The organism is Evansella tamaricis, from assembly GCF_019042215.1.
GTDB lineage: Bacteria > Bacillota > Bacilli > Bacillales > Salisediminibacteriaceae > Evansella > Evansella tamaricis.
On sequence record NZ_JAHQCS010000057.1, the window covers coordinates 1 to 54,128 of the forward strand.

The following is a 54,128-nucleotide window of genomic DNA, read 5'->3' on the forward strand; positions in this document are numbered from 1 at the left end:
AAAAAAAACTTGGGTGGAATAAATAACACCAAATGAATTTATGGGTTATAATAGACTTATAAAAGATAAGAGTTGGTGTTTATTTATGCGTACAAAAAATCGACTAGAAGCTAAAGATTCTAAATACTATAAGCCTGAAATAACTCACTGTCCTAAGTGTAGTGAGAAATTAGTTTATTGCCATCCTGTATGGAGAAAAACAATTTCAACCTTAGAGGGTGAAGTTAAAGTTATTAACTTGGGTTATCGGTGTGATAACGAAACATGTTCAAATGATACGACCTATCGGTCGGCACAAGCTGAACATATAAGTATGAAACATATTACGTATGGTATGGATGTCATTGCCAATATTGGATATTTGAGATTTCAAGAACATAAAACCCGAACAGAAATTATGGAGATATTAAACGAAAAACAAGTAAAAATCTCTGACAGGCAAGTTCAGAAATTATATGAGAGATATGCATTATTACTTCGTGCAAATGCTAAAGAAAATGCCGAAGGTATTTTAAATCACGTTGTAAAAGAACATGGTGGGATTATTCTTTCCATTGATGGCGTACAGCCAGAGAAAGGAAATGAAACATTATATGTCATCCGCGAAGTTCTAAGTGGTACAGTCTTAGCAGCGAAAAATCTTAAAAGTAGTGCCTCAACAGAGTTAATGGAGTTAATTAAGCCTGTAATGGATTGGGGATTTCCGATCCAGGCATTTGTAAGTGACGGACAACAATCTATTCGATTAGCTATCGAAAAATTAGCTCCTACTATTCCTTATCAATACTGCCAGTTCCATTACTTTAAGGATATTGCCAAACCATTGGTTGAGAAAGACCGCAAATTAAAAACAAATATTAAAAAGAAGCTACGTGGTATACGTGCAGTAGAACGAAAAATAGATCAAATGGGCACCAAGACACATGAAGCAGAAATAGCTGAGGACTATATCGCAGCTATTCGTTCTGTACTTCTTGATGATGGAAAGCCTCCCTTTGACTTACCTGGAATGAGAGTATATGAACGTTCAAAAGCTATAAAGACCTCGATGGAAAAATGTCGAGATAAAAAAGGGGACTACTCTACTTGAAATGCTTATCAGAATAATCAGTCATTTTGAAGATTTTCAACAAGATTATGAGCTTGTTTGTCGTTGGTATACCAGATTTCAGAGAATCGCTACAATTATGGAGCCTTCTGATAATAAAACAAGTAACTGGGTGGAAAAAAGGTTAGGACATTACCTTAATCAGATTAAATCTAGTTTGAAGAATGAGTGTGACAGACCGTTTTTAGAGAACTTATTAAATTACAGTAAAGGGTTCTGGAAGGGATTGTTTGCCTGTTATGATAACACTCTTATTCCAAGAACAAACAATGATTTAGAATTGTTTTTTAGAAGAACCAAGCAGAAACACCGACGGATTACAGGTAGTAGAACATGGAACCGTTACATCATAAGACATGGAGAAAATATTGTATTTGCCGACAACACCAAACAGGAAAGCTGTGCATTACAAGCAATACAAAATGTACCATATGATCGCTATCAACAAGAATCGTCCACATGGACGAAACGAATTTCTGAACATACTAAACAGAGAAGATTTAAGAGAGACCCAAATGCATATTTAATCAACATTGAAAAGAGATGGAGAGAGAACAACTAACTTATTGTGTTAGTTGTTCCGTCTAAGAAAAAAAAAACACACTAGTAGTGTGTCTCATTCATGTTTAAATTGGCGCGCCCTAGAGGATTCGAACCTCCGACCTACAGTTTAGGAATCCGATGGTTAAGCTATTTTTGAATAAAGTCTGTTTTGATTAATTGTGTTGTATTTGCAATTATTTATGACTGATTTGATAGGTTAGGATAATTTATTTTTAATTCAAGTTAAATTCTACCCCATTTCTGCCCCATTTAACAATTAGCTGCTTTTTTTGGTTTCTTCTTATCTGGTGGCGGGGTCATATGGATTACAAATGGAGTTTGTGCTTCACCACCTACTCTTAATACATTAATAGCATGATACTTTTTAAGGCTGAGAGCTTCTTCTACTGTGATGGGAGATATCTCCTCTTTAAGGTCCTGGTATGTTTTCTTTGAAGATGGATAGAGCGTGTAATTGGCACCAGCTGCTTTAATGATCTCTGCAAGATCTCGCGGTATCTGTTCCCATGAGTGGAACATAAACACATATTTCATTCTCCAGTATCGAGATTCAACTACCGCATTCTTCCACGTCTTAGCACTCTTTATAAATTGGTGTGGTTCGTCGTAAACAATAGAGAAAGGAAATCGATTCTTTTCCTCACGTAATGACATGGCCAGATCTATTTTTGTAGTGATAAGATTAACGATAAGTTGTATCTGAGTTTTATCCAGCTCGGATTTTGGCACATCAATGATAATGGCCTGCGGTTTACTCATGAGCTCCACAAAATCAATACCCTCGTCTGTTTCCATACATTGATTTAGATAATCATCACCTAGAATCGTATCCATACGGTTATAGATCGGCGCTAATACTTGCCCTCTCTTTCCGTCACTCATATTGCATAGGTCCAGTAACGTGTTTTTGTGCATGGGGTTGTTTAACCCCTCAGCTACCTCCTTGGTATACTCTTTATCTTCTAATATCTGAATAATCTCAGATAGTTTGCCAGTCTTCATCCCCATTACTGCAGCACGGATATATCGAGCCGTTTGTGCTCCGGTACCGTCATCCACAACTGATTCGAAAAAGGATAAAACAGCATTGGCTAGCTTGTTGTTACTGTTATCCGAATGAAACACCTCGCGCCAGTCTAAGGAAATTGGAGTTTTTCCTACATCAATTTTAACAATCTTATCCTCTGGTAATCCTGCCTCTAGTTGTCTTCTAATCTGATAATCTTTTGGATCGATTCCAAGGGCACCATACCCAGCATTCACCATCTCGACCATGTGTGTAGCTCCGAATCCTTCCGTCTTACCGGATCCCATGGAGCCTATGACAACATGAGGTAAACATAATTCATCATGGTTAGATGTCGGAAAGTAAACAATCTCATTTCCTTCTTTTGTTTCTAGTGTACCTAACTCTAGACCACCTTTTTTGAGTGTAGATGATACTTTTGTTTCAATGTTCTTATTTACATTTAAAACGTCTTTATATTTCTCTTGTAGCTCCCTAGTCGGCAATTGCGTCATTTTCCCTATTTCTCTTACACTAACCAGGTTCACATCAGGGTCATTTAATGTGCGCTGAGATAGCTTAAGATCATTCATTTCCCTTCTGACAGTCTCTTTCCTACCTTTTAAATTAATCTTCACTGGCTCAAGTTCGTTATCATGACCTATCTCTCCATAAGCGTTAGATAGTGCATTTCCAATAAGTTGTTTTCTTAGGTTATTATCTGAGTGTGCTGCAACTCTTACTCTGCTCCTGAAAACTCGATCATATAGCTTCTTGGTGGATGGATCCTTACCCACTTTTTGCTCGAACAGGAGTGGCCGGTCAATGATCTTATTTTCTTTAGCCTTCTCATTATCCTTTTTGTAACCAGCGAATAAGGTATTTTCAAAGGCTGTTATCGTATCTTGAATAAGACTAAATACTTCATTCATAAAGCCAATAACTCCACTGGATAAAGCCCTTCCGGCTACCTTAGGAGATAACCGGGCCCTGTGAATCCTTTTACCCTTATCAAGCTTTTCCTTTGCATATGATGAGATTTTGAGCCACTTATCATGCTCCATGACGTCACTACTAATAGATAAACGAGCGTAATCTCCCTTTTCCATATCCTCTGATACACTTAACAGAGTAGCGATAGGAGTAGACTGATCATTGGCATCCGTATTTTGACTAAAGATGTCGTGATCTCGGTACCGTAATTCGTAGATATCTGATTCTGCAGGGACTTCTAATTCTTTCCGATCCACCTCTTTCATCTTCACCTTCAACTTATTTTCAAAAGTATCCTTTAACTTCTTATGCCATATACTAGTCGTGGAGAGGTAGAACTGGACCTTATTATTACGGTACACAATGTCGTACCAGATAAGGTCCTTTTCTCGAAAATAGACCTTTTTATTTTCTTTATCAAAAGTTAATCGAGATCTAACGCTGCTGTTAACCTCATACATCTTATGGAGCAACCGCCACATCTTTTGATTGGTACCATTTACTACTCCGGTACGAGGGATGATCTCATATGTGATCATTTCATTTTTATTGACCTCAAAGAATTTACGCCACGGTATCACCCGAAGATTATCCATAGGACACCTCCAGTAATAGCAATTCCGTAGTAAGATAAGAATTTAAACATGCCTGTGACCATCACCGTCACTCCAAATAGGATGGTTACACATGTCAATATCTCTGGAGCTATGCTATATAGTGCTTCATAAGTCGTAGTTAATCCGTTCCCAATATGATATTGAAGGCTTTCCCACATCGAATCCCAAAAGTTGCTCATCATTTGTCCAGGTATGGTCTCTGTCCCCTCTGGATTATAGTTATCTATACTCCCTAAGTTATCCCACCAGTCTTTGATGCTTTGATGCACATCACTTCTGTACTTGTCGTTAAGGATATATGATTCATCATATATTTTTTCGAAAAACCCCTTTTCGTTCGTCACTTGGATTAATGGTTCATAATCGCTTGCGCGTCGAAATGTCATCGTGTAGTGTTCGGCCACGGAAGTTTCCCCCTCTCATGTTCGTACCATCGACGTAAGATAACGTTTAAACAATAGATCAACATGAGTTTTGTCATCATGGTTACAACCTCCCGTCAGGAGTAAGATCTGCTAGCCAATCTTTTATCTGCAACGAGTGACGGGCGATTAAATACCCACTGGACCCACCTATTAGCATTTCGATTGCTTTTGTCCTGTTACCGAACATCCATGATGCGCCAGCAAAAACGATCACACCTACCAGGAGCCAATCAACAATACGGAAAAAGTCTTTTACCACACGATCAAAGGACATCGTGCCATCTTCTTCAATCGCTTGAGCACCTGCTACTTGAGGTGCTAACACTAGCCAAATTCCTCCGGCCACACTCATAAATTTTAAATCTTTACGGTTTTTCATTTCGGACGGAAGTGCTCGACGTACATCCCTGTTCATAAACTCGCTGATTGACATAGTTGTAGTTCTTCCCACCTTTATAAACCTCCCTTTATTCAGATAGCATATATAAAACATATTGCGTGGCAGTTTCTAGGTTAGATTCTGTTGTTTCAACCCCTCCAAAAAACACATGACCATCTGCGGCAGCATCTAAAGCAAATACAACACTCTCAAAGATAGTAATACCTACCCCACTATCCTTTTCTTCGTAAGTGATGTAAAAAACTTCATTTTCCATACATAATAAACTCCCTTCTGATCCAAAATAAGAAAAAACTAATTACAAAGAAGGTGACCGTACATGTTTATCACTGCATTTATCGTAGGTGCTGCTATTGGTACCGCAACACTTGTATTATTCTAAAAAGGAAGACACATCTTCCAAATCATTGTTGTCTACCTGGGGTGCATTCTCCACAATTTGCACTCCATCTTTTTTGTTCATCTCAGCATACAACCATCTTTTTACTTGTTTCGAAAAATTAAAGGTGTACGTAAACTCAAATAGTTTTTTCTCCTGCTCATCCTCCAGATTAAAACTCACTAGTCGAGGTTTTCTCATCGGAATAACCTCCGGGCAATTTCGTAATTTCCAACAGAGTTTGCAAAAACAGGGTGTAATTCTTTTGACACTAAGTTTTCCGTAGTTATACGCGGTCTAATAATATGAGTGTTTTGGTAATAGTCCGAAATGACGTTGTACGCCTCAAATGCACTACCGCCACAAATAAATACAACATCATCACGTCTCCACCGTAGTTTTGTTGTAGCACGGACATTAGCCATCGCCAAATCTTCGATATTAGAAGATACCGTGTTTGTACCGAAGTTAAAGGTATCAGAACCTTTTTTGATTAGCTTACCGTCATGGATGGTAATTAAGTTGGATGTTCCACTACCGATGTCGATGATTCTAATTGTAGGATATCGGTCTCTTACTTTCTTAGGGATTGCCCAGTATGCCGATGCCCCTTCAGCTGCAACACCAACATCAGATATAGTAAATTGTGTGGTGGTTTCATTGATCGTTATTCTGTGGTGACCGATAAGCATTTGTTTGATCTTGGATTTTTCCTCATTATTGTGTTTTTTTACTGGCTGGCCAACAATACACTTCACGTTACCGAGGATTTCCTGTTGAGCTAACATGACCAGGATTCTAATTTTGGCATCGGTGTGAGCTTTCGTATCACCGAACATCGTTGCTGTTTCCCCAAACTCACTAAATTCGTTTTCAAACTGTGCCAGCGTTCCAAAAAAATACTTCCTTCCTTCGTACTCCACAATTAAATCGTGTGTTCCAAACGTCTCTTCACCAAGTAAATTTTCACTGTACGGTGCAACATCTGAAGGTATCATAAATTCCCCATTCGACCCCATTAGCTTACTTTGATAGTTACCTGGATCCACTCCAAAAATCATTGATCATCACTCTCCTTTCTTCGAAGTATATACAACCGTATATAAAATGTCGGTTCCAAGTTGGAACTGTATATACGATTGTTAATACATATGAGGTAGTGATTGTCTAACTTATCTCGTCCATCGAAAAAAATATTTATTTAGCTTGGTCTTTTTTTGAAGGAAAAAAGAAATGAGTATAGAAAAGCATTGATAGAGGTGATTGAGATGTCGGTTAGGGGTTATAAATGTAGATTACGAGTGATTTTAGCGGAGAAGGATATAAGACATGGGGTATTTGCGGAAAAAGTGGGGATAGGATCAAGTACTTTGAGTGCAATTATTAACAGTAAGCGGCTGCCTTCTTTTGAGTATACATATGCTATTCTGGCAGAACTGGAAATGAAGATCGATGAGGTCTGGGTGATGATAGAGAATGAGGCAAATTAGAGGAATCTCAAATTTCGCTACCGCTTGCCTTCGCTACGCTATAAGCGAAATTTTATGATTACTATATTCATACGCGGAACAGAAGACTTTAGAACAAAAAAAGACCCCTAATAGGGGCAAATACACTATATGTTCTCTGGGTTGAGTAATTGAATTTGTTCCTTTTCTGTTTGTAGACTCTTGATCCACATATCTACTAACTGAACACCATTAATCAGTTCAACGTTTATTCCTTCAGCGTACTTCTTTGCATTCTCTGTAAAATCAGACACACTAACAACAATTCCAGCATCAGCACCGTGCTTAACCATATTTGAGTGTACCTTCGCAATAGGATCAAAGGGTTGGTTGCTTTTTTCACATTTCACTTGTATATAAACCACTTTATCACCGATACGATGTTCAATATCAACACCATAATCACCAGACCCAGAAGTTACACAGGCACTCCCACCATACAATCTTTCGTAAATTCTCGCCACAAAATCTTCGAAGTCATGCGGCTCTTCCCTTAGAAACATCTCACTTAGCTTTTCATCTATAGGGTTACCTTCCTTGTCATATTCCTTTTTCCTAAATCGACTGTATAAACCCATAGCAAGTGTTCTTCTTACATCTTGATTTCCTTTAATTTGATCTGAAACCATCGAAAACAGCTTTTTATTCTTGGTATTTACAATCCATAAATGGACTGATGCGACTAACAAAATAATGACAGCTGCTATTTGTAGTGCTCCCATTTCCATCACCTCAATCACATTATTTTCAAAAAAGTGTTGAAATAAACTGAAAAAGAGATAATAATGAAAAATTTCATAAAATTTATACTTTTTAGAAGGATTTACCAAGATACTAGAGAATACAAATTATATACATAAAAAAATTGTTGAAAATACAGAAAAAGGCACACATATAATTGTGGGACTCTTAATAGTACTGCAAAATATATTCTGGATAAACCATTCTATATAGGGGGAGAATATTTTGTTATCACTATCGACACTAAGAAATATTTTTAAAAAGGATTTTGAAGCATTTTTTCGACAGTACGAAGTAAAAAAAAGATCAGTACGGATTCAACGTAATCAAAATCAGGATTTATACATCCCTATAAAGCGTATGATTGATCAGGAATTAAGATCTGGAGAATCTTTTTCCATTAATCAATTAGATACTTTTCTTTATGATCAATTATTCTATTCTAACAACAATTGGCATTATATATATGAATATGATGAGATTTGTTTTGAAGATCGCCACTGCTTAACCGAAGTAACTGAGTTTTTCGAAAAATATAAGGATGAATTTCTAACAGATCAACTACTAACGCACAATATATCCAATGAGACAATGGTGTTATGTACAACAAGGATTGAAAAAGAAAATGATATACCTAAATCAATAAACCTTTTATTTAAAGTCGGGACAGTATTTATAGACAACTCACACCAAAATCTCTTCTGTGGTGTTACAATAGACTTAGAAGGAAATTTAATTATAATTAAATTTAATTACAACTTGTTAGAAAATTATGAAGACGATCCAATGGATGTTATTTCTAGTTTAAAAGAAATCTTAAATGGGCAAGAAGAAAGTAACTATGATTTCTTTAAACAACTCGGTTTAAATGTAATAGGTTTTTCTGAAGAAACACCAAAAAAGTTAATTTCTACCTTATTTAAAGAACTAAGTTCAGAAGCCGAAGAAATACTAAATTCAGAAGTCCCACCATCAACAGATAATGATATAAAGGATTTTCTAACTGAAAAAGATTTGCCATGTAACGAAGATTATATACAACAAATAAAATCTGTGATCTTTCAAGAAATAGCTCAAAGATGTGCAAATACAATGTTTAGAAGTGGATGGGTTTTCCGTTTTATTTTTCGAGAAGGTCAATTTACGCGAGCGTCCTCTAGAACGGAAAATAGAAGCCCAATTTATGGATCAAAGGTTTATTGGCATTTAAAAGAACTAATATTTAAGAATAACGAAATGTACGAAGCAGGATTTTTTTGGTACCTCTCAGAACCGGATGATGAAGAACCAAAGTATGTTGATGTGAGGTTCGAAGCAAGAAGTGATGCTTTAATAACTCATTATTACTATAAGATGAGAGGCCCAGATAGAAAGGAGAAGGAGGAATTTGTACTACGAAAAATTAGAAAGTATTTTCAGGAAAATGAAGATTGAAGATTTGTTTTCAGGAGTAACAATCGGATCTGTAGATAGCTTTATTCGGAAAACAGTAAAGACTGGTATGATTTATCATAGTCCATACAAGTTTGCTTTAGACAACAATATAACTGTAAATGAAAGTGTTAAACTGTTTATGTTTCTAACTGGTGATGATGGTTTATTTGACACATTATTTTATTTTGAGTGCTCAAGGCCTTCTTGCCATAGTAGTAGGGTTTACTTTGAGAATATAAATGAAATGACACTTGTTTGTGATGAATGTGAAACTGTGTATGAGTTAAAAACAATTAAACCTTATATTAAAGTGTTGTTTAAATTAAAAGATGGAATCGTTATTCCAAATACATCACGATCAGTACAGAAACATGATCCTAATTCTACTCTTCAAGCTCTAGAAGGGTTGCCTGATCATTTAAAGTTCGAATCCCCTTCATCTTTAAATAGAAATTTAGAATCCAGACTTAATGTAGATGAAGGGGATAACCTAAAAGGAATTGATATCACTCTCGCCATTGAAGAAAATTTTGACAAAAACAACAATCCTATTAATGGTGCAGTCGAGGATTTTAAACAAGCATTTAGGGAGATTAATATGTAAATGAAATCAAATTTTATGTATTATGTTTGTGTAAGTTGGGGTTTTAGTATAGGCATTGTTTCTTCATTATTTATTTTTATGTATCTTTTCCCAGGATTATTAATTAGACCCATTGATACATTATTAACTGCTATATTAGGAATACTTGGAACTGTTATTGGAAGCTTTATCGGTGGCTTTATTGCATACAAAATAGCAGTATCTCAAACTAATTCACATTTTGATATGGAGATCCAAAACAAAAATAATACACAGAGAAATATTTATAATAGAACTTATAATGAAATTAAAAATAACTATGAAAACATTAAAAAACTTAATGAGCTGTTGAAAAGGGTAGAAGGTGGATTCCATAGCATATCCGCTGAAATATCAAAAGGAAATAATGAAATAATTGAAGGAATTATGGTACACATTAATCAAATAGATGCGGATTTGCCGCTTAAGTTAAGTGAAAACTTAGAGTTTGAAAAACATTACCACCTTCACAAGAGTATTAATTTATTAACAAGAACCAAATCAATCGGTCAATTATTAATTAATCAGCGCGTAAATGAATACATTGAATATAATTTAAAGAAACTATTAGAAACAAGTGATTTGTTTCTCAGTATTTTTGATAAAACACCTAATTAGAGTAATAATATAAGTTATCCCTATGTCCATAAATGGACATTTTCTTTTTGAACACAATAAGAACATACGTTCTTAATATGAGGAGCTAAAATATGAACCGTGACCGTGGAACAATCAAATGGACAGCTATGATGCTACCAGAACATGTTGCGATGCTTAGGGATCTTGAGTATAGACAAAGAAAGCAACCTAAACCAGAAGTTGATTTACAACAGTTAGAAGAATATGAATTTATTATTGCTGAATCACTCGAATATCAGAATGATCTTACCTTCAAGTACTGGAAGAACGGATTTTATGAGAAATTTACTGGAAGAGTACAGTTTGTAGATCCTGTGACAAAGAGACTACATGTCATAAACGATCAAGATGAGATCGAGTACATTCCAATAGAAAACATAACTTCTATAATTTGACACATTTTTACAATATTTATCCATTATTTTGATGATATATTGAATACAGGAGCAGTACGTCATACTACTGCTATCCTCCTACAATAAGGGTTACATTGCACGTTTTGTAACTCTTTTCATTATGTATCCCTATCTTTGAAAGGGTGAAACCATGAGAGGACCAATCTTTGGATTTACGGTTAAATGCAACTGGTGTGGACATAGTAGAGTACTTGAAGGGAGTTTTTGATCCTTACACTGACAACATGGCCATTTACATAAATTTTCAAAACAAGATTACGATCGATTGTCTTATCTATAAGGCGAATGAGGTGGTTAGTGATTTAGAAGGTCTTAACTGTAGCTAATTGGAGTGATTCCTTTGGAGAAAAAGTACCTGGTTAAAATTGTATATAACGATGGAAGAAAGAATTGTTTCGATTCCAACATAGATCCACGAAAGAAAGTAACTTACCTTTACGGGCGATCTTTCATCACTGGAGATGGATTTCTTGTTTTTACTGACGCGATAAAAACAATGGAAGTTATTGAGAATAAATAGGATAAAAAGGCAGGGGCGATTAAACCCCTGCTTTTGTTTTATCCAAACATATGACTCCAAGTTTGTGGACCGACAATACCATCCACTTTTAACTTGTTTTTGCGCTGATAAGACTTTACAGCATCGGCAGATATCGGACCATAAAAACCGTCTGCAGTTGCACCTACTACCCGTTGTACAGCTCGTACATCGTTGCCTTGTAACATAGGAGACCTGTTTGATAACAAACGAGAGTACTTTGGTAACACTTTTGCAAGCTCTGCTAACGTTTGAGGTCCTACGATACCATCAACTTTGATTTTACGTCGCGCCTGAAAAGCTTTAACGGCATCCTCCGTCTCGTCACCAAAACGTCCGTCTGCTCCAAACCTAGGCAAGCGTTCCCCGGCTGCTAGTAGTTTATTTTGTAAAATACGGACATTGTCTCCTTTGTCCCCTTTGCGGATCAATCCTGTGGATGGTGCTGGTTTAGGTTTGTTGTTGGTTTGCTTAGGCTTGTCTACTACTTTTTTATTTAAAATAGCCTCAATCAGATCTTTGGCCACTTGGTCATAATTGGCTTTAAAGTGATCCATGTTTGCCTTGCTAGTGATAAATCCTAGCTCACACAATCGGTACGGGATGCGACGGTTATTAAACACATTTAGATTTAGCAAGTTGTTTCGTTTGCTAAACATCACTCCGCCACGTAAACCAAAGTGCTTATCAATCATAGCACCTAGTCTTTTGTCCATTGCATCTGGTGTTTTGCTAGAGTGGATGATGATATGACCTCCGCCTACTGTAGATGGAGCATCTAAGTGTAACTCGATGATCTCGCTATACCCATTAACACGTTGAGCATCCCGATTAGCAAACATATTTTGCTCGTAAAAATCAATGCTACTGTCCGCATACTTTTTTAATGACGTTAAAAAAGGACCCCTTAGCCAATCGGCTTCGGTAGTCCCGTTCCCCCCCGCCCCAGGATCCCAACCTCCGTTACGGTCTGGACCATGACCTAATGCAACTAATTTTTTACTCATGATTCTTCTCCCCTTTCAAAATTTCGACCCCTCGTTTAATTTGCTCTGGCACTGGTATTCCAGCTTTACCGGCATTTTCCGTGATACTTAAAATCTCATTCGCAATGTAGAAAAACACGGCCGCACTAAATATAATTTGCTCTTGTCCTAATGCCTGGTCAATCAAATGAGCCACACTCACGATGGCAAAGATAAAGATTTTTTTAGCTATACCCTTAAGTCCAATCTCGCTCTTTAGAGCACCTTTGACATAAGCAGCAATCAACCCCGTGACATAATCCAACACAACAAACGCCAGTAATAGTCCTAACAAATGCGACCAGCCCCCAAACATAAAGGTAACGAGAGCTGCAGCACCCGCCACGACAAATTTAATAATCGTTTCTAACATTTAATTTTTCTCCCTTCTCTTTTTAAAAATAAAAAGCCCCTCACAAGAAGGACTTAACAACCCATATCATCAACAACCACAACGGTACGCTCAGTATCAATCCCCAACAACATCCGATTATAAATTTTCCGTCATCCATACACACCACCCTTGATTGAGACATAAAAAAAATACCCTATTTCCCCGTTTCCGGTGGATATTCCACATTCTCTTCTTCACCTTCTGGTACTGGATCTTGATCTACATCATTAATATTTTCCTCCGCTATTTCTTCTGTAGTTTCTTCCGGACCTTCCGGATCTTCCGTTAACTCAGCCTCTTCTTTTTCTGCCTGTAATTCCATTTCGTACATATCCAGCGCACCAAGGCTTGCCCTCAGTTGTGCAGCCTCTTGATCAAGCCTGTACATTTCTGCCTCTATCTCTACCAGCCTTGATTGTATTTCTCTTTTAATAGACATATAATCCTCCTATTTTGATCTACGCCATGAGCCTCCTGCACGCACCCACACTGCGATAGCTTTTCGCCATGAGCCTGATGCGCGGATCCAGTTTTGTCCTTTTCGCCATGAACCTGATGCGCGGATCCAGTTAACCCCTCGAGGGATATCATCGAGATCCACTGTACCACCAGCAGATAAACGACCCATCCATCCGGAGCTTAACGTGACGTTAACATCAAACCATGCATCAAAACGGCACCTCTTTTTTCCATCACTATCGTGACTGACGTTGATCGTCCTTGTGTGTAATAAGTAGCGACCTGCACCTCCATTTACGCCACTGCCATAGGACCAATTGCTGGAGCTACCGTTAATCGTTGTGTTCCCATTTTTGTTTGCGCTAAAGTTCAATCGACCAGAATCCCTTATCCTGAGGTAGACCCTAGCCGTAACACTGGATCGGTTATTATCTACATCAGGAGTGGATGTCCACTCGATTTCAATGCGGTAATACGTTCTGGTGTAACTTCCGGTTATCGTCCCACTTGCCATCACTTACCCCTCCTAGTATTGGATGTAGATGTCTCCATTACTTCCACCACTAGGGTTGGATGTGCCGTAACTGATATTGCCTGTGTGGACACTCCTGCCACCAACACGTATGTCACCATCTACATTTAACCGTATACTCCCGCCACTTGAGGCGCGGATCCAAAAGTCCCGGTTGTTAGCGCCTGTGTCTAGCTCCAGCGCCCACTCATAGTTATTAACCGACCCATTTTTTATCAATGACATCTTATTGGTGCGGTTTCCACCTCTTATGGCACTCAACTCTAGAGCTGTCGCATTACCAGAGATGGCTCCTAGGGTCCCGGAAAACTCTGCTCCTGTCAGGCGAGCAAACGCACTGGCGTGATACCCATCCAACAAATCTGCATTTAGACCGGACCCATGGCCGTGGACCGTCTTTAATTTATCTAGTACACTTTGACCAGTAAATTGAGAGGTGGACAGCTTTTGACCAATCGACTGAAAAGCGTCCGCAAGCCCCTGCTCGATCCGATTAAAATCAGAAATGGCAGGGAATTTGTTTGTAGGTCCCCAAATCTTCGGTTCGTAAGCCATGTATCATCACCTACCTTCAAAATAAAAAGCCCACCGAAGTGAGCTTGATCTAATCAAACTTAAAGATTTAGGTTCATTTTTAATTCTAGTGTGCAATGGTTGTGCAACCATCCAAAAGTTATATAGCTTATTATTAAAAATTTTTCATCTAATGTATTAGAATTTAAGTTCTTCCTAACTTCTTTAGGGATTTTGTTTTTTATAGGTTTTAAACTAAAATCATCCAAATTTATATTTTCGAAATTAAAATCTAAATTATGTGAACATCCATTACGTATGCCATTCAATATCTTGAGGTTCTTATAAAGTGCCTCTTCTATTAGGTTTAAGTTAAATACCATTAATAATTTTGAAGCATAATTCCATTCTTTTAATTGCCCTGAGGTTTTAGTTTTTTCTTCCAACAGTTTGTTTAGCCAACTTTCAGTAAAAAGATGCACCGTTACAATTCTTGCTATTGGATCATTAATCTTCTTAAACCTTTCGATAAATTTTGATCCTATATTTTTTGTTCTATCGTCCAAAACAACCCCTCCTTTTAAAATATATAATTCGTTGTAATAATTGGAAAGCCTCTTATTTATTCCAATTATTTGTAGGAATGTAAAAAGATTTGTTGAATTACATAGAATATAGGAGGTGATAATTATGGATTACAAATTTAGTAAAATAGCAACTGAACTTGTTGATGAATACATGGCAACAATAAAAGATGTAAAAGATGAAAAGACTTACCAACTTTATGAAACAATGATAAAACTCAACGCTGAAATGACAGCAAAAGCACTAGAAAAGTATGATGCTATTCAAAAAGAACAGCAATAAAATACTATGATGTTGAAAGATCCCCACAGACTTCATTCATTGTGAGGATCTTTCTTATAAAGGACTGATTAACATGAATAACCTCAAAGATGTAGAAGATGCGCTCCGTTTTAAAGTAAGAGCAGCTCACTACCACAAAATAATGAGTGAGCGTGCCGGCATGAACAATATAACAAATTATGAAGAATTCAATGTTTCAGCTATGGAATTTACAGCTATGATGAGTACGCTTCATTCTATTTTAGATATAATCGCTCAATGGATTAATCAAAAATACGAACTGAAAATACCTAATTATGACGTTAGTTTTAAAAAAATCATAAATGATGTAGATGACTATGCTTTAAAAATGAAAATAGTTAAGCTGAAAGAAGATTCGGTTTATCTGGATGATTTCTGTAATTATATTAAACACAGAAATATCGTTAGAGTTAATCATCAATGGTATTTTGTGTCACCTTTTCAGCCTGCAGTATTACAAACTATTGAATCCTTTAAGAAATCTAAAATTAAACACCCTGAAGAAAATCTATATCTCCAGAGGGATAAACAGTTTGAATTGATCTACAGTGCAGTAATTGAAATTACTGGATTGCATATTACTTTAGCTAGTACTCGTTTATCCTAATTTTATTTTCGCAATGCGAACATTCGATATTTGCGCCATCATCTCCAACAGGACCTATAGAAACCAGTATTTTATCACTGGAGTATATAGACCCTGTTTTTAGCCAGATTGATTACACTTCACCGTAAAATCTTTAGACAAAAAATACACCTCCTAGGGTGTTTTTGTATTCCAAGATACCGAGCCTATGAGTTAGTTGGGTTTCTTATCGTTCTAATTCGTATAGTTCCGCTTCTTCAAAAGTTACTATTTTACGATAAATAAAAATTTCCTCGTCTTCTGTTTTACGATTACTCCAAAATGTCCAGCCTTCCATATGATCTACAAATTCAGTGCTTTCTTTATAAATTACTGTTTTCCCTTGATCTCTCAAATTTTCAAAATCACTTAGATTAACAGGAAATATCAATATTTTCACCTTCTTTCAATTAAAATATCCAATGTGCATTTAATTCACTGTCTACTCCTTGCACCCCTTCAAATAAACCAGAAATGTCCAAATTTATCCGTATGCGTGGATAAGGTAAGATTGGCACATGCAGACGTTGTTGACTCTCTGATGTTTCGCCTTGAGCGGTCGGATAAAAACTGATCATTTGCAATGATTGTCCTGATGGTAGAGTAGTCCAGTTTGTAAATGCGGCATGAGATGTGTGATATATTGATAAACTATCTACAATAAACATCCTCAATCTAAAACCTTGATTGCTGTTAAATGTACCACTTATTCCGTGTACGGTGTGTACCATGATTATTCCTTTTGCACCCTCTGGAGGAGTAATCACTATTGGGGTCGCAGAATTTTTGCGGATTGATCTTGGTAATATACTAGAAGTTTCCGTGCTTCTACTTCTAATTTTTAAAGACTCACTTTCTTCAAGATTACTCCCAGTTACTTGGGTTTCTGTCTGCACTTTTGTTGTCCCGTCCACAATCCCTTGTATCAGGTTTTCGAGGATGCTGATTTTGGAGCTTATGTCCTCGTCACTGACCTGTAAGGTTGTATCTAGACGGGATCTTAAATCCTCCGCGACCGTTTGTAACTCATTGATGGCAGCAATGACGAACTCTATTTGACTATCTGATACATTTTGAACACTAGGAAGGTTGCCGATGTTCACTTCGCCATCGACTGTCTGGGTATCTGGAAGATTAGCAATGGTCACTTCGCCATCGACCGTCTGGACACTCGGTAAGTTATTAACATCCACCCCTAAATCGTTTAGTGCAGCAACAATCTCCCCTAGCTTTTGCCTCATGGTTAAAAACTCATTATACATTTGTTCTGCATAGATTAATTGTTCTGCATAAATTCCTTGGCTCATGCGATCACCTCTTTCACTATACTTTTCATAATCTTAAATCGACCTGTCTCAACCGTGTATCGTCTCGTGGCAATGTCTTGCACTAACAATTCTGTTGGATAAGTACCCTCCGCTTTATCGGTGTCCTCAGCAGTAATTTCGATTTCAATCATTCCGGCGGAGTCATCCAACACTTTAATCCCATTTCCAATCGTTTTTTCCAAGACCCCTTCGACTTTAAAAACAAGAATGACGCCATCTAAAACAAGAGGCGCCCCATCCTTTTTTAACGTATACTCTTCCAAACGGTGGTTCCGTTGGTACATCTCTATATTCATCAAATCCATTCCCCTCGAAATGAAATTTATTTCTCTCCGATACACATCCACCATGCTCGGAGTGGTGGGGCCGATAATCTCAGACCAAAATTCGTGCATGTAATAAAACGGTCCGTTATTTACAATGTGATCTCGAGGTCGAAATGATGTTGCCAACCATATCCCCGATTCTCGATATTCAATCAATCTGGCGCCCTCCTTCCCTTGATGGTGCTTGTGAGACCCCCATCATACTCCAGTGACTGAGAGATGACGTGGAAATCGGCATCGTTTAAATCTTTAAAATCAGGTGCCGTAAACCGGTCCGCAAGACTTAATGTGGGATCTCCTCTCCAATTTAACTTAATGTCCCGCCTTGGGTTACTAAAAATCAACAGACCCTCTGCAATCCGCTGAGCTGTAGCCCTCCGTTGGATTAAATGATTGTCGGGAAACTCATAATCTATTTTTCCGTTGTCCTGGATACTTTCCGCATCCTGGCGTACAATACGCTCTCGGTTAAGTACCCGTAAAGGTCTCCCCTCCACTTTTAACGTAAACTCCCCTGAAATAGAAGAAGTAACCGTAATATCTGCTCCCCAGGCATAATAATTTACGTTAGCGATAGACCCTGTGCCGTCAATACTAGCCGTTGGATCCAACACAGGGCGCTCATTATAATACACCGTAATCGTCCGATTTTGCCCCGCCTCGATGCTTTCAGGTTCATTCGATACATATACCTCTTCAACGGTCGGCGATGGGCGTAACGGGTTGGTCTGGACCTCGATATAGTTCGCAATCTCACTCCATGCGATGGGCTGATCTTTGTCAAAGTAGTCATCCCGTGATAAGTACGTTTGAGACTGCGTTCGTTCGTCCCGTAAAAAACTCGGTCCTTCCACCCTCACAACCCCTTGCCTGTCCTGATAAACTTGTCCAAGACAAGCCTCCGCAATCATCCTCAGTGCTCTCCGATGGGGAATTGGTTCAAACCACGAATAAGGAATCTCAAATTCTTGCAATTCCTCATCAATCCAGTATTCATCCTCCCTTAACCCAGCATCCTCCAATACGATTTTCGCAATCTCATAAAGGTTCGTATCTTGAATTATCTGACTGATAGAAAATGTTGTTTTTCGTAACAACTCCAAACGGTCCCGACCAGTCGTGTGGGCCCAAACCTCGTTTTCCGGTACCAACCAGTCCCCACTCCAAAACGTCCCTAATGGATGCCATTCGACGGATTCTGTGTACTCAAAATCCATTCCAAACAAAAAGTTAAACAGCTCAGCTATCGGGGCATCTTTTGATATCGTCGCTTGTGGATCCACTGCGTGACCACTAATATCCTGTTTAGGGTCTACCAAGTACCCCGGTTTATCAAGTAACTGCAATCCAACCCACACCTGTATCCGTCGGTTCGCCTTTAACAACTGGTATAGGACGCTACTTTCATTTCCTGCATCAAAACGACGGTCAATGTTATTTAACCTAATTTCAATCTCATTCGCGCTAATATTCCCGATTGGTAAGCTCCCATCAGGGATATCCCTTTCCTCCTGCAGGGAGATTAAAAAGATATCGTCCCCTTCATAAGTTTGACGTATCGATGTAAAGAGTTCTAAGATTTTAACCACTCGCCCAGGATGGCTCCATTTGTGTACCTGTAGCTCCAGTTTGACAACAGCACTCACAGGAGTGATATTTTTCGTCCAGTGTATCCGGTCATTGTCCGTCACTACTTCTTGATGCAAAACGTTATCTTCTGCATCATATAGCGTTATTGTAAAGTCCACTGGCCACTCTTCACGCTGAGAATCACCTACCGCCCTCAAACGATTAATAGGACGGGAGAAAAAACTCATCGTTATCATTGGATAAGGTTCTGCAAACTCTCCATTTTCATCGGACAACGAATTCCCCCACCATCCCACCTGATCAGATCCATCATCAGCCATCAACGCATATGACCCATCCTCCAAATCCCACGTTCCATCTAGTGCTGCAAACTTATAGGATGGGTCATAAACCCCGTTTGCCGTTTGTTCCGGCAAGCTGTTATTCTCTTCATTCGTCGTAATCGTTATCGACTGATCCAAAAAAGGGTCCGTGTAATCAATCTGCACACGACCCCTCCAACGTCTTACCGTGTCTTTAACCTTTTGTTTATAAAGCATTGTAGAGGGGAGCATGTTAGACCTCCTCTAATGTTACTGAAATTCCTCGCCAGTACCATTCTCCAGTTCGCAAAAAATTTGATCGAGCAAACGGTCGAAATACAACTTCGTAAGAATCATTTGAACCACTTTCTCTTTCTATAATCAAATTCAAAGGTACTTGTAAATTATACAATCTACTTAATTGTTCTAGGTCTTCTCCCTCCAAAACACCGTAACTCAAAGAAAACCTCTTTTTTATTGCGATAATATCTCTGACTAATCTTCCGGATGCGGTCCTGTCTTCTCGAGATATTTCAATGTCCTCTTCACCTAGTGTGATAATCCCCTTATTAAGTTCTTCTTCTTGATTTTTTCTTCCTAACTTAATCATGGACTATCAACCCCTAAACGATTATCTTCTTCGATTCTAATTGACCTTAACATGCGTTCTAATTTCTTTAATCCCTGACGATCCGCGATAATTGTTCCGGCGTTTACATTTACTTCTATATTTTTATTTGCAGTTTCCTCCGTACCGTCTGTACTGGAGTGATTATCTAAATATCTAATAAAATCTATCGTCGTTGTTTTCATCTCAGGTAATGCTGCATGGGCCATATCTAAAGATGTCTTCTCTAAATCTTTTAACTTCTTCCCAATCCCTATATCCAATCCATCTCCGAGATCTCCACCGTACTCCATCATTAATTTAGAGGGGGAAGAAATCCCAAAAAATCCTTTAATGCCGTTTGAGACTGTAGAGGCTATATTCCCAACGGTATCTTTAACTTTCCCGATCATGCCTGATATTCCGTTTATTAGTCCTTGGATGATATCCTTACCAACTTGTACTAGATTGATATTTTTGAAGAAATTAATAATGTTCTTCATGATTGTTTCAGCTAGTCCCTTTATGGCGTTCCATGCGCCTTCCCAGTCACCCTTCAATAACTTCATGGCAATATCGATAATACCTAGAACTAAATCAATACCAGTCTTTATAATCGTCTTTATAAGCTCCCACGCTATTTTTACTGTATTTTTGATAATTGGCCAGACTGTTTTAAAGATGTCTACAATAAGTCCCAGCACCATCTTTATTTGATGCCAGACAATCTCTGTAAACATATTTACAATAGCCATAATGGATTCCCCATGTTCGTCCCAAAATTTACGAACCTTATCAAGTGTATCCCTAACAATCTCCATTACGTCAGAAATGACTTTGTCCACTATATCTTTAATGTAATTTAATGCAATAAAAAAGTATTCTTTGATCTTATCCCATATCTCAATGACAGCATTACGGAAATCCTCATTCGTATTCCATAGATAAACAAATATAGCAATTAGAGCGCCAATAGCAGCAATAATGATACCTATCGGACCTGTTAACACAGCCAAGGCTTTCCCTACCATAGGCAATAAAGGAAGTATTTTAGATACAGCACCAATAAGTGACCCAACAACCCAAATTAACGGTCCAATGGCAGCAGCCACCGCACCAACTATTACTATTACCATCTGGAATGTAGGAGACAGGGAACTGAATTTTTCTACTACTTTACCGATCACCTCGATAATCTGAGCAAAGACAGGTAAGAAAGCTTCAGCTATCCCAGCAAGAGTATTCTGTATCTGTACCCATGTTTGTTTCATTTTTTCGCCAGTAGTATCATTCATTTTGTTAAATGCCTCTTCGGTGGATCCGGCACTGTCGCCCATTGAAGATAAGATTTTGTTAAAGTCTTCCCCGCCATCACCTATCATTGTAAGGGCAGCTCTTCCAGCTTCAGCAGATCCAAATAAGTCCGATAACGCTAAACCACTTTCCTCTGCTTCTCCTTGTAGAAACAGAAGAATTTCCGAAGTGTCCATTCCCTCTGCTTGTAATTCGGAAAACGACTTACCTAATTTATCTCTTAAAATCTTGTCCGTTTTTGTTCCGGATTTACCCAATTCTCCAAACATGGCATTCATGTATGTTCCGGCTTCCGCTGTGGCAATACCATTTTTCGTTAAGACGGCATATCCTGTGGAAAGTTGTTCCATTGATACGCCATTTGCTTTTGCGGTAGGGATGACCTTACCCATACTGGCCGCAAGTTCGTCTACCGTGGTCTTCCCTTGGTTTTGGGTGTTGATTAACATATCATGTATGCGGTCAGTATCTTCTATGCCTAACCCATAAGCATTTAATGCAGTTGTTGTCAGATCTACCGCAGTAGTGATGTCAGTAAATCCACCTTTTGCAAGTTTGGCGTTTTTTCCTGCAAATTCAATGGCTTCTCCTTGTTCAACGCCTGCAGAGATCGATTGATAAACCGCCTCTGAATATTCCCCAAATGCCATCCCCATATCTGTTGAGTATTCACGTATTTTTTTCTTGTATTGTTCATAGTCCGTAGTTGATTCATCTAGTAATGTGGAAACCTTAGCAAATGCCGTTTCCTGATCTATTGCAAATTTTCCAGCCATTACTCCTGCACCCATTAGAGGTACGGTGACGCCTTTTGTCAGTGACTTACCTGCACTTTTCATCTTGCCACTAGTGCCTTCTAATGACTTTTGTAATTCGGATATCCCTTTTTCTGCACCATCTTTATTGAGTATTGCATCAATGATTATTCGCCCAGCACTTGCCATTTTTTAACCTCCTTCCTTGAGAGGTTTTGTTGCTTTGAATAAATCGGCCATAGCCTGGTTAAATGCATGCAAAGTATGTTCTGCGTTTCCAGGCAACTTCAACCTGTACTGACGTTTTAGATCAATGATTTCCTTGCGATGTTTTGCGTTATATTTATTTGGTTTTGGTACCTCCATCGTCCGAATCCTAATGACCTCTTTTAATTTGGTTTTTTCGCCCAAGCCGAATATAAGTGCATTAAACTTTTTCCAATGCAACTTTCCGTGTTCGTTGATAAGGTCAATATTGTAATCCTGCAAAAAAGACGCATAGATAAACTCTGCGTCTTCGTAAAGATCATATGTCTTCTTTTTCGTACTAGGGGTTCTGTCTGAAAAGTCAATCCCAACGTACTCTTTAAAGATAAATGACAAAAGGTGGTCCTTATCGTTAATACTTAAATCAGGGCCGTCCTCAACAAGCATAGAAAAAGCGATATCCAAACGTTCGATGACAGTAAAATCTTCATCACTAAACAATTCCAAAACCCTTAATACATTATCAAACGACAAGTCCAGAGGATATTTTTCTCCCTCGATCACCACTTTATCTTCCAAACGTTCTGTGAGAGAGAAATTCATCCCTAGCTACTCTTGCCTTTCTTTTTTCTCTTTTTGTAATAATCCTGGACTTTTTCGTTTTGCATTTGGTGTGTTTTCGCTTGTTGGAGATCAACAAGAAAATAAACTAACTCAGACATGTTCAATAATGATCTTCCGCTTAGCTCATATAATTCATCGAATGAACCTTCGCCAAGAACACCTGTAATGAAATTTTCAATTATTTCACGGGATTTTTTCTCCCAACTTTCTTGTTCTTCATCAGACATATCCAAAAAGCTCTCTTCATCAATGTTTTGGATATCCTTGTATTCGTTCTGATACTTTTGATACAGTTTTTTGTATTTCTTTAAGCTCTCATCGTCCATGTACATCCTATAAACTTTCCCGCCAGCTTCAATTTCCTCATAAGTTTGTTTGAATTCGAACTTTTTCACTGCCATTTGTCATCTACCTCCAGTAATTAATACATAAAAAAGAGAGAGCTGATTTGCTCTCTCCTAAGATTCTCCTTGCGCTGGAGCATCGGTAAACTCAGGCATTCCATTAATGTGAATTTGAAATGAAATTGAACTAAGTTCATTTGCTGCTCCTTCATTTGTTTGGATATTCGTAATTGTTGCAGGTCCAGACATTGTTGCCCCGTCAGGATTGGTCACCTTAAATGTAGTTGATCGATTCTTCCCAAGTGGTTTTCCCTTTAAACCTGTAATGTAGTCAAGAGCAGCATCACCTTTAATTCTTTTTCCTGAGAATTCATAGGTTAATTGATCCCCAGTAACAAATGTAGAGGCATACCCTTTATCTTTTAGGAAAAACAATTGTTGTATTTCCTCGTTGTCCGGTGCATTAAAATCTTCTATTCCATCTGCAATAGGTTCAAAAGTGGTGGATTCACCATTTGGAGTAATATCAATTTCAAACGTAAAGTCAGATTGCAGTAACGGATAATTACTTTGTTCCATCAAACCTCTACCTCCTTCTTAATGTACAACTCTGCAACAAACATAGCAGTATAAAGCTCTTCTCCACGGTCGTTGGTATCAACATAATTCGGAGATGTGTAACCTTCAATTTTTAAAAGATAGAAGGAATTGTTTGAACTAGGTATAATAAAATTTCCCTCTTTATCCCTTCCCTTTTGACCATCTAGAGCGTTGTATAGGCTATCTAATGTTTCCATAGCCAATACTCTGTTCGAATGCCTAACGAGTAACTGAAAGCCAAATAGTTGTACCTTTGAACCGTTTAGGAAACGCTCCCCAGGTGGTTGTGGTGTTTGTCTTATAGCGATAGCTGGACCTTCATTGCTCATACGTGACTTTTCAATAAATGTAAACAAATCATGGTTCGCTTCAATCCAGTCTATCAACCTATCAAAAAAGTCCATCATTACACCACCTACCACTTAAAGTTATCATTAAATGTATTCTGAGCTAGTGTAAGCCAGTTTCTAAACTGTACAGCTTTAGCACGTTCAAACCATAACCCACCAGCATTAGGGTTTTTGTCCTTACTAAAGTTGTACTGGGGATTGTAATAAAGTCTCGCTGCATAAGGCACATCCCAAATAATCTTCCCTGTTCCCGGTTTTGTATTGCGTATACCGGATTTAATTAAATCTTCTTGATCCTCAGGTGCATAATAATTCGAATCTTTTACTATTTGAGAGTCCAAAGCTTCTTGCGCTTTATCAAATCCTTTGCCAAGAGTTCGTTTTAACAAACCCCAGTCAACTTCCACCTTTATATCTAATTCAACGCTATTTTTAGCCATTAGATCAACTCCACTTCATAATGATGTGGAGTGTTCCCAAGCCCGTAAATTACATCCACTTTATTTACAAAGTGTTCTTGGCCATTAAAATACACTTTAGACTTTTCTTTCGGCTTGATATTTGGATTAGAATTACGATGGTCTATAAATAAGATCCCATGAAGTTGGCGTTCATCACCGTATGCCGTTCTTTTAACCTCTGAAGAAGGTTCTATTCGAACATGTTTCAACGAAATCATATCTTTATCTTCAGCCCAGGTTTCACCATTACGTCCACTACCTAGATACTCACGATACTCTACTTCGTGGATTAGTAGCTTCCTTGGTATCGGTCTAATAATAGCCATGGAGATTACCTCCAGTTGTACCTATTCCGGAATAAAGCAAGCCAGTAGGCTTGAGATATTGGATCACCGCCTGCGAAACCCCGCCCTTGTTTGAACGTTCGCTATTTATTTGATTACCTTTTCCGTAAGAAAACTTTCCCATCGAAACATTGTTCAAGTTATCACCAGTTGTTTGTACCTCGACACCTTCTAGCACAAAAAACTCCACTTGTGCTGCGGTTGCCTTTTTTACTTGCCCAAGTACAAATGACGAAAGACTATTTAGACCAATATGATTGATCTTATACCCTGTTACCTGGTCGATAACATCGGATGCCCGACGAACAATTCGCTGGAATTCTTCATGGTCTTCCATCGGTTCTCCTCTAAATTCTTCTTGATAATAAGTAGCATCAATGTAGGCAGGCATGATCTAGCCCCCCTTTTATTTTTCTTCAAGTTCTTTCTTAAGTTTGGTGTTTTCTGTACGTACCTTTTTTAATTCAGCTTTTAGATCCTCGACCTGTTTATTCAGTTCGTCCGTATTTGCAGGTGTTTTTTTCAGTTTTTCCAACTCATCAACAACTTTATTGTATTCACCAAGGGAAATCGTCTTTCCTCCAGTAGCTCTTTTTACAACTTCGCCTTTTTCGTCAACCTGATCATAACCTTGCTTTAGATAAGACGATAAACGTTCTTCTTTTACAGTTAAAACACGATTACCTTTTTTGATTTTAGGCAACTTCATTCACTCCTTTTATATTGGAAATAGGAAAAAAAGGGAAGGATGGCACCCTCCCTTTGACTGTTTATTCTGCTGCAGGTGTTATGTGGAATTTAACTCCCTTTACCTTTGGCTCGATTAAGAAAGCATCCCAGTACTTACGCTCGTAGTACAAGTACTTACCGCCAGTCTTTGCACTTGGCTCATCCAGAGAAACAAACTCATACTTCTGTGGAGCAATGACAGATAACGGATGGATAAGGAGCATATTGATTTGTCCTCCTGATTCATCAGGGACAGCACCATCAGTAAAGTCATACAAAGTCTTCATGCGAGAAGAAGGAACCGCCTTGATTGTAACCTCATCTAAGGAACGAACGTTACGGTTGACGTTGCTAGCTTCACCTTTCACTTCTAACGTACGCTGGATTTTTTCAGCATTTTTTAGGATTTTCTTAATAGCAGGTGTTACATATAAGATACGCCCTTCTTGCGGAACCTCTGCTTCATCCATTTCTTCCATCATGTCATCAAAAATTCCCAACGCATTAGCCTCTGTGATTTCGGTAGTCACGGCAGTTTGACCAAAATCTGTATATTCCGCATACAACTTGGATGCCATGTACTTGTCCATTTCTGGAATCTTGTTTTCATCGTTGAAAACACGAGTAATGTTTGCAATTGTTGTCGCCATGTTAGTTTCGTCTACATCCATCGGATCCGCTAAAGTAGAAAACTCTCGGTCATGCTCGAGTGTTTTCGGAATCCATTGGTTATCAAAACGACGAGTGTAACCAGAAACAACGTCTCGATCTACGTCCACAAATCCTCCAGTTGTGATATTAGGAATCTGGATGGTTTTGGCATTAACCCAACGGATAGTTGCATTGTTAGGTGTTTGGTACAATTCATTGAACATTAACCCTTGAGCAAACTTTTGTTGCAGTGCTTGCAGATACAGTTGAGCATAATTAATTGGTGGCATATTCTTTCACTCTCCTAAATTATTTTATTTTTACTTAAAAGCTTCTTTCCATTTATCTAGGTCTGATACCTCAGTGCGTTTATGATCAGGTGCCACAAATGATGGCTTCTGTGTACTTTTGTCCTCTTGTTTTTGCGTTTCCCCTTTAAAGTGAGGGTACTTCTCAATTACCTGATTAATAGCTTCATCCAGAGATACCTCGTCAGAAACAAGTCTTTCGGCCAGTGCAACAACATCTTCCACCGAATCAGATTGGACACCAGTTTTTAATGCAGCTAGTTGAGCTTTAAGGGACTGGTTCTCTTGACTGGTAGTGTTATAGTTGTTTTCTAGATCTTGAAGTTTCTCTTGTTGCTTCTGTGCCTCGGTTTTCTGACTTTCCTGCCAATCTTGGAATTTCTTCATACCTTCTTTGGCATTTTTGAAGTCATCAATCCCTAGATCTTTAAGGATTTTCTCTTGTTGCTTTCTTGTTTCTTTTGCAATTAGGTTATTAACATCTTCCTGGGTAAACGTCTTTGTTGGTTCGCCCCCGCCTTCTGGATCCTTCGGTGGATCTTGTGGCGGTTTATTTCCTCCACCAGGAGGGTCCTGCGGTGGATCTGCTGGCGGATCGGATGGAGGTGGATCTCCACCACCATTAAAATATTGCAAGTCTAAAGGTAAAAAAGAATTGAATTTCGGTCCTTCAAGATTTTGCGTCGCTTGATCGACGTTTTTATAATTGAATAGCATGTTTAAGCCCTCCATTACGGATATATTTCCTTTTGTTTTGTTTACCGTCCACTACGAATAACGGACCAAAAAAAGACATAATTAAAGGCCACAGGATTCTCACCTATGGCCTAGTTATCATTTTCAATTACAACAAGCTGACCAACATCTAATGGTCGCCATATTCCCTTACCGATTCTGTACCTGACTTCCCCACGATCCAACATGTGATTTACGACATCACATGCCCGTTCCATACTAAGTAACCTTAATCTACCTAAAAGAAGGATCACCGAAAAAACAACCTTAAATTTGAACGATTGTTTTATAGAGACTTTAACATTCATACTTCCAGTAGCCATGATTCTCCTCCTTTCCACATTATTTAATATGAGTACCTTCTACTCCACGTTGTTCCCTTCCCATCGTACGCTTACGTAACCACAGTAAAGATTCTTCCAGCTTAGTTATTGCCATTGAGTTTTCACGACAACGAAAATCAGATTGATTAAAATGTTCTAACCGGCAAATTACCATTGCAATTAAATCCTCATTGCACACCCCATTAACACCATTTTCTTTGATTGGTCCTTCTTGGAAATGTACTGCCCCTACAATATCGGTTGTTTCTGCATCTTCGTATGTCTTTCCTGACTTAATCACATGGAATAAATGTGGTGCATTGAATCTAAACTTCTCTTCGTGATAAACCTCTGTGTACTTACTGGTTAACAAATCATGTTCTAACCTTTTCATTTTACTAATCCCCTATCCAATCTGCTCTCGATCATACCTTCGAGTACGATCCGCATCATTTATAAACTCACGCATTCTAGCCTGACGGTCTCTAACAAGTTTCTTCGCTCGTTGTGTACCCGCTTCATCACCGAACGCTTCCATCACACTTACACGGCGTTTGGCGTACCTAATATCACGCTCATATTTCCTTTGAATCTGACTTTGTTCATACACTTTATCGTTTTCTTCAAGTCCGTATGGCTGGAATGTTTGTCTACTGATTCCTTCCCAATATGGATACTGTTGGTGTCCACAATTAATCCCGAAAAGTCCTGCGGCTTCGCCATAGCTCGTTGATGAAAAAGGAGGATAAACGGTAGAATTACCTGACAGTGAGTAAATTCTACCCTGAAATTCAGCGCAACGAGGGCGAGCACCAATATGAGAAGATATTTCGATTAAATCAACGCCATACTCTAGTATTCTTTGGTGCTGCATTTCATTTGTGACTTGATTTGTTACCGTCCTTGTGACCATGCTTACAACAGCTTCAGCACTCCATCGTCTACCTGCACTATCAATTAAGGCTGGTACACCTCTTTCAGACCATTCTGATAAAGCTCGTCTAATGGCCTGTTGTGGCGTTGCTTCCCCGGCCAATACTGATGCAGTAGTTCGATTGACTACATCACGATAAACCTGTTCAGCCTGTTCTAGTAAAGTGGAGTTTGTTAAATTAAATTTGCTTTTTGCTTGGTCCGTATAAGTTCGAAGTATATCGAGTAATTCCCTGGAATCTTTTATATCCCCCGGTTTTATTGGTAGTTCACCTTTTTCAGCAGCCTTACTCAATAATTTCTCTTGTTGTTCTAGACCGTCAAAACCAGCATCTGAAAGCATATTAATCAATTCTGATTCGGCACGTCCGGAATTACTAGCTATGATTCTAATATTCTCTCTTGTCAGTGCTCCCAAATCGCTCAACTTCAAAAACTGCCATTCGTAAGCATCAGTTTCCAGAACTTCCATATCGTTTCTCATCCTACGAGCTATATTAACTAGTAGCTGTTCCTCAATCTCAGAATAAATTAGAGCTACTGGATAAGATAGATTTTGCAATCTGCGCGGTGTTAAACTCATTATCCATCACTTCCAAACCAATCCACCTGATCTGCGCCAACCGTTTGATTCTCTGACTTGATTTGATTCAGTATCTTTACTGCATCCTCTTCTGTTACCTTCTGGATCTTCATAATCGCTTGCAGCTTACTTGCTACTTCATTCTGGACTAATTTAATCCAATAAGTCGCATTAGTATCTCGATCCTCAGCTATTGAATCGTCAAAATTAGCTTTAGTTTCAAAATCAGTTGGTACCGTAAACAAATCATAGAGAGCACCTAAATCGGCAATGACTTGAATCAGGTCCTTTAACCCTTCTTCAACAAGAGTGATGTGTCCGGATCGGGACCTATATGTTTTACTATTCTCTGATACTACCTCAGTTGCTGTTTTCAGCCCTTGACCATCAAAAGTAAAGGTCCCAGGACTAAATCCTGTCTGGAAAGCTAATATCTCTAACAAAGTGTTAATTGCGCTGATATGCTCATCCACCCTAAGAGTAGTTACATGTTCCTTCGCTTCTTGCTTATCACCTTCAAAGTTAAAAGCCTCATACACTTCATCGTCAGCATCAAAGTACCTATGCATCATTCCGTGCTCATCCACTACCGTCTGAATCGCCGAAGTTGGCACGGTAATCCTCTTTTTCCCTAAACGAAATTCTCGATTAAAACTGTCAAAGGCAGTGTCCAATGAGTAAAGGGTGTCCAGTGCATCAGCGAATAACGGAATACCTAGTTTACTATCAAGATCAACACTGTTTGCTATATTCGGTTTAAAATAAACAAACAGAGATCGTTTCAATCCTTGGATTGTCACTTCTTCTTCTAATCCTTGATATAGCGTATCAAGAGGAATCTTTACTCCCAGTTCTCCTTTTTGGTGAGATTCGTAAAGTTCATTCCTAACCACATAAACACCATTTTCCCAAAGGTGCCACTCTAAATGAGTGTAATACTTGTCACCTTTACGACTTTCGTTGACAAATATACCTTCAGTGATCTGCCTACCATCATCTGCAACCGGAATAAAACAATCTGCAGTCACGTATGACAGTTTAATCTTATCATCAATCACATAAGCTTTAATGACCATGCCACCCATAGCAAACATGAACTCTAAAAAATCCTGGAACTTTTTATAAAAGGCATTCTTCGATAACACATTTAAGATATTCTTCTCGAATTCATCAGTTCCACCATTTTTCGAGCCTATACTGATGGAGCACTTTTCATTGAATACAAGATTAGCCATTTCTGATGCGACTACTTTCCCCATTCTCATGGACCTCATACGACGTTTTTTTCGTCCGTTTAACGTTGTATATTTCAGGTCGTGCCAATCAGGGTGATATCCTTTATAAATAGCAATCCACTTGCTCAAGTGTACATAAAACTCGTCCGTCGTAATGACATCTTTTAGATCCGTTACTTTTTTTAGTCCTTTGATAAGGCCCATCCTCGCTAACACCCCCTTTAATTTGGAAATGAGGTTTCGAAACATTCGATCATCCCCCTAACACATAGCGTTTATAGAAGTAGTTGTTGCTATATCTAGCTTCATCACTACAATGGTTATCTTTGTCTACTGGTTTTCCATTATCGTCTCTGACGTACATTCCAATTTCCTTGATAAAGTGATAATGATCATATTCGTTGGTTTCGATAAGCAAGAATTGCTCATTTGTCATGGCACTCTGAAGACGCTCAATACCCACTTCAATCCCCTTTGAATTTCCTTTAATGTCTTTAGAGTTGTTATTAGCAGGTCGTGTTTGAACGCCCAGCAAATGTAGCTCTTCCCTCAATGCTTTACAAGCAGGGTCGATGAACACTTGTGAACGTCTCATTTCAAACTTTTCTTGGCACCAGAGGATAAACTCTTTAATTTCCTTGGCATAGATGCTCATGGCCTTAACATTCCCTGTATCTTTTCCAGAATGATAATAATGCGCTACTCGGTTTAACTTAAAATCATAAGCGCGTTTCTTTCCTTTATGTCGAGTGACGATGTTACAGCTCACACTCGTTGCATCGGATTGCCCACCATCACCCGAGAAGTACATCTCTATCTTTTTACCGGATAACTTTTGCTTGATGTTCTTCTCCATGTCAAACATGGAGTAAATAACACCAGAAGGAATAACACGATTCCCGAACCAGTCACGTTGAAGAAGGTAAGGGTTCTTTTTCAGAGTTTCATAAATTTCCTTTTTACGTTCCTCTGTTATGATTGGGTTATCATCGATGGTCCAATGCACCCACCGCATTTTCTGGACTTCAAACACTTCTTTTATCACTGGGTGATTAGGAGCTGGCGGGTTGAGATCCGCAAGATGATACCTATCCTTAGCAGCAAATGTCCGTCTAAAACATTCCTGAATCATGTCCATGTGTAGTAGGTCAATCTCACAAAAAGCGACTGAACCAAGCGACATACCAGTGATAGCCTTTTTACTGTCTGCCTTACCTCCACCTTTGTAATACACCTTTTTTTCTCCGTTTGGTGTTTGTACTAACAAATGATCTCCATGCTCATCATGTTTGATCTCTGCTAGGTCGCCAAATATATGAATCAATCCGAATCCGTCACACTCCATAAATAGACGGTAGGCTTGTTCTTGGTTGTAAGCTGTAACCAAATGGTTTTGGTCTCTTGACCAGGATAAATAATCTGCATAACGAAAAACACCCGCGGTCGTCTTCGATGACCTAGGTGTTCCTTCATTCACTTCGAGTGTATGATCATATGGAGCGTTGATTATTTTCAGTTGCTTAGGCGAAAAGGTAATTGTCATTGCTCCTCACCTTGTTTCTTAGCAGCAATAAGAGCCTCCAGAAGGGACGTGTCTTTCTTTTTGCCTTTGACAACTTCAGCACGCGCTCTAACCAATTCTGTTTCAGCTTTCAGCTTTTCTATTTGTAATTGATCTTTCACACTTTCAGGCATTAGATCGAAGTACTCCCACAATTTATCTAATGCTTTCATCTTGTCTGCTAACTTAATGGACACACCATCTTTCCCTTTTTTCACTTCTGTAATGATTGTACCGTCTACTTCATTGTGATTTTTAAACTCAACATAATTGTAATCAAACATAACTTGATCACCATTGCTATCCACTAGAGGTTCTCCGGTGACTGCATTTACCTCTGGTGATTCCTTAGTACCGAATTCAACAAAATCGGTTATATCCGCAAAGGCGATAGCAGCAAACTTTCTTAATACATCCATCGCATCCAAATAAAGAGATCCAGTCATGTTTTCCTTCAATTCTTTAATAAGTCCTGCAATCTTAGGATTTCTTAGCAGTCGATGACCTTCTACATGAGCACTGTCTGGAGCATACCCTGCCTTTATTGCTGATTGGGTAGCGTTGAATGATTTAATATAGTGATAACAAAAAAGCCTTTGCTTATCAGTGAGATCATCACTTGGCAAAGACTGTTCTTCATTTTTTCTTGGTATACCCTTTTTACTACGTTTCGGTTTTGGTTTAATCGTAGTACTGCAATCATTCTTTTGTAGTACTACATTCCATTTATCGCGGCTTTTCCAAGCGCTGATTGTCTTCTCTGGAACATCTAATCGGTTTCCTATTTCACGATTGGTAATGTCTCCATTGTGCTTCTTAAATAAATCAAATGCTTCATCTCGTCTTGGATCACGTTTCCGAGGCACTACATTTCACCCCACCTCCAAATATTGGATTGAATTTGTAAATGACCAATGCTATATATCCGTCTTTTCAGATGCACCAATAATATTATAGGTCGAAAACTAAGGCTTACTTAGTCAAAAGAAAAAGCACCTTTACTGGTGCTTAAACATTCATTTATTCTTTGGTAATGAGTTAAAAATATTTTCAATCCATCGGTCAAATTTACTTCCTTTATCATATGTCATTACATCAAACATTTCAGGATTCATTTTCTTGAATTTTTCTTTAAACGTCTCTAAATCAAAATACTCCATCTCGCTTTCTCTTTTAACTCGCTGGAAAACTTTCGTGAAGTCTGATGATTTATACCCGATATCTTTTTTCCCAAGAAAAATAGGCTTTCCATTTTTCTTAATTCCAAGTCCTTGAGCAATTCTGAAAGCTGTCTCTTGAACCACTCGCACTCTATCGTGTAGAGCAATTCTCTTTATTACATCCCGTGTTTGTTGACAGTCATATCTACCTAACTCCTGTACGGCCTCTAATCTTCTTTTACCACTTGTTTTATCTCCTGCTTTTTTGACTAACTCGTCTACATTCTCTGGTGTAGATTTTATAAAATCCATAATCCCACCTCCCCTCTGCCTCAACAATTCGACAAAAGGAAGGTTTTCCCTTCAATAATTTTACATTTATTCTATATATTATCTCTCTGAGAGAGTGCTTCCAACACCGCCCCCTCCTGCCTCCAAGTCTACACTGGTTGTTTTTGATATTTCAAATAGTGCCAACTTTGACACAAATGACAATTTTGACACAAATGGTTTATTAATTCATCTCTAATTCTTCTTACTTGTTCTCTGGACACACCAATATGTTTACCCATCGCTCGATAACTCAGACCCTCCATCATACAGCTATATATTACCTGTTGCTTCGGTTCTTCAATTAAGTCCTCTACATCTTCGACAAATTTAATCAAGCTTTGATAACGTTCTAACCGTTTAAGCAACTTTTTTTCCCTATTATCCAAATCATCTAGTTCAGCTCTGCTTCTAATGCTAGACCCTTTAGGCATGGTAGCTTCAATACCGTATTGTGCAACTCCAAAACTTCTCTCACTACCACTGGTCCCACCAATCCGAAACACTAACTCGTCTAAACGAACAACTTCCCTTTTCATCCACCGGTAATCGCTAATAAGATTTTCTAATTCTTTCGGATCCATTGTCTATCACCTCACAGTCGGTTTCTTGCACAAATGTATTTTGGTTTTCTGTCAATAACCTGGCTTTTCATGATGAGGTTTCTCGGAACATGCCATTCCTTTTTAAAATTAATATCATTCAATACCACTTCTGTTACTTCTTCCACTAGTCCCATCAATTCTTCCCAAAGTTCTGCAGCTCTCTCCATTTTTTCTGAATGACAGCAACAACGGTTCACTTCCTCTCACCCTTCCATCCGAATTTATAAACACAGTTCCGAAACGGACACAACTGCTTATTAACTAACCACGGACACCCTTTGCAATGGTCGGCGGATACACGAATCTTCATAACAGCAGCACCGCAATAAGAAATGAGATCATGCTGGCAATGCAAATGGCCGTCATATTGTTACGCAAATTCTCGTCCTTTCGTTCACCAACTGTTCCTATGAATGTAATTATGATGATCGATAATAAGAAAATCTTATAAGCTATCAACATGTTAATCCCTCCAAAAATAAAAGACACCACTCCCTAAAAAAGGTAAGTAGTGTCCTGCGTTTTTCGCTCAGACTAGGTATTCAGTTTATTCGAACTCTAAAGTATGAAATGTCCAATAATTAAAACTACCAAACAATAAACAAAGAAAATATATTCAGCTTTCGTCATCGGACAGTTCATCAACTAGCATCAAAATACATTTTGAATTTCTTTCCGCAACCTTCTTCTAATGTGTCGTAATAATTGGTGCAAGTTAATTCATAAGTTACTCCACACTCAGGGTTATCCTCTTGCCATTCCTCGCCACAATAAGGACACTCAACATTAACAACAATCTCGCTAACCTCTGTATCGTTGTAAGTTCTGTAAATTTCCTTCAAATCTATTCCTTCCTTTGTTGCGCTGTTTTTTTTCAACACCTTCATTCCTTCGCTTCAGAATTTTTGTCTGATTTCAACTCACTGTTATTTAACTGTCTCTCGATTGAATTGATCTGCCCCATAATCATCTTTCTTCTGACATTATGTTCAGCTATCGAAATGCGGTGTTCAATATCCAGATGATTCAGTTCAGATTGCAACGATTGTAATAATTGTTTCAAGTATTCTTCGTGACTTATTTTCAAATCCTCACCCTCTCACTCTTAACGACGTCCAGTATCTTCCCATCTTGCCAAATCAATTTGTACTCACCATGCCCTCCAACTGGTGCCTCAAACTTTGTCTTAACCCCATCTTTAACGATATATATACAATTCTCTTTGTTTTGATTGTCTTCCAAGTTGACCCCTCCTGGTTTATAATAGGTCTAGGCTTACCGTTCCGAGAGGGGCGGTTTTTTTATTATTAAATATCCTGTTTATTAAACGATCACTTATCTTGTTACGATTGTATTCCATCAATACTTGTGACGTAGCTAAAATATCGTTAGAGATAATGACATCGAATATATTGTCTTTTGTAAGTACATAAGCTATAAAATGAGTGCCGCGTTCCTTCTGCACTGTGTACTTCTCAATTGGTTGCTCCAGATAGTTCTCAATCATAATTTGTTTCTCATCTAACTGATCAAATAATGACATTTGTTCCATAAGACCAATCCTTTAAAAAAATTCCCCCACCCCTAAGATGGGGGCAAATAGCAAACTAATAAAAGTTGGTATATAAGACGTTTATCAGTTACATTGGACTCACCTCCTTGGTGTGAGGTTTGTTCGAACTGCGGAACAACTATATTTCGTTAATTAGCTCCAATTGCACTTCACTAAGTCGCTTTTCAGCTATTTTTATATATTTTGGATTAAGTTCAATTCCTACAAAATTCCGATTGTGTCTTATGGCCACTAATCCCGTTGTTCCTGATCCGAAAAACGGATCCAATACAACCCCTCCAATTGGAGCTCCTGCAAGTACACAAGGTTCAACTAATTCAGGTGGGTAAGTTGCAAAATGTGCTTCTTTATACGGTTTAGTAGATATCGTCCACACAGATCTTTTGTTTCTATTTATCGGTGGCACAAAATCATCATTCTGAATTCTTAACCCTGTGTTGAGTGAGTTATTGATAACTCCTTTTGAACCTCTGGGTGTAAACACAGCTTTCATTGTTCCGTTTGTTTTAGCTCCCCCATTCGCTCTTGTTGAACCTCTTTGCCCCTCGAGATCCTGATTTAATCGAGCTACAGAAGATTCTGCTAGTGGCTCCATAATCACATCCTTGTCATAGTAGTATTTATCCGATTTAGAAAGTAAAAATATATATTCGTGTGATTTAGTCGGACGATCCCTGACGCTCTCGGGCATGGGATTAGGTTTATTCCAAATGATATCTGATCTTAAATACCATCCATTTTGCCTTAGTGCAAAAGCAACCATCCATGGGATACCAACTAAATCCTTTGACTTTAACTCGTTATGTTTTCCTCCTGCTCTCCTGGAGTTATTTCCGTGTTTGTATAAGTGGTCATTTTTATATGACAGTCCATTTGAGTTTCTTTGAGTAAAATAACTATCGCCTAAGTTGAGCCAAAGGGTTCCGTCATTTTTGAGTACTCTTTTCACTTCCCTAAAAACGTTAACTAAATTACTTACATACTGTTCTGGAGTTTCTTCCAATCCTATTTGTTCGCCCATTCCGTAATCTCTCAATCCCCAGTAAGGCGGAGAGGTAACGCATGTATTTACAAATTCATTTGGCAGAGATTTCAACACCTCTAAACAATGTCCAAGATAAATTTTATTAAGCTCCAATTACACCCCTCCTTTACTTCGCAGTTATTGTCTGATATTACATAACAAACGTACTATTCATCGCTGCTGTCATTAAATAAATAATTAATTCCATACCACATTGAAATAACCATGATTATTATTGATGGAAAAAACACTATGGCTAGCCCCCAACCATTAACATGATTTTGGAGATATACAAGCCCAACAAAAACGTAATAAGTTATTCCTATAAACAATAAAGATTTTATTTTGTCAGGAATCATGTGTTTCCATAAATGTTTATATTTTGGCAATTTACACAACCTCCTTGACTTGTGCGTAATGGGTCAAAACTACAGCTTCCCTTCCTTCCTCCGTTGAGGTGGCCACCGCATGTCACCGGCTCGTCCACTTCTCTTTTTAGGATGCTTGCGTTTGTGCTTGGTTCTCTCTATCCGGTCTAGATCTTCTTGGGTTAGTGGTCGGACGGTTATTTGGTTCATTATGCGATGACCACCAACTTGCCGTTCTCAATCTCCTCAGTGAGGTTAACTTCTAAATATTCTTTAATGTTTTTCATTGCATTCAACTTCCAAGCTCCGCCATCAGCTTCGAATAAGGCACATCTAGGACCATTCTGCATTCGGAAGATAAAGTCACTCTCTGGTTGATTCACTTCAACAAATGTCCGATAAGGCTTTAAAACTACTGGATTGGGTACTTTAACATTACCGACAGATGCCACTCCTGTTTTTGCTGTAACAGCCTGAGAAACACCATCGTCTCCAACGGTCTTCACCATTTCCTCTTTGATATTCCCGACAACCTGCAGCATGACATCTCTATCCTCATTCTTCACGAAACAAGACTGGAGCTTAATATTAAAATCTTCTGTATCATAAAATCGATCGAAGGAGAATGACGGCAGCATTGCGTTAGCAACGATGTACTCATTTCTTTTTTTATCTTCGTTTAGAGCATCAAAGCATACTACCTCAGTAGGGCTTACAACATGAACCATTAGTCTCCAATTTGAATCATACTCTGATTGGATGTACTCAACTAATCCAGACAGACTGTTGATTCGAATTGCATTAGAAGTAGGATTTTCATTCAGATATAACTTTTTATCGGCGTAAGATTGCCCGTTAATAGAGTGTAATTCAGCTTTTCCCAATCCAACAATGTATTGCAGTGCTTCCTTAATCATTTACAACCTCTCCCTTTTCCTTTTTGGATTTAAAATCATAGATTTTTTCTCCGCGATCACTGTATAATCCGTCTTCTTCTAGATATGTTTGACCTGGAACACCACTCTTCAGCTCTGCTCCTGTCAATTGGCCGTTCTCGTCATAATCAATAATGACCTTGGTCGGAACGGATCTAGATGGAATTAGTTTCGAACTCACTTCAATCATTGAATTTGCAAGATTTCGCTGTTCATCCCCTGCTAGTTTGACTTTGATATTCAATGTCCTTACCTTATGAGGTTCTGTGTTTGGGTCTGCAATGTTTTGTAGTATCTTTAGCAACTCCTCATTAAATCTTTCTGCAAGTGCTCCATCTGCAAAAGTGTTCAAATCAACAATTTGTTTTGGCATGTACCTTCCTCCTCAATTTCTATTACCTTAACTTCAACTCGTGGCGTAGATGAGTACCACTTTCGTACTAATAAACTTACAACTTGTTTATCATCGTTCCAGATTATTCCTGATAGTCCGTCCTTAATCCCTTTTGCATAGTTATCAACATCGGGTTTCGTTGTAGGACGTAATTTCCCCTCGATAGCTAATTCCTGTTTGTACTTCGGCATTGACTTTGGTATCTTTCTGAAAACATCAATTACCAATTCTAATTCACTTTCTAAGAGATTTTTAGGACGATGTTCTAGAGCTACTAATCTGACATATTGCTTGTAGTTCCTACTCTTTTTTGGATCATAAACGACGGTTTTTCCAGTGAATGATTTCCCGGTTCGGGGACGACCTTGAGCAACTGGTTCTCCATAAATGGTGAATGTAATCAATACGCCTTCCCCCCATGTTTATAGGATCTACCTCGATTTTTCTCCATCTTCGTTAGTATTGCTTTTTCTAAATCGATGTCTTGAGAACCACAAAGGTCAAAAACTCGTATGCAAACATCTGCTAATTCCTCAACAAAGTTTTCTTTATCTCCTTTACGGTCTGCTTCCAGTGCTTCACTTACCTCGCTATGGATTAAAGCTATTTTTGTGCCTGTTTCAATTGGTTCGTCATACCAACCTTTAGAAATTGCTATTTCATGAGCCTCTTTGCATAATTTGTTTATCACCCAACATCACCCCTCAGCAGAGCCCTCTTGATTTGCTGTAAGTTGTTCTATATCCACATATTCAATAGATGGCATTTCACCTAGCCTATGGAAAGCTAAATCTCTATTATTCTTAATTCGAACGTTAATATCTTCCTGTTTTTCAATTAAGGTTTTTAATTTCATACCAATCATTTCAAAAATAGCCATTGAACCTTCTTTTGTTGTGGTAGCCATTCTTGTGAATTCATTAACAGGGAAGTTGCAGATCTTACTTCCAGAAGTAACTTCAGAAATGTTGATATAATCGTTTATTGGGATTGCGCAAAACCTATAGTTATCTATCTTTATTTCATGTCCAATAACTGGTAACCATTTATTAACCGCCAAATAAAAACGTTTTGGGTTTGGATCAACTGATACGCTCATAATCATCCTCCTGTTTCTCCATTCCTAGGTTATCAATCTTGTAATTTAACGCTTCCTGAAAACATTCAGGACATATGTCAATCTGAGAAGGGTAACTAAGTGTCTCCCGACATTCCACGCATCGTTTCATGAGGTCCCTCTACCATTTTGAATTTTTTTAACAAAATTACTGCATTTCGTTAAACTCCACGAAGGATACAAATCTTTGCATTTTTTTATCGCCCGCAATACGCCCTCTTTTTCCATTGATTCGATGATCTGTCTCTTCTTGGTGATTAACTTTATTTCAATAATTCCGAATATTTTCATAAGCTACCACCCTTCTACCGTCGGGGCCTCCTGCTCCATGTACGGTTGTAATAAAATCAAAAATGCAAGCATCCGTTTTGCTTCATCGTAGTCAGCTTCACCCGATAGATACATCTCAAATATATCTTCTAACCGATCCAGTATAAATTGTTCGACAGGGGTTGCTTCTAGTTCTGAGAGGACTTTCCCCTCATGAAAAATTCTTTTTAGCAAGTGATCACCCCTATTCTTTTAAAGTGAATGGAATCTTCATTTCTGTTGGCAGCACCCATAGATGATACATTGGAGCCGCATCGACTAATTCACTTTCTTTAGGAAAAACCTCTATCGCCTGAGCATCCGGTCCGAATAACTCATTTTTAATACGTTGTTTTTCCGCCCAGGGAACATCGCCACCATGGGAAGTGCTTATTGTTGCATGGATAATCTCTCCCCACTCTGTCTGAACAGGTCTAGTCATAACGACGTAATCATTTCCTTGTCGATACACCTTTTCCAACTGTCTAAACCATCCGGTACCTTGCTTTAGCTGTTTTGGAGATGGATACTCCACCCAATTGTAGGCTTTATGGCCTCGTTCAGCTCTTCGTCTTTCTGCTCTGTTCAACTAGTTAACCTCCTTCGTATAATGGTCGAACTATGCATTAAATCATTTGATTCAAAAGAGATTTGATTTCACTATATTTTTCTTTTATAAAGATGTTCGATTTTTCGTAAACAACCATTGTTTCATCACCACAATCCATAAAATACAAAACTTTTTCGCAATTGATTGTCACCGTTTGACCTGTTTGACTTTCTATTGCTTCGATTAATTTAAGACCTGTATTGTTCATCCTTCCACTCCTTTAAATAGCGGTTATTATTCAAAAATATCTTCTAAATCATCCATTGAATCGAACTACGCACCTTTTCCGAAACACTTTTTACAGAGTGTTTTCTTAACTGACTTATCCAATTTACCAAAAATATTCAAATAAATACTTTCATACTTGTAACCTAACCCTTTACACTTATGGCATTTCTTGAACATTTTAATCCTCCCTGATTCACAGTTTGTCTCTACACCGCAACCTCTTCCTTCTTCACACACATTTCAGGTAAATTCGCTCTTACTAGTGCCTCAGCAAATGGAGGCGGTACCGAGTTTCCGCATCTGGCCACTTGCTGAGTTTTAGGATAAATCCTGCCCTCGTGGTCTCGGTCAATAATATAGTCCTCCGGAAAACCTTGTGCCTTGAACAACTCGTGTGGTTGTAGCATTCTCATTCCGATGTCAGCAATCATTTGCTTTTCTCCGTGTACAGTAACAATCCCGAACTTATTACCACCAGAAGTGATTGTATGGACTGGTTCGAACAAAGAATGCCCTACTCCATTACCGTAATATTTGGTCATGAATGCTGTTACCAGACCGAATCGATCTTTCGTAGGGATTGTGTGCATTGGTTCATGTAATGTTTGTCCAATCCCTTGTCCATAGTACTTCGTTAAGAACGCTGCCACTAAACCAAAACGGTTTGCTGTTGGTATGGTTGCTAGTGGTTCGTGTAAACTGCTAGCCCTGATCTCATTGGATTGGTGAGTATAATAGTGTTGTAGAAAATAAGCTTTATCATTGACGATATATGGCTTGTCTGTCTCAATCACAAACTTCTTCATCCCTCTGGATATTCTTAACAGAGTGTTTTCTTTTAGTGGTTTTTTTCGGGAAAATATGCTCGGTATTGGAAGTGACCAATCAATGACTTCTCCAGATTCTCGATAGGGCTTCAATCCTAATTTAATAGTTAACTCATTAGGATCTGCATGGGTTTGTTTTGGCCACTGAATTTGTTTTCCGTCACAACGAGCGACTAAAAAAAGTCTCTTTCGGCTAGTAGGAGCTCCGTAATCACAAGCGACTAATTCCCTTGTTTCAACCTGGTACCCAAGTGCTTCAAGTGATTTTTTAAAACTTTGAAATGTCATCCCCTTTTTCGAAGGGTCTGGAACAAATTCGCCTTTGTCGTTCTGTTTCAATGGTCCCCAGGTCTTGAACTCTTCCACGTTCTCGAGCATGATCACTCGAGGTCGAACGAGTATAGCCCATTTAACCGCAATCCACGCTAATCCTCTGATCTCTTTGTTGACTGGCTTACCACCCTTAGCTTTACTAAAATGCTTGCAGTCAGGAGATAGCCAACACAGACCTACTTTTCGCCCCCGGACAACTTCTTTTGGATCAACATTCCATACGCTCTCGCAATAATGCTCAGTTTCAGGGTGGTTTGCTTTATGCATGGCGATTGCAGCAGGGTCATGATTGATGGCAACGTCTACTGATAAGCCTGTTGCCATTTCAATCCCCTTCGATGCTCCACCACCACCAGCAAAGTTATCTACTACAATTTCCCTGAAAAGTGACGTTTCACGTATTTTCACTTTGTCTCAGCAACCTCCCTTAATTCTGGGAGCCTGATCCTCGCTTTCTCTAATTCATTCAAGCTGAGTGAAGTTAATGGTTTACCTTCGGCAGTTTCAAAGATTCCCTGCCTCTCTAGTTCCTGTATAATTACCGCACGCCTTAATTGCATTTGACCCTTCACCCTCTCGTATTTTTGGTTAAATCGTTTCCTCCTTGCTTTACGTTCTTCTTGATGGCAGTTCTTGCATTGTTGAAATAAAACTGATGAACCTTGGATGAAGTGAACTGCTCCTGTTCCGTTGCAGGTGTTACACATGTTGTTCACCTTTAAGGAGTTCAGGGTTGTCATGAATGTTTCCGATGACAATCATGTTTTCGGGATTCATCCCGTTTTCATCTAACTCGTAATAATCATCTGTACCTCGTTTATCTTTAGGGTTATCGAAAACAAATTGTCCCCCATCATCCCAACGGACAATGAATTTTATATCCCTCCACGCATCCCACAAAATATCAGATTCAAATACCTCCTTAAAGCTCTTGTCTTTAAGTCCTGTAAGTACTCCTACTGTTTTGGGATCTACCGGAATCCAGTATTCAAAATTTATATATTCCTCACAAGATTCCACAACTTTACCGACTATGTGAGGTCGTTTAGTTCCTCCTACTAATTTCCCGAAAACCCATTCACCTTTAGGGACATCGGGTAATTCAATTAAACTTTTTCCTCGAAACTTAACCTCTCTCATCCTCAATCCTCCAATCTGTGATTTAACTCCTTACGATCACCCTTAACTACAACCGTAAAGTCTTTGCACATTTCGTAGATCCGGCTTGATAGAGCTTCGTCGATATCAAACATCTCGTCTACAGTAAGCTCCGAACTAATCATGATCGGTTTGTAGTTTAAGTACCGATGATTGATAACGGCGTATGTTTGTTCTATTTGCCATTCTGTGGCTCTGGGCACCTTCACCCTTTCGCCCTTGATTTCTTTTGTCACTGGCTTAAACAGATCATCAATGAACAGTACATCCACCCGTTTCATACGCTCCAATTTCTGCTCTAACTTACCGAAGTCGTCCTTGAGGTCGTTAAACCCTTCCACGTATGGGAAGTAGAGCACCGACACACTCTTTTTCTGCATGAGATTGTTAGAGATTGCCGTAAGTAGATGTGTTTTACCAGAACCAGGATGACCAAGTAGAGCAATGCTATTTCTTCTGGTTTTGTTGAACTGGTCAAAATCTGTGTAATAATCCATCGCACACCGGAATAAATCTTTAATTAACTGGGGCTTGTCCTCTGTCTTAAAACTCCCGAATCCTATGTTTTTAAATTGATCTGTGATCTCGCTCGACTTTATGATTCTTTCTGATCTGCGCCAAGATAAGCAAGTACAATCCTTCGCCTGTTGTGTCATAAGGACTTCCCCGCCTTTTAACATAGGCTTTTGGGTAAAGGGATTAATGTACTCGACAGTTTCAAGGGTGAACCCACGGTCTTTGCATTTTTCACAGGTGTATTTACGCTCGTCTTTTTCCGATCCATCCGAGCTGCCCGCCTGTGATCGAATCCTCTCTTGGAGTTTGGTCATGACTTCCTCGATTGTCTTGGACATTGGTGCCCCCTTTCTTTGCTTCTTCTTTTGCTTTCAGTAATTTCAATTGCTTGTCGATAAACTTGACGCAATAGTTGAACGACGTAATCGATTCGCCAGGATTACGTTTGTTAAAGTCATCGAAACACCGGTCAAGCAATTCGATAGTTTGAGAGGTTGGTACTCCCCGGGCGACTATCTGGGCGATTGCTTGATAATCTTTTTGGTTAGGATAACTTGGTCGTCCACTCTGCATAGTTTTTAGGTCTGTAAATCGATTAGCAATCAAATCGATTGGGTCTCCCTTTTCTTCAACAACAACAGAACATTCTTTTACATTCTTATTATTGTTCCATCGTTGTTCCATCACTGTTCCATCACTGTTCCGTATCTGTTCCACTGAAGGATTCTTGTAGTGGTCAAAAGACTGGTATAATGCGTAATTAACGACCGTGAACAGTGTTCCATATTCTGTGCATTTCATTGTTATTTTCTCTTCTTTTTCAAGTGATTTAAGTTTCCTTTGAATAGTGGTCAGGGGGTACTTTTTTAAAGCATTCCCCCGTCCTTCTTTATAACTGAGATCATCTTGTAGGTTTCTCAAAGATCTAAGAAACTGACCCCTTTTTAAATGCATCCCTGCATGTTCTATCCCTTCCTGAGAAAAAACAGCATTGCCGATAATGTAGAAAAAAATTCTAAACTTAACGGGGTCATTCCATATTGGATTTTCAAAGATCTCTCTACTTATCTGGAATGCTCCTTTCATGTGATCACCCTAACTTCTTATGAACGTGTTTATGACATTTAGAGCAAAGAGTTAGTCCGTTCGAAACTTCAAATCGTAAATTTATGTGAGTTGAAAATGGTTTGATGTGGTGGGCGTTCAAATCGCCGCCTCGTTTTCCACATTTTTGACAAGTGTAATCGTCACGAACGAAAACCGAGTTTCGCCACTCTTTATATTTAGGATTTTTTCTTTCCTGCTTGTTGGTTATCTTCCAAGGTGGAGTTTTAGGTCCGATCCAGATAACAGCCTCCCCCTTATCGTTTACTGCTGCATGCGCATTCTTTAAATTAATTCCGTTATAAGATAAATACTTATCTTCACTAATCTTCCCCTCAGCAAATCCACATTCAATACATAAATGAAAATCTTTATCAGACTCTTCGTACCTCGGCCACATTTCAGATATCACTTCACCACAGTTGTTACAACTAAAGTTATGAATGAAAATATCAGAATCTCCATTTTTCTCTATTACTGAATGACTATAGGACACTACACACCCTCCCTCCTATTACAACGGTATTGTTTTCTCCACTCCGACTTCTTTATGTTTTATTACTAGCTGATCTCCACGCTCTTGTTTCACTAACCAATTTCGATGATTTAATCCTGTCCACATTAACGCTGAAAGGTACTTCCGAGTTACTCTTTTCAATTCACTCTCTCCTCTCACAAATCGCTGTCATACCTTCAATTCTCTTAAACTCTAATTCTGGATATGAGCGCTTTAGGTATCCTTCTACGTAACCAGCAAACTTGTCTTTTCTGAGCTTCCGATCACTAATCCCTTCGGTCATCCAGAGGTAGTGGTGTGGGATCGGTACTTCATGTTTCATGGCACGTACACAAGCTTTCCAGTGAGTTCCTGTACTTCTCTTTTAAAACGGTTCTCATCGCTATTCGAATCACTAAGATGGAGAATCCAGATCTCTTGAACCTTAGTGAGATCGTTTGCTCTTAGAAACTCTTTAAAGTTCTCTAGGTTCATATGGGATCGAAGTAAGCGTTTTTTCATCACTTGGGGTACGGAACCATTAGCAATGTTGTCGTTAAGTATGTCTAGGGAGTAGTTACACTCCACCATAAGATGAGTTAAACCTTTGAATTTGTATTTAATGTAGTAGGTATCCGTTGCGAATAAGAGCTTGTCTCCTTGTTTGTTGGCTAGTAAGAATCCTAGTGGTTCTGACACATCATGCTCTACATCAAAGGGTAAAATAGTCCAGGTACCGATATTAAATTGTCTTTTGGCTTCAACCGTTTTTATACGGTGTCCTTTGGCCCCTATCGCATTTGCAGTACCTGGACTAAGGTAGATATTAATTCCAGCTTTCATAACCTCTGAGATTGCTTTACTGTGATCTTTATGTTCATGGGTGACTAAGCACCCTCGGATATCTTTTGTATTGAAATTGAGCCGTTTCTGAATGTCTCTGAATGAGATTCCACATTCCAGAAGGAGAGGGGTAACGCCATCTGTTACGTAATAGGCGTTACCTTTACTACTGGATGCTAGAGCTTTTATCTCAATCATCTAAAATCCCGGTCCATCTGTTCCGGTGGCTTGTTGTTCAGCTTGTTCAAACGAATCATAGAGAGATTGTTGTTCATATTGTTTGGTATCTTCTTGAGGTTTAGGTTGTTCAGGCTTAACCTGTTGTTTTGGTTCTTGTTTAAGTTCTTCTTTTTCTTCAACAACAACGTCAATGTATTCTTGATTCGCGTTCTGTTCTATCTGCTTCTGTGTCTCTTCTTCTGGAGTAACATCAACTCGTTCGTTGTCATACTCATTTTCAGTAGAATTGTTGATTGCTTGTACAAGTAGATCGCTATCATCACTTGTATTAATAAAGGCTTTAGCAGCTCGATTAATAACTGTACGTTTTGCCATTTCTTGAGGGAACTTTTTGTGAACTGCTTGTTGTGTTTTCGATTGCCCCCAAGCTGCGTTAATCTCTTTTTTAGTCATAACTGTTAGTAGTTCCTCGTCCTCGGCAGTTTTGACAACGGCATAAGCACCCAAGATCTCATTGTCTCTATTTAAGAAGTTTGTTTCATGCTTTAATAACTTCTCACGACCACCAGCAACTTCGTAATCGAACACATCACCACCAAATATTACGTTTGCCCAGATATCCTTAACATTGGTGAGACGTTTAAGGACTGCCTGTGTACCGAAATATGATCGGTTAAGTTGTAGTTGGTTTCCATAAACGATGAAATAACATTGTGTTTTAGCTGGGCTTAACCCTTGAACAACCATATCTAGTAAAGAGTTTGCAATCGATTCTCTCGTGCAAACTTCGAGAGCAGGCTTACCAGCCTTATCTTTCACTTCCTGGAGTTTGAAAAACGCACTCTTTAAAGCGTTACTAGCGTTATAATTGGCTGGAAGTTGTAATCCTTCATCTTGTAATCTAGTTAAGCTTTTATTTACGTCATCTGTGATGTCTTTCTGGATAATTGCCACTTGATTTTTGTTAGTCATTTATTTTCCTCCTTCTGATCTAACTTATATATTTTTTTAACCTGAGCACGGGGGTATATATTTTCATTTGAAAATGAGTCATATATATAACCATTAGGGAAACGATATTTAATCTCTTGTTCAATTTCCTCTGTCGTAGGATAATATTCATATTCTTTTGATATAGGTAATTGGTTTATTTGGATAACGAAAACTATTTTTAAAGTCAAAATTTCCACCTCAATCGCAATAAGTTCTATAGCAGTGTGGACAACCAGTGATTAATTCACTGGCCGCCTTTTCCGTTGTAATACCAGAAAAATAATGTTTCCCATCCAATACAGCTTTTTCGTGTGGATTATAGATGTTTTTATTACATTTCCAACAAACTCCAGAACTAGGGGCGAAGTGTGGCGCCCCTGTCCTTTTACAATACTCCTCTTGTGCTTTTATGCTTTTCTGAACGTTGAACTCACTCATACTAGAACGGCCTCTTTTGACTTCGATTCAACCCTCAGTGACTTATCCTTTTCGGAAACGATAAGGGCGATTGTTTGTGCCTTTGTATCAATCAATTTAGTGACCGCCTCGGCATTGTCAATAAAGATAGGTGCTGCAAACTCATAGTGCTCAGACAGAGTGTTAATGATGTCTAGCCCAACATTGATTCGAGCAGCATTATTTAATCCAGATCCATAAGGGACCCCATCAAACGTTGTTTCACAAACCTCGTTTAGACCACCATTGATCTGAGTTTCGAATAGTTTGAACCGTGCATACTGAAACTTAGAATTGATCTTCTCTTCCAAAAGATTGACCTTCGCTCGAATAAACTCTTCTGCAAGGAATAGTTCCTTTTCTAGCTCGGCATATTCAGCTGCAAGTTCTTTCTGACGATCTTCCAGTTCTTGAACTCGTTTCTCTGATTGTTTGTGCTGATCTACTTTTGCCAAATCCAATTCATATTCTTTTATCTGACCTCGCAAATCAGTAATCTCCGATTGCGCTCCATCGATGGAGCTTTGAACATTTGCCTGAACCTCTTTGATTTGTTGCTCTAGTTGTTGAGATTCTTTAAATTTGGCGACATATTCCTCATTGTCATTGATAGATGTTGTATTTGCTTTTAATGATTCAATATCACTCTGTACTTGGTTTATATCCACTTCCTGTTGCTTTAAGGTCTCTTCTAACTTAGCTATAGCTTCATTCGCTTCCTTAGAATCCTTCTCACGTTCTTCCGATTGCGCTTTTAAGGAATGACCTTGTTTCTTGATCTCTTCCAGTTCTTTTGATTTATTTAGGTTAAATTGTGCAACTGCAGCTTCATATTGTTCCTTTGCTCTTTGGTGCGCTTGTTCGATCTCTTCTTGAGGTAAAGCCTGTCCACAAGTGGAGCAGTTTTCATCATGTTCCGGTAATACAATGGAATGCTCTCTCTTCTCCACTTCGAAATATTGATTACGCAAACGATCACGCTTACCATCGAAAACCTTGATATCTTCCTCATTGGAGCGAATACGACGTTGTTGATTGGAAATCTGATGTTCTGTTTGACTAATAGCATTCTTGATCTCGTAGAATAAGGATTGTTTAGCACTCACCTTGTCTTGATTCTCAGCATTATGCTTGTTCTTGATGTCCAGGAGCTGCCCTTCTACTTCACGTAATTTCTTTTGTAATTCAGCGAACTCTCCACCGTTACGGATGCGAGAGATTTGATCTTCTTTGTTTTCAATTAAATCCTTTGTTTTTGCAATTTTATTTTTGATCTCTTTTACGTTAATCCCATTAATGTCTGGAAGGTTGTGATTGATCTCATCAATCCGAACCGGGATCATTTCAAGTTCCTTATTGATGTCCTTCTTCTTAGCAGCAATAACTAATTTGTGGTCCTCTATACTACGGTCACCTAGAATTTTTGTTAACTCACCAAGTTTCTTATTACTAGCGATAACATCTTCCTCTGAAATGTCACCACATACTTTCAGAAGAATGTTTCGACGTTCTTGCCACTTAAGGTGTTCGTTAAAATAGGTTGGTGATGTGAGTAATTTAAAAACACCTTCGTCAATGATCTGAGAAACCTTATCGGTATATTCTTTCTTTTTGACTGGTACTCCATCGATAAAGTAATCTACCGTATGTCCATCAAACTCTTGCGTTGCAGATCCACGCTTTCTAGTCCACTTTTCTCTGTAGACTTTTCTAAGGTTGATCTCTTTATTCTCAAGTCGAAAGGTGCCTTCTACTTCATGATCAAGGTTATGGATCTCATTCCCTTTGAAATCCAACGTTTTAATGGCGAACTCCTTTTTGTTTTGGCTATCCTTATCGAATAGCAACCAATTTTCAGCATCGAACAACGTTGACTTTCCAGTACCGTTATCTCCGAGGACCTCAGTATCTCCGTTGGCATCTAACACAAACGACTTGATACCTTTAAAATTCTTTAGCTTTAAGCTAATAAGCTCTAAACGTTTCAACGGTATCCCTCCATATTGAATTTTTTAATTAGATCACTTATAATAAAAGTGAACATATTTACTAATGCGTTCCAGAAATCCGATCAGACTACCATCTGTTCGGATTTTTCATTTTCTTCTTTTTCTACTTCGCGTTCCAACACTTCCAAATCTGCTAAGGTGTCTGTCACAATGTACTCTGCTTGTTGTAGCCTTGACTTAAGAGCGTTAATTCGATTTCTGATATCCTCTGAATCCACCCTTGTCCCTCCTTCCTTTGGTATGTAAGGCTTTACTTCAAGGATGTCACTAAACTCGTATACTTCCTCTAAGCAATGAGGACAGCCCTTTGGTTCAACATCCTCGTCTACCGCAAAACCTTGCTCGCAATCAGGACAAAAATAATCATCCATCTTTCTCCTCTATCACCATCCCTTTCTGGTGTCAGCTGCACCTTTGGGAGCACGACAGAGGACTACTGGACGCCGGGGGAATGGCTACAGTCTTGTCATGACCCCAAAGGCAAAGCTGAGACAAATCTCAACTTGCCATTAAGAGGTGGTTTTGCTACTATACAGATATAAGAGTTTTACCTGAGCTTACTCACACGGCCATGTGAGGGCTTTTTTCTTTGCCATTTCCCATCGATTTTTTTAAACTCTTTAAACACCTTTTTGGATGTCATTCTCACCCCTCCAGTTTCTACGACTTCTTGACATGCTCAATGGCTTTTTGGATAACAGCTGAGTACTTTACATTCTTACTTGCCATCTTTAACGCCATTAAATCCTCAATTAATTCCAACTTATCTTCTTCCGTTTTATAGCCCCTGATCAGCAATCCTTCATCAGACATAAACATTTCCATCGGTGTTCCCGGTTCCCATCCGTGCGACCGTCGAATTTCTTTCGGAATAACTACTCGACCTAATTCATCAATGCGTCTAACAATTCCAATAGATTTCATGTGTAATCCCCCTAAACGAAAATTAATATAGCTTGTACAAAAACATAGGAAAAATAAAGCATGATGCAGTACCACATGTACTTGGAAGTGATAATGTTGTCTAATAAATCAATGATCTTTTCGATGTTCATTTCACCCTCCGGACACTTAAGGTGATAGATTCACGTCTCCAGTATTTGTACTTGTCTTGGAGTTCTTTTAAATCTTTCAGAGCTTTATCAAACTCAACTTCTTCATTCCGGATACGTTCCTTTATCAGTTTGATGTTTATTTGATCTAACCGTTTCGTCGCCTCGAACAACTCGTTATGTAGATTCTGGATTGTAGCTTGTTGTCCGATCATATATAAATATAATTTCATGGCTAAGGGTAGATCTTTATCTAGTACATTTAACTCGTTCATCCCTGAATCACAACCTTTCTGGGTTCCCAATCAACACCATCTAGTACTTGCTTACACGCACCGCAAAAGCAATCGTTCTTAATCGGCGCAAACCATACTTTTTCTCCATCTGAGAAATTTTGATAACACTCACCGCAAAATGGAAGTTTTGTTGTTTTAATTGGTGGAGTGTAACCCTTCAATCGACGTAACAACTCTTCTCTAGCTTCGTAATGATAGTGACGATTCCGTGCACCATCAAAAGTAGTTCCATGATAAAAATTCAGTAGTTCCTCATTGGTGTATTCTTTTAAATCATCCAAATAACCATCCCTCCAACTAGTTGTGACATGACTCTCATCGCTTCGGCTACTATTGTTGGATCAAAACTAACTAACGTTGCTATCAAGATGTCTTGTGCATTTGTGTGTTTAAACCATTCAACTGCATCCGAAAAGTGTATTTTCTGCTTTCCTAGTTCCATTTTCGTGACGCTACTTCGTGATCGGTTCATTCTAAACGCTAGTTCTTCTTGGCTGATCCCCTCCCTGATCCTTGCCTTTTTCAAGGCTGGTGTTATATCCAATTTCTACTCACCTCCTTGGTTCGAAGTTAGAACTTGTGCAGCTTTCGAACCGACATTCTACCAATCTCGATTTAAACTTTACTTAAGATAAGTGCTTATCCTGTTTCAACAGGATGCATTGTTTGTTGCTTAATCATCCAGCTATCAATAGTTTCTTGATAGAATAAAATTCTTGTGCGTATTCTGATATGTGGTATTTCTTTTTTTTGAACCATTTTATAAATAGTGTCTCGGCTGACACCAAGATAATCTGCTATCTCTTGGACTGTCATTGTTTTGCGTTGCATGTTAACTTACCTCCTTTTTTTAGCAGAATTCAATAATGCAATATGTTTCTTCATCGTGCTTTGAGCTAAAGACAACTGCATCACCAGATATATTCGTTAAATAATTTTTTTCGAAGAATGAAAGTGCAACTTCATTAGTGTGAATCGTAATAATTTTTCCGTAATCTATCGTTTCTTCAATGTGAACATTTTCAATATGCGCCTCGATGTGCAGGAATGGTTCACTCTGATAATCATGGTGATAATAAGCAATATTTATCTTGATTAAATCGTTATTTGCTTGTTTGATTAATTTATTGAAGGTCGTTTGATAGCTGTTGAATTGCTTAATATTGTTCACTTTCAACACCTTCTTTGTAATCTAAATAAAATTCCATCTTCAATTGTTCCATTGTAGGAAAGATGTTTTTAGATTTAAGGGTCTCATACAGGAATAAACGACCTTTTTGTGTCCATTTGGTTAGTAAGTTCACACCTTCCGAACCATCTTTTTTCTTATATGAAGTTGTTTCAGATTTTGTATAACCTAGACCTTTATACTTTCCGTACAACAACCATTGACCGTTCATTTTATATTGGATGCCGTGTTCATGGAGCAGTTTGTTAAACGCAATCGCCGACATCCCGTAATCATCTGCTATTTGAGTTGTGAGTAATAAATCATTAGATTTTAGAATTTCATCTACATAAGTAACTTTTGGTTCATATTCTGCAATTTGTTGTTCATACATTTTGTTCTCTGTTTTTAATTGCTCTACTTGTTTATTGGCGAATTCTAAAGCTCGTTTCATCACCATCTCAGGACTGTTCCATAATTTTTCTAAGTGGATAAAGTATTGTCTAGCCTGCTTTCCCTTTTTAGTACGTTGGATCATGGAAATTTCTTTTGCCATGTCTAATTTCAATAAATAATCCTTTGTTTCTTGGAGATTGGCAGGGTGGACAAAAGTGTCCGAGGTGAAATCTTGGTTTTCTATAAATCCATACTCGACCATTCGAGGAAACCACTTTCTGAAAGGTGTGCCAACCTCTAAAAAGTTATGAAGTTCTCTTGCACTTACAATAATTTCCTTATTATCGTTTTCTTTTGTTTCTATCAATTGATTCAAACTACTCACCTAATTTCTTGTTTTCGAATACCATTGCCATGTTGATGATATAAGCCAGATCTATGAGATCTTTTGCAGCATCGTCCTTTGAATACTTGGGGTCTTGATCTAAGTCATGAGCGATCCGAATCACTTCTAGCTGCCACTCCGACAGTTGATAAAGGTCGATGATGTCCATTTAGTCCTCCTTCTCAAAGGGATTTGTTAACCTCCGTTGAATTCTTATTGATAGGAAGGAGGATAACGATGAGAGACTTAATGATGATTACTTCGCTGACAGAAAATCAAATGTTGGACAAGCTCCTAATACTTAAAGGAATTTACAGGAACGGGTTTATTGAATTGAATAAAGCCACTAGAAATTATGATGCTGGTTTAGAGTTAGCTGATCTTTTTGAACAATTAGTTGCTAAGAACAGATCCTTACTTACAGATAGAGATTTAGATGATTGTCAGTTACTGATTGTTCAACTTAAGTTAACGTGTCTGGATCATTCAGACCGATGGAATGCTTTTATCAACTACTACGATGATCTTTCTCAATTTGATAATTACTCATTTGGCATGCGATCACTTTTAAATGTTCAAAAGCGCCGTTACGCAGTTATTAAACGAAAGATTGATCGCGCATCCAAAGGTAAAAAACTTGGTAATCTAGTACACCAAAAACAGTCGGAATTAAGTAATGAACAGATCTTGAATAGAGCTAAGCAAGTAATTGATTGGATTGAACATATTGCAAACGAAAAATAATTTTAATTATGCTGAACTTCTACCTGTTGCACTTTCTGCAACTTCACTCTCAAAAAAATATTCAATCGGATGATTAAAATAACTAGCAATAGTGTGTAACTCCTCAGCTGTAAACGATTGCGTACCAGTTTCTTTTCTTTGATAAGGGTAAAGGGAGTTAAAGCCAAGTACTTTAGCCATTTCGCTTTGAGATAACTTCTTTTGCTTTCTGAGTTGCTTAATTTTCTCTATATTTACTTTATGCATGTCCACACCTCCTAATTGCGTTTTTTGCAACTGCTTATTTTGATTATAAATCGCAATTTTTGCAAAGTCAATAAATATTTAGCGTTTTTCGCAATTTTATATTTGCTAAATATGCAAAGGTGATATTATTAAGAAAGGAAGGTTTAGGAATATGGGGGTTGTTTTAATGGGAAAAAGTATATTGGGCCGTCGGCTTAAGGAACTCAGAGAAAAACATAAATTAACTCAGAAACAAGT

At 38.4% G+C, this 54,128-nt stretch carries 88 protein-coding genes (1 of these 88 running past the window's edge); 13 read left to right on the forward strand and 75 right to left on the reverse strand.

Annotated features, from left to right (window positions below; genetic code table 11):
• Nucleotides 1-85: 85 nt before the first annotated feature.
• A complete protein-coding gene (locus tag KS419_RS04675; protein ID WP_217064921.1) occupies nt 86-1,090 on the forward strand; it encodes a transposase in 1,005 nt (334 codons plus the stop codon).
• Nucleotide 1,091: 1 nt separating this feature from the next.
• Nucleotides 1,092-1,670, forward strand: coding sequence for a hypothetical protein (locus tag KS419_RS04680; RefSeq protein WP_217064922.1), 579 nt, complete (start codon nt 1,092-1,094; stop codon nt 1,668-1,670).
• Nucleotides 1,671-1,921: 251 nt separating this feature from the next.
• On the opposite strand, the gene KS419_RS04685 is transcribed toward KS419_RS04680, so the two are convergent.
• The 6 genes from KS419_RS04685 to KS419_RS04710 all read right to left on the reverse strand — a co-directional run bounded on the left by KS419_RS04685 (nt 1,922) and on the right by KS419_RS04710 (nt 6,553).
• Entirely contained in the window at nt 1,922-4,267 is a 2,346-nt protein-coding gene (locus KS419_RS04685; RefSeq protein ID WP_217064923.1) for a type IV secretory system conjugative DNA transfer family protein, read from the reverse strand.
• Entirely contained in the window at nt 4,249-4,692 is a 444-nt protein-coding gene (locus KS419_RS04690; RefSeq protein ID WP_217064924.1) for a hypothetical protein, read from the reverse strand. Before KS419_RS04690 ends, KS419_RS04685 begins: the two co-directional genes overlap by 19 nt.
• A gap of 82 nt (nt 4,693-4,774) precedes the next feature.
• Nucleotides 4,775-5,164, reverse strand: coding sequence for a hypothetical protein (locus tag KS419_RS04695; protein WP_217064925.1), 390 nt, complete (start codon nt 5,162-5,164; stop codon nt 4,775-4,777).
• A gap of 16 nt (nt 5,165-5,180) precedes the next feature.
• Nucleotides 5,181-5,369: a hypothetical protein gene (locus KS419_RS04700; RefSeq protein ID WP_217064926.1), complete on the reverse strand. Its 189-nt coding sequence runs from the start codon at nt 5,367-5,369 to the stop codon at nt 5,181-5,183.
• Nucleotides 5,370-5,486: 117 nt separating this feature from the next.
• Complete coding sequence (locus tag KS419_RS04705) at nt 5,487-5,693, reverse strand: hypothetical protein (protein ID WP_217064927.1); 207 nt, start codon at nt 5,691-5,693, stop codon at nt 5,487-5,489.
• Nucleotides 5,690-6,553 (reverse strand): ParM/StbA family protein, encoded by an 864-nt coding sequence (locus KS419_RS04710; protein WP_217064928.1) that lies wholly within the window; start codon nt 6,551-6,553, stop codon nt 5,690-5,692. The genes KS419_RS04705 and KS419_RS04710 overlap by 4 nt, the downstream gene beginning before the upstream one ends.
• Nucleotides 6,554-6,760: 207 nt before the next feature.
• Between KS419_RS04710 and KS419_RS04715 the strand changes: the two genes are divergently transcribed.
• On the forward strand, nt 6,761-6,982 hold the full coding sequence (locus KS419_RS04715; RefSeq protein ID WP_217064929.1) for a helix-turn-helix domain-containing protein: 222 nt from the start codon (nt 6,761-6,763) through the stop codon (nt 6,980-6,982).
• Between the two features lie 125 nt (nt 6,983-7,107).
• Here the strand turns inward: KS419_RS04715 and KS419_RS04720 are convergent, their stop codons facing one another.
• A complete protein-coding gene (locus KS419_RS04720) occupies nt 7,108-7,722 on the reverse strand; it encodes a restriction endonuclease (protein WP_217064930.1) in 615 nt (204 codons plus the stop codon).
• A gap of 244 nt (nt 7,723-7,966) precedes the next feature.
• Here KS419_RS04720 and KS419_RS04725 point away from each other — a divergent pair, with 244 nt between their 5' ends.
• From KS419_RS04725 to KS419_RS04750, 6 genes are all read left to right on the forward strand, one after another.
• Nucleotides 7,967-9,175 carry a hypothetical protein gene (locus tag KS419_RS04725; protein ID WP_217064931.1) on the forward strand — a complete coding sequence of 403 codons (1,209 nt, stop codon included), beginning with the start codon at nt 7,967-7,969 and terminating at the stop codon, nt 9,173-9,175.
• The gene (locus KS419_RS04730; protein ID WP_217064932.1) at nt 9,129-9,779 is read left to right on the forward strand and encodes a hypothetical protein; all 651 of its coding nucleotides are present in this window, start codon (nt 9,129-9,131) and stop codon (nt 9,777-9,779) included. The genes KS419_RS04725 and KS419_RS04730 overlap by 47 nt, the downstream gene beginning before the upstream one ends.
• The gene (locus KS419_RS04735; protein ID WP_217064933.1) at nt 9,780-10,415 is read left to right on the forward strand and encodes a hypothetical protein; all 636 of its coding nucleotides are present in this window, start codon (nt 9,780-9,782) and stop codon (nt 10,413-10,415) included. It begins immediately after the preceding gene.
• A 92-nt stretch (nt 10,416-10,507) separates the two neighbouring features.
• The gene (locus KS419_RS04740; protein WP_217064934.1) at nt 10,508-10,831 is read left to right on the forward strand and encodes a YolD-like family protein; all 324 of its coding nucleotides are present in this window, start codon (nt 10,508-10,510) and stop codon (nt 10,829-10,831) included.
• Nucleotides 10,832-10,998: 167 nt separating this feature from the next.
• Complete coding sequence (locus tag KS419_RS04745; RefSeq protein ID WP_217064935.1) at nt 10,999-11,178, forward strand: hypothetical protein; 180 nt, start codon at nt 10,999-11,001, stop codon at nt 11,176-11,178.
• A 14-nt stretch (nt 11,179-11,192) separates the two neighbouring features.
• Complete coding sequence (locus KS419_RS04750) at nt 11,193-11,372, forward strand: hypothetical protein (RefSeq protein ID WP_217064936.1); 180 nt, start codon at nt 11,193-11,195, stop codon at nt 11,370-11,372.
• 38 nt (nt 11,373-11,410) lie between these two features.
• Here the strand turns inward: KS419_RS04750 and KS419_RS04755 are convergent, their stop codons facing one another.
• The 6 genes from KS419_RS04755 to KS419_RS04780 form a co-directional block, all read right to left on the reverse strand.
• Nucleotides 11,411-12,397, reverse strand: a complete 987-nt coding sequence (locus KS419_RS04755; protein WP_217064937.1) for a peptidoglycan-binding protein — start codon at nt 12,395-12,397, stop codon at nt 11,411-11,413.
• The gene (locus KS419_RS04760) at nt 12,390-12,788 is read right to left on the reverse strand and encodes a phage holin family protein (RefSeq protein WP_217064938.1); all 399 of its coding nucleotides are present in this window, start codon (nt 12,786-12,788) and stop codon (nt 12,390-12,392) included. Before KS419_RS04760 ends, KS419_RS04755 begins: the two co-directional genes overlap by 8 nt.
• A 175-nt stretch (nt 12,789-12,963) precedes the next feature.
• Entirely contained in the window at nt 12,964-13,248 is a 285-nt protein-coding gene (locus KS419_RS04765; RefSeq protein WP_217064939.1) for a hypothetical protein, read from the reverse strand.
• 9 nt (nt 13,249-13,257) lie between these two features.
• A complete protein-coding gene (locus KS419_RS04770; RefSeq protein WP_217064940.1) occupies nt 13,258-13,782 on the reverse strand; it encodes a DUF859 family phage minor structural protein in 525 nt (174 codons plus the stop codon).
• Between the two features lie 12 nt (nt 13,783-13,794).
• Nucleotides 13,795-14,355: a hypothetical protein gene (locus KS419_RS04775; RefSeq protein WP_217064941.1), complete on the reverse strand. Its 561-nt coding sequence runs from the start codon at nt 14,353-14,355 to the stop codon at nt 13,795-13,797.
• A gap of 59 nt (nt 14,356-14,414) precedes the next feature.
• A complete protein-coding gene (locus KS419_RS04780; RefSeq protein ID WP_217064942.1) occupies nt 14,415-14,879 on the reverse strand; it encodes a hypothetical protein in 465 nt (154 codons plus the stop codon).
• Nucleotides 14,880-15,003: 124 nt separating this feature from the next.
• Between KS419_RS04780 and KS419_RS04785 the strand changes: the two genes are divergently transcribed.
• On the forward strand, nt 15,004-15,180 hold the full coding sequence (locus KS419_RS04785) for a hypothetical protein (RefSeq protein ID WP_217064943.1): 177 nt from the start codon (nt 15,004-15,006) through the stop codon (nt 15,178-15,180).
• A gap of 73 nt (nt 15,181-15,253) precedes the next feature.
• Nucleotides 15,254-15,808: a Cthe_2314 family HEPN domain-containing protein gene (locus tag KS419_RS04790; protein WP_217064944.1), complete on the forward strand. Its 555-nt coding sequence runs from the start codon at nt 15,254-15,256 to the stop codon at nt 15,806-15,808.
• Nucleotides 15,809-16,013: 205 nt separating this feature from the next.
• Here the strand turns inward: KS419_RS04790 and KS419_RS04795 are convergent, their stop codons facing one another.
• The 61 genes from KS419_RS04795 to KS419_RS05095 form a co-directional block, all read right to left on the reverse strand.
• Complete coding sequence (locus tag KS419_RS04795) at nt 16,014-16,217, reverse strand: hypothetical protein (RefSeq protein ID WP_217064945.1); 204 nt, start codon at nt 16,215-16,217, stop codon at nt 16,014-16,016.
• A gap of 19 nt (nt 16,218-16,236) precedes the next feature.
• Nucleotides 16,237-17,133, reverse strand: a complete 897-nt coding sequence (locus KS419_RS04800; protein ID WP_217064946.1) for a hypothetical protein — start codon at nt 17,131-17,133, stop codon at nt 16,237-16,239.
• On the reverse strand, nt 17,130-17,636 hold the full coding sequence (locus tag KS419_RS04805; RefSeq protein ID WP_217064947.1) for a hypothetical protein: 507 nt from the start codon (nt 17,634-17,636) through the stop codon (nt 17,130-17,132). Before KS419_RS04805 ends, KS419_RS04800 begins: the two co-directional genes overlap by 4 nt.
• A complete protein-coding gene (locus tag KS419_RS04810) occupies nt 17,633-19,558 on the reverse strand; it encodes a hypothetical protein (RefSeq protein ID WP_217064948.1) in 1,926 nt (641 codons plus the stop codon). The genes KS419_RS04805 and KS419_RS04810 overlap by 4 nt, the downstream gene beginning before the upstream one ends.
• Before the next feature lie 67 nt (nt 19,559-19,625).
• Entirely contained in the window at nt 19,626-19,982 is a 357-nt protein-coding gene (locus KS419_RS04815) for a hypothetical protein (protein ID WP_217064949.1), read from the reverse strand.
• The gene (locus KS419_RS04820; RefSeq protein ID WP_217064950.1) at nt 19,979-22,237 is read right to left on the reverse strand and encodes a phage tail tape measure protein; all 2,259 of its coding nucleotides are present in this window, start codon (nt 22,235-22,237) and stop codon (nt 19,979-19,981) included. Before KS419_RS04820 ends, KS419_RS04815 begins: the two co-directional genes overlap by 4 nt.
• A gap of 3 nt (nt 22,238-22,240) precedes the next feature.
• Entirely contained in the window at nt 22,241-22,858 is a 618-nt protein-coding gene (locus KS419_RS04825; protein ID WP_217064951.1) for a Gp15 family bacteriophage protein, read from the reverse strand.
• Between the two features lie 2 nt (nt 22,859-22,860).
• Complete coding sequence (locus KS419_RS04830; protein ID WP_217064952.1) at nt 22,861-23,280, reverse strand: hypothetical protein; 420 nt, start codon at nt 23,278-23,280, stop codon at nt 22,861-22,863.
• Between the two features lie 57 nt (nt 23,281-23,337).
• Complete coding sequence (locus KS419_RS04835) at nt 23,338-23,802, reverse strand: phage tail tube protein (protein ID WP_217064953.1); 465 nt, start codon at nt 23,800-23,802, stop codon at nt 23,338-23,340.
• A complete protein-coding gene (locus KS419_RS04840) occupies nt 23,802-24,227 on the reverse strand; it encodes a minor capsid protein (protein ID WP_217064954.1) in 426 nt (141 codons plus the stop codon). The genes KS419_RS04835 and KS419_RS04840 overlap by 1 nt, the downstream gene beginning before the upstream one ends.
• 11 nt (nt 24,228-24,238) lie before the next feature.
• Nucleotides 24,239-24,613, reverse strand: coding sequence for a minor capsid protein (locus KS419_RS04845; protein WP_217064955.1), 375 nt, complete (start codon nt 24,611-24,613; stop codon nt 24,239-24,241).
• Nucleotides 24,613-24,960: a putative minor capsid protein gene (locus tag KS419_RS04850; RefSeq protein WP_217064956.1), complete on the reverse strand. Its 348-nt coding sequence runs from the start codon at nt 24,958-24,960 to the stop codon at nt 24,613-24,615. Before KS419_RS04850 ends, KS419_RS04845 begins: the two co-directional genes overlap by 1 nt.
• The gene (locus tag KS419_RS04855) at nt 24,947-25,369 is read right to left on the reverse strand and encodes a head-tail connector protein (RefSeq protein WP_217064957.1); all 423 of its coding nucleotides are present in this window, start codon (nt 25,367-25,369) and stop codon (nt 24,947-24,949) included. The genes KS419_RS04850 and KS419_RS04855 overlap by 14 nt, the downstream gene beginning before the upstream one ends.
• Nucleotides 25,370-25,384: 15 nt before the next feature.
• Nucleotides 25,385-25,687, reverse strand: a complete 303-nt coding sequence (locus KS419_RS04860; RefSeq protein WP_217064958.1) for a hypothetical protein — start codon at nt 25,685-25,687, stop codon at nt 25,385-25,387.
• A gap of 61 nt (nt 25,688-25,748) precedes the next feature.
• A complete protein-coding gene (locus KS419_RS04865) occupies nt 25,749-26,648 on the reverse strand; it encodes a capsid protein (protein ID WP_217064959.1) in 900 nt (299 codons plus the stop codon).
• Nucleotides 26,649-26,678: 30 nt separating this feature from the next.
• Nucleotides 26,679-27,383: a hypothetical protein gene (locus tag KS419_RS04870; protein WP_217064960.1), complete on the reverse strand. Its 705-nt coding sequence runs from the start codon at nt 27,381-27,383 to the stop codon at nt 26,679-26,681.
• Nucleotides 27,384-27,493: 110 nt separating this feature from the next.
• Nucleotides 27,494-27,724, reverse strand: coding sequence for a hypothetical protein (locus tag KS419_RS04875; RefSeq protein ID WP_217064961.1), 231 nt, complete (start codon nt 27,722-27,724; stop codon nt 27,494-27,496).
• A 19-nt stretch (nt 27,725-27,743) separates the two neighbouring features.
• On the reverse strand, nt 27,744-28,118 hold the full coding sequence (locus KS419_RS04880) for an Acb2/Tad1 domain-containing protein (RefSeq protein ID WP_217064962.1): 375 nt from the start codon (nt 28,116-28,118) through the stop codon (nt 27,744-27,746).
• 12 nt (nt 28,119-28,130) lie between these two features.
• A complete protein-coding gene (locus KS419_RS04885) occupies nt 28,131-29,240 on the reverse strand; it encodes a phage minor capsid protein (protein ID WP_217064963.1) in 1,110 nt (369 codons plus the stop codon).
• On the reverse strand, nt 29,240-30,724 hold the full coding sequence (locus KS419_RS04890; RefSeq protein WP_217064964.1) for a phage portal protein: 1,485 nt from the start codon (nt 30,722-30,724) through the stop codon (nt 29,240-29,242). Before KS419_RS04890 ends, KS419_RS04885 begins: the two co-directional genes overlap by 1 nt.
• Before the next feature lie 4 nt (nt 30,725-30,728).
• Nucleotides 30,729-32,018 (reverse strand): PBSX family phage terminase large subunit, encoded by a 1,290-nt coding sequence (locus KS419_RS04895; RefSeq protein WP_217064965.1) that lies wholly within the window; start codon nt 32,016-32,018, stop codon nt 30,729-30,731.
• Nucleotides 32,015-32,902 (reverse strand): terminase small subunit, encoded by an 888-nt coding sequence (locus KS419_RS04900; protein WP_217064966.1) that lies wholly within the window; start codon nt 32,900-32,902, stop codon nt 32,015-32,017. The genes KS419_RS04895 and KS419_RS04900 overlap by 4 nt, the downstream gene beginning before the upstream one ends.
• A 150-nt stretch (nt 32,903-33,052) precedes the next feature.
• Nucleotides 33,053-33,508: a HEAT repeat domain-containing protein gene (locus tag KS419_RS04905; RefSeq protein WP_217064967.1), complete on the reverse strand. Its 456-nt coding sequence runs from the start codon at nt 33,506-33,508 to the stop codon at nt 33,053-33,055.
• A gap of 128 nt (nt 33,509-33,636) precedes the next feature.
• Nucleotides 33,637-34,110 carry a sigma-70 family RNA polymerase sigma factor gene (locus tag KS419_RS04910; protein WP_217064968.1) on the reverse strand — a complete coding sequence of 158 codons (474 nt, stop codon included), beginning with the start codon at nt 34,108-34,110 and terminating at the stop codon, nt 33,637-33,639.
• 11 nt (nt 34,111-34,121) lie between these two features.
• On the reverse strand, nt 34,122-34,328 hold the full coding sequence (locus tag KS419_RS04915; RefSeq protein ID WP_217064969.1) for a hypothetical protein: 207 nt from the start codon (nt 34,326-34,328) through the stop codon (nt 34,122-34,124).
• A 109-nt stretch (nt 34,329-34,437) separates the two neighbouring features.
• Complete coding sequence (locus KS419_RS04920) at nt 34,438-34,593, reverse strand: hypothetical protein (protein WP_217064970.1); 156 nt, start codon at nt 34,591-34,593, stop codon at nt 34,438-34,440.
• Between the two features lie 179 nt (nt 34,594-34,772).
• Nucleotides 34,773-35,009, reverse strand: a complete 237-nt coding sequence (locus KS419_RS04925) for a hypothetical protein (RefSeq protein WP_217064971.1) — start codon at nt 35,007-35,009, stop codon at nt 34,773-34,775.
• A gap of 5 nt (nt 35,010-35,014) precedes the next feature.
• Nucleotides 35,015-35,218 (reverse strand): hypothetical protein, encoded by a 204-nt coding sequence (locus tag KS419_RS04930; protein WP_217064972.1) that lies wholly within the window; start codon nt 35,216-35,218, stop codon nt 35,015-35,017.
• Nucleotides 35,215-35,373 (reverse strand): DUF3954 domain-containing protein, encoded by a 159-nt coding sequence (locus KS419_RS04935; RefSeq protein ID WP_217064973.1) that lies wholly within the window; start codon nt 35,371-35,373, stop codon nt 35,215-35,217. Before KS419_RS04935 ends, KS419_RS04930 begins: the two co-directional genes overlap by 4 nt.
• 16 nt (nt 35,374-35,389) lie before the next feature.
• Nucleotides 35,390-35,683: a hypothetical protein gene (locus KS419_RS04940; RefSeq protein WP_217064974.1), complete on the reverse strand. Its 294-nt coding sequence runs from the start codon at nt 35,681-35,683 to the stop codon at nt 35,390-35,392.
• A 139-nt stretch (nt 35,684-35,822) separates the two neighbouring features.
• Nucleotides 35,823-36,842: a DNA-methyltransferase gene (locus KS419_RS04945; protein WP_217064975.1), complete on the reverse strand. Its 1,020-nt coding sequence runs from the start codon at nt 36,840-36,842 to the stop codon at nt 35,823-35,825.
• A gap of 53 nt (nt 36,843-36,895) precedes the next feature.
• Complete coding sequence (locus KS419_RS04950; RefSeq protein WP_217064976.1) at nt 36,896-37,117, reverse strand: hypothetical protein; 222 nt, start codon at nt 37,115-37,117, stop codon at nt 36,896-36,898.
• A gap of 188 nt (nt 37,118-37,305) precedes the next feature.
• The gene (locus KS419_RS04955) at nt 37,306-38,013 is read right to left on the reverse strand and encodes a hypothetical protein (protein WP_217064977.1); all 708 of its coding nucleotides are present in this window, start codon (nt 38,011-38,013) and stop codon (nt 37,306-37,308) included.
• Nucleotides 38,006-38,404 carry a replication terminator protein gene (locus tag KS419_RS04960; RefSeq protein WP_217064978.1) on the reverse strand — a complete coding sequence of 133 codons (399 nt, stop codon included), beginning with the start codon at nt 38,402-38,404 and terminating at the stop codon, nt 38,006-38,008. Before KS419_RS04960 ends, KS419_RS04955 begins: the two co-directional genes overlap by 8 nt.
• Nucleotides 38,380-38,829, reverse strand: a complete 450-nt coding sequence (locus tag KS419_RS04965) for a RusA family crossover junction endodeoxyribonuclease (RefSeq protein ID WP_217064979.1) — start codon at nt 38,827-38,829, stop codon at nt 38,380-38,382. Before KS419_RS04965 ends, KS419_RS04960 begins: the two co-directional genes overlap by 25 nt.
• The gene (locus KS419_RS04970) at nt 38,826-39,116 is read right to left on the reverse strand and encodes a MazG nucleotide pyrophosphohydrolase domain-containing protein (protein WP_217064980.1); all 291 of its coding nucleotides are present in this window, start codon (nt 39,114-39,116) and stop codon (nt 38,826-38,828) included. Before KS419_RS04970 ends, KS419_RS04965 begins: the two co-directional genes overlap by 4 nt.
• Before the next feature lie 6 nt (nt 39,117-39,122).
• A complete protein-coding gene (locus KS419_RS04975) occupies nt 39,123-39,524 on the reverse strand; it encodes a hypothetical protein (protein WP_217064981.1) in 402 nt (133 codons plus the stop codon).
• 312 nt (nt 39,525-39,836) lie between these two features.
• Nucleotides 39,837-40,046 (reverse strand): hypothetical protein, encoded by a 210-nt coding sequence (locus KS419_RS04980; protein WP_217064982.1) that lies wholly within the window; start codon nt 40,044-40,046, stop codon nt 39,837-39,839.
• Nucleotides 40,047-40,056: 10 nt separating this feature from the next.
• Complete coding sequence (locus KS419_RS04985) at nt 40,057-40,440, reverse strand: DUF7694 domain-containing protein (RefSeq protein ID WP_217064983.1); 384 nt, start codon at nt 40,438-40,440, stop codon at nt 40,057-40,059.
• Between the two features lie 37 nt (nt 40,441-40,477).
• Nucleotides 40,478-40,669 (reverse strand): hypothetical protein, encoded by a 192-nt coding sequence (locus KS419_RS04990; RefSeq protein WP_217064984.1) that lies wholly within the window; start codon nt 40,667-40,669, stop codon nt 40,478-40,480.
• Nucleotides 40,670-40,895: 226 nt separating this feature from the next.
• On the reverse strand, nt 40,896-42,251 hold the full coding sequence (locus KS419_RS04995) for a DNA cytosine methyltransferase (RefSeq protein ID WP_217065011.1): 1,356 nt from the start codon (nt 42,249-42,251) through the stop codon (nt 40,896-40,898).
• 2 nt (nt 42,252-42,253) lie between these two features.
• Entirely contained in the window at nt 42,254-42,556 is a 303-nt protein-coding gene (locus KS419_RS05000; protein WP_217064985.1) for a hypothetical protein, read from the reverse strand.
• On the reverse strand, nt 42,549-42,989 hold the full coding sequence (locus KS419_RS05005; RefSeq protein ID WP_217064986.1) for a YopX family protein: 441 nt from the start codon (nt 42,987-42,989) through the stop codon (nt 42,549-42,551). The genes KS419_RS05000 and KS419_RS05005 overlap by 8 nt, the downstream gene beginning before the upstream one ends.
• 2 nt (nt 42,990-42,991) lie before the next feature.
• Nucleotides 42,992-43,861, reverse strand: coding sequence for an ATP-binding protein (locus KS419_RS05010; RefSeq protein ID WP_217064987.1), 870 nt, complete (start codon nt 43,859-43,861; stop codon nt 42,992-42,994).
• Entirely contained in the window at nt 43,767-44,609 is an 843-nt protein-coding gene (locus KS419_RS05015; RefSeq protein WP_217064988.1) for a hypothetical protein, read from the reverse strand. Before KS419_RS05015 ends, KS419_RS05010 begins: the two co-directional genes overlap by 95 nt.
• 4 nt (nt 44,610-44,613) lie before the next feature.
• Nucleotides 44,614-45,123 (reverse strand): HNH endonuclease, encoded by a 510-nt coding sequence (locus KS419_RS05020; RefSeq protein WP_217064989.1) that lies wholly within the window; start codon nt 45,121-45,123, stop codon nt 44,614-44,616.
• Nucleotides 45,124-45,141: 18 nt separating this feature from the next.
• Entirely contained in the window at nt 45,142-45,285 is a 144-nt protein-coding gene (locus KS419_RS05025) for a DUF6906 family protein (RefSeq protein ID WP_217064990.1), read from the reverse strand.
• 177 nt (nt 45,286-45,462) lie between these two features.
• Nucleotides 45,463-46,164, reverse strand: coding sequence for an MBL fold metallo-hydrolase (locus KS419_RS05030; protein WP_217064991.1), 702 nt, complete (start codon nt 46,162-46,164; stop codon nt 45,463-45,465).
• Nucleotides 46,165-47,118: a recombinase RecT gene (locus KS419_RS05035; protein WP_217064992.1), complete on the reverse strand. Its 954-nt coding sequence runs from the start codon at nt 47,116-47,118 to the stop codon at nt 46,165-46,167.
• Complete coding sequence (locus KS419_RS05040) at nt 47,115-47,327, reverse strand: hypothetical protein (protein WP_217064993.1); 213 nt, start codon at nt 47,325-47,327, stop codon at nt 47,115-47,117. The genes KS419_RS05035 and KS419_RS05040 overlap by 4 nt, the downstream gene beginning before the upstream one ends.
• 10 nt (nt 47,328-47,337) lie before the next feature.
• Nucleotides 47,338-47,577: a hypothetical protein gene (locus KS419_RS05045; RefSeq protein ID WP_217064994.1), complete on the reverse strand. Its 240-nt coding sequence runs from the start codon at nt 47,575-47,577 to the stop codon at nt 47,338-47,340.
• Nucleotides 47,574-49,583, reverse strand: a complete 2,010-nt coding sequence (locus KS419_RS05050; RefSeq protein WP_217064995.1) for an ATP-binding protein — start codon at nt 49,581-49,583, stop codon at nt 47,574-47,576. The genes KS419_RS05045 and KS419_RS05050 overlap by 4 nt, the downstream gene beginning before the upstream one ends.
• Before the next feature lie 83 nt (nt 49,584-49,666).
• Complete coding sequence (locus KS419_RS05055) at nt 49,667-49,975, reverse strand: hypothetical protein (RefSeq protein WP_217064996.1); 309 nt, start codon at nt 49,973-49,975, stop codon at nt 49,667-49,669.
• A 289-nt stretch (nt 49,976-50,264) separates the two neighbouring features.
• Complete coding sequence (locus KS419_RS05060) at nt 50,265-50,528, reverse strand: AbrB/MazE/SpoVT family DNA-binding domain-containing protein (protein WP_217064997.1); 264 nt, start codon at nt 50,526-50,528, stop codon at nt 50,265-50,267.
• Nucleotides 50,529-50,655: 127 nt separating this feature from the next.
• Nucleotides 50,656-50,931, reverse strand: coding sequence for a hypothetical protein (locus KS419_RS05065; RefSeq protein WP_217064998.1), 276 nt, complete (start codon nt 50,929-50,931; stop codon nt 50,656-50,658).
• The gene (locus KS419_RS05070; RefSeq protein ID WP_217064999.1) at nt 50,928-51,233 is read right to left on the reverse strand and encodes a hypothetical protein; all 306 of its coding nucleotides are present in this window, start codon (nt 51,231-51,233) and stop codon (nt 50,928-50,930) included. The genes KS419_RS05065 and KS419_RS05070 overlap by 4 nt, the downstream gene beginning before the upstream one ends.
• Nucleotides 51,221-51,496 carry a helix-turn-helix domain-containing protein gene (locus KS419_RS05075; RefSeq protein ID WP_217065000.1) on the reverse strand — a complete coding sequence of 92 codons (276 nt, stop codon included), beginning with the start codon at nt 51,494-51,496 and terminating at the stop codon, nt 51,221-51,223. Before KS419_RS05075 ends, KS419_RS05070 begins: the two co-directional genes overlap by 13 nt.
• Nucleotides 51,497-51,591: 95 nt before the next feature.
• A complete protein-coding gene (locus KS419_RS05080; protein ID WP_217065001.1) occupies nt 51,592-51,783 on the reverse strand; it encodes a helix-turn-helix domain-containing protein in 192 nt (63 codons plus the stop codon).
• A 19-nt stretch (nt 51,784-51,802) separates the two neighbouring features.
• Complete coding sequence (locus KS419_RS05085; protein ID WP_217065002.1) at nt 51,803-52,123, reverse strand: hypothetical protein; 321 nt, start codon at nt 52,121-52,123, stop codon at nt 51,803-51,805.
• A complete protein-coding gene (locus KS419_RS05090) occupies nt 52,110-52,892 on the reverse strand; it encodes a phage antirepressor KilAC domain-containing protein (protein ID WP_217065003.1) in 783 nt (260 codons plus the stop codon). Before KS419_RS05090 ends, KS419_RS05085 begins: the two co-directional genes overlap by 14 nt.
• 1 nt (nt 52,893) lies before the next feature.
• On the reverse strand, nt 52,894-53,070 hold the full coding sequence (locus KS419_RS05095; protein ID WP_217065004.1) for a hypothetical protein: 177 nt from the start codon (nt 53,068-53,070) through the stop codon (nt 52,894-52,896).
• A gap of 68 nt (nt 53,071-53,138) precedes the next feature.
• Here KS419_RS05095 and KS419_RS05100 point away from each other — a divergent pair, with 68 nt between their 5' ends.
• Complete coding sequence (locus KS419_RS05100; protein ID WP_217065005.1) at nt 53,139-53,645, forward strand: P-loop NTPase family protein; 507 nt, start codon at nt 53,139-53,141, stop codon at nt 53,643-53,645.
• A gap of 6 nt (nt 53,646-53,651) precedes the next feature.
• Here KS419_RS05100 and KS419_RS05105 read toward each other — a convergent pair whose 3' ends face one another.
• Nucleotides 53,652-53,891: a helix-turn-helix transcriptional regulator gene (locus KS419_RS05105; RefSeq protein WP_217065006.1), complete on the reverse strand. Its 240-nt coding sequence runs from the start codon at nt 53,889-53,891 to the stop codon at nt 53,652-53,654.
• Nucleotides 53,892-54,042: 151 nt separating this feature from the next.
• Here KS419_RS05105 and KS419_RS05110 point away from each other — a divergent pair, with 151 nt between their 5' ends.
• Nucleotides 54,043-54,128 carry the start of a helix-turn-helix domain-containing protein gene (locus tag KS419_RS05110; RefSeq protein ID WP_246593658.1) on the forward strand. It continues 286 nt past the right edge of the window, so only the first 86 of its 372 coding nucleotides appear in the window; the start codon lies at nt 54,043-54,045; its stop codon lies beyond the right edge, outside the window.

Bases quoted from the DNA above. Each gene is read 5' to 3' on its own strand.
- KS419_RS05105 (WP_217065006.1), bottom strand. From the start codon at position 53,891: ATGCATAAAGTAAATATAGAGAAAATTAAGCAACTCAGAAAGCAAAAG.
- KS419_RS04705 (WP_217064927.1), bottom strand. From the start codon at position 5,693: ATGAGAAAACCTCGACTAGTGAGTTTTAATCTGGAGGATGAGCAGGAG.
- KS419_RS04890 (WP_217064964.1), bottom strand. From the start codon at position 30,724: ATGTTTCGAAACCTCATTTCCAAATTAAAGGGGGTGTTAGCGAGGATG.
- KS419_RS04910 (WP_217064968.1), bottom strand. From the start codon at position 34,110: ATGGATCCGAAAGAATTAGAAAATCTTATTAGCGATTACCGGTGGATG.
- KS419_RS04940 (WP_217064974.1), bottom strand. From the start codon at position 35,683: ATGGAACAAATGTCATTATTTGATCAGTTAGATGAGAAACAAATTATG.
- KS419_RS04865 (WP_217064959.1), bottom strand. From the start codon at position 26,648: ATGCCACCAATTAATTATGCTCAACTGTATCTGCAAGCACTGCAACAA.
- KS419_RS04860 (WP_217064958.1), bottom strand. From the start codon at position 25,687: ATGAAGTTGCCTAAAATCAAAAAAGGTAATCGTGTTTTAACTGTAAAA.
- KS419_RS04685 (WP_217064923.1), bottom strand. From the start codon at position 4,267: ATGGATAATCTTCGGGTGATACCGTGGCGTAAATTCTTTGAGGTCAAT.
- KS419_RS05000 (WP_217064985.1), bottom strand. From the start codon at position 42,556: ATGTGTAACACCTGCAACGGAACAGGAGCAGTTCACTTCATCCAAGGT.
- KS419_RS04740 (WP_217064934.1), top strand. From the start codon at position 10,508: ATGAACCGTGACCGTGGAACAATCAAATGGACAGCTATGATGCTACCA.
- KS419_RS04975 (WP_217064981.1), bottom strand. From the start codon at position 39,524: ATGAGCGTATCAGTTGATCCAAACCCAAAACGTTTTTATTTGGCGGTT.
- KS419_RS04735 (WP_217064933.1), top strand. From the start codon at position 9,780: ATGAAATCAAATTTTATGTATTATGTTTGTGTAAGTTGGGGTTTTAGT.
- KS419_RS04955 (WP_217064977.1), bottom strand. From the start codon at position 38,013: ATGATTAAGGAAGCACTGCAATACATTGTTGGATTGGGAAAAGCTGAA.
- KS419_RS04680 (WP_217064922.1), top strand. From the start codon at position 1,092: ATGCTTATCAGAATAATCAGTCATTTTGAAGATTTTCAACAAGATTAT.
- KS419_RS04840 (WP_217064954.1), bottom strand. From the start codon at position 24,227: ATGGACTTTTTTGATAGGTTGATAGACTGGATTGAAGCGAACCATGAT.
- KS419_RS04875 (WP_217064961.1), bottom strand. From the start codon at position 27,724: ATGGCTACTGGAAGTATGAATGTTAAAGTCTCTATAAAACAATCGTTC.
- KS419_RS04715 (WP_217064929.1), top strand. From the start codon at position 6,761: ATGTCGGTTAGGGGTTATAAATGTAGATTACGAGTGATTTTAGCGGAG.
- KS419_RS04830 (WP_217064952.1), bottom strand. From the start codon at position 23,280: ATGGCAGTGAAAAAGTTCGAATTCAAACAAACTTATGAGGAAATTGAA.
- KS419_RS04710 (WP_217064928.1), bottom strand. From the start codon at position 6,553: ATGATTTTTGGAGTGGATCCAGGTAACTATCAAAGTAAGCTAATGGGG.
- KS419_RS04850 (WP_217064956.1), bottom strand. From the start codon at position 24,960: ATGGCTATTATTAGACCGATACCAAGGAAGCTACTAATCCACGAAGTA.
- KS419_RS04760 (WP_217064938.1), bottom strand. From the start codon at position 12,788: ATGTTAGAAACGATTATTAAATTTGTCGTGGCGGGTGCTGCAGCTCTC.
- KS419_RS04815 (WP_217064949.1), bottom strand. From the start codon at position 19,982: ATGATTAAGTTAGGAAGAAAAAATCAAGAAGAAGAACTTAATAAGGGG.
- KS419_RS04785 (WP_217064943.1), top strand. From the start codon at position 15,004: ATGGATTACAAATTTAGTAAAATAGCAACTGAACTTGTTGATGAATAC.
- KS419_RS04790 (WP_217064944.1), top strand. From the start codon at position 15,254: ATGAATAACCTCAAAGATGTAGAAGATGCGCTCCGTTTTAAAGTAAGA.
- KS419_RS04770 (WP_217064940.1), bottom strand. From the start codon at position 13,782: ATGGCAAGTGGGACGATAACCGGAAGTTACACCAGAACGTATTACCGC.
- KS419_RS04835 (WP_217064953.1), bottom strand. From the start codon at position 23,802: ATGGAACAAAGTAATTATCCGTTACTGCAATCTGACTTTACGTTTGAA.
- KS419_RS04700 (WP_217064926.1), bottom strand. From the start codon at position 5,369: ATGGAAAATGAAGTTTTTTACATCACTTACGAAGAAAAGGATAGTGGG.
- KS419_RS04880 (WP_217064962.1), bottom strand. From the start codon at position 28,118: ATGAAAAGGTTAGAACATGATTTGTTAACCAGTAAGTACACAGAGGTT.
- KS419_RS05010 (WP_217064987.1), bottom strand. From the start codon at position 43,861: ATGTCCAAGACAATCGAGGAAGTCATGACCAAACTCCAAGAGAGGATT.
- KS419_RS05065 (WP_217064998.1), bottom strand. From the start codon at position 50,931: ATGAACGAGTTAAATGTACTAGATAAAGATCTACCCTTAGCCATGAAA.
- KS419_RS04820 (WP_217064950.1), bottom strand. From the start codon at position 22,237: ATGGCAAGTGCTGGGCGAATAATCATTGATGCAATACTCAATAAAGAT.
- KS419_RS04845 (WP_217064955.1), bottom strand. From the start codon at position 24,613: ATGGCTAAAAATAGCGTTGAATTAGATATAAAGGTGGAAGTTGACTGG.
- KS419_RS05055 (WP_217064996.1), bottom strand. From the start codon at position 49,975: ATGGATGATTATTTTTGTCCTGATTGCGAGCAAGGTTTTGCGGTAGAC.
- KS419_RS05045 (WP_217064994.1), bottom strand. From the start codon at position 47,577: ATGAGTGAGTTCAACGTTCAGAAAAGCATAAAAGCACAAGAGGAGTAT.
- KS419_RS05030 (WP_217064991.1), bottom strand. From the start codon at position 46,164: ATGATTGAGATAAAAGCTCTAGCATCCAGTAGTAAAGGTAACGCCTAT.
- KS419_RS05095 (WP_217065004.1), bottom strand. From the start codon at position 53,070: ATGGACATCATCGACCTTTATCAACTGTCGGAGTGGCAGCTAGAAGTG.
- KS419_RS05015 (WP_217064988.1), bottom strand. From the start codon at position 44,609: ATGAAAGGAGCATTCCAGATAAGTAGAGAGATCTTTGAAAATCCAATA.
- KS419_RS05005 (WP_217064986.1), bottom strand. From the start codon at position 42,989: ATGAGAGAGGTTAAGTTTCGAGGAAAAAGTTTAATTGAATTACCCGAT.
- KS419_RS04800 (WP_217064946.1), bottom strand. From the start codon at position 17,133: ATGAGCCAAGGAATTTATGCAGAACAATTAATCTATGCAGAACAAATG.
- KS419_RS04905 (WP_217064967.1), bottom strand. From the start codon at position 33,508: ATGGATTTTATAAAATCTACACCAGAGAATGTAGACGAGTTAGTCAAA.
- KS419_RS04960 (WP_217064978.1), bottom strand. From the start codon at position 38,404: ATGCCAAAACAAATTGTTGATTTGAACACTTTTGCAGATGGAGCACTT.
- KS419_RS04825 (WP_217064951.1), bottom strand. From the start codon at position 22,858: ATGAATTTCTCTCTCACAGAACGTTTGGAAGATAAAGTGGTGATCGAG.
- KS419_RS04775 (WP_217064941.1), bottom strand. From the start codon at position 14,355: ATGGCTTACGAACCGAAGATTTGGGGACCTACAAACAAATTCCCTGCC.
- KS419_RS05060 (WP_217064997.1), bottom strand. From the start codon at position 50,528: ATGAAATCTATTGGAATTGTTAGACGCATTGATGAATTAGGTCGAGTA.
- KS419_RS04895 (WP_217064965.1), bottom strand. From the start codon at position 32,018: ATGACAATTACCTTTTCGCCTAAGCAACTGAAAATAATCAACGCTCCA.
- KS419_RS04990 (WP_217064984.1), bottom strand. From the start codon at position 40,669: ATGAACAATACAGGTCTTAAATTAATCGAAGCAATAGAAAGTCAAACA.
- KS419_RS04720 (WP_217064930.1), bottom strand. From the start codon at position 7,722: ATGGGAGCACTACAAATAGCAGCTGTCATTATTTTGTTAGTCGCATCA.
- KS419_RS04920 (WP_217064970.1), bottom strand. From the start codon at position 34,593: ATGTTGATAGCTTATAAGATTTTCTTATTATCGATCATCATAATTACA.
- KS419_RS05035 (WP_217064992.1), bottom strand. From the start codon at position 47,118: ATGACTAACAAAAATCAAGTGGCAATTATCCAGAAAGACATCACAGAT.
- KS419_RS04855 (WP_217064957.1), bottom strand. From the start codon at position 25,369: ATGCCTGCCTACATTGATGCTACTTATTATCAAGAAGAATTTAGAGGA.
- KS419_RS05100 (WP_217065005.1), top strand. From the start codon at position 53,139: ATGAGAGACTTAATGATGATTACTTCGCTGACAGAAAATCAAATGTTG.
- KS419_RS04755 (WP_217064937.1), bottom strand. From the start codon at position 12,397: ATGAGTAAAAAATTAGTTGCATTAGGTCATGGTCCAGACCGTAACGGA.
- KS419_RS04885 (WP_217064963.1), bottom strand. From the start codon at position 29,240: ATGAGTTTAACACCGCGCAGATTGCAAAATCTATCTTATCCAGTAGCT.
- KS419_RS04870 (WP_217064960.1), bottom strand. From the start codon at position 27,383: ATGCTATTCAATTATAAAAACGTCGATCAAGCGACGCAAAATCTTGAA.
- KS419_RS05080 (WP_217065001.1), bottom strand. From the start codon at position 51,783: ATGCAACGCAAAACAATGACAGTCCAAGAGATAGCAGATTATCTTGGT.
- KS419_RS04675 (WP_217064921.1), top strand. From the start codon at position 86: ATGCGTACAAAAAATCGACTAGAAGCTAAAGATTCTAAATACTATAAG.
- KS419_RS04765 (WP_217064939.1), bottom strand. From the start codon at position 13,248: ATGTCTATTAAAAGAGAAATACAATCAAGGCTGGTAGAGATAGAGGCA.